49 protein-coding genes (1 of these 49 cut by a window edge) are annotated in these 54,591 nt (G+C 68.1%); 24 read left to right on the plus strand and 25 right to left on the minus strand.

The features are described 5' to 3' along the window. From ACI3KU_RS06210 to ACI3KU_RS06230, 5 genes are all read right to left on the minus strand, one after another. On the minus strand, positions 1-2,241 hold the 5' portion of the coding sequence (locus ACI3KU_RS06210) for a DEAD/DEAH box helicase (RefSeq protein ID WP_404921425.1). 549 nt of this gene lie to the left of the window's left edge; only the first 2,241 of its 2,790 coding nucleotides appear in the window; the start codon lies at positions 2,239-2,241; its stop codon lies beyond the left edge, outside the window. A gap of 90 nt (positions 2,242-2,331) precedes the next feature. Continuing rightward, on the minus strand, positions 2,332-2,928 hold the full coding sequence (locus ACI3KU_RS06215; RefSeq protein WP_404921426.1) for a GNAT family N-acetyltransferase: 597 nt from the start codon (positions 2,926-2,928) through the stop codon (positions 2,332-2,334). 183 nt (positions 2,929-3,111) lie between these two features. Further along, positions 3,112-4,029, minus strand: coding sequence for a phospholipase (locus ACI3KU_RS06220; protein ID WP_404921428.1), 918 nt, complete (start codon positions 4,027-4,029; stop codon positions 3,112-3,114). 867 nt (positions 4,030-4,896) lie between these two features. Continuing rightward, a complete protein-coding gene (gene pepN, locus ACI3KU_RS06225) occupies positions 4,897-7,314 on the minus strand; it encodes an aminopeptidase N (RefSeq protein WP_404921429.1) in 2,418 nt (805 codons plus the stop codon). 132 nt (positions 7,315-7,446) lie between these two features. Further along, positions 7,447-8,334, minus strand: coding sequence for a hypothetical protein (locus ACI3KU_RS06230; protein WP_404921431.1), 888 nt, complete (start codon positions 8,332-8,334; stop codon positions 7,447-7,449). A gap of 41 nt (positions 8,335-8,375) precedes the next feature. On the opposite strand from ACI3KU_RS06230, the gene ACI3KU_RS06235 reads away from it, so the two are divergent. After that, on the plus strand, positions 8,376-8,921 hold the full coding sequence (locus tag ACI3KU_RS06235) for an NUDIX hydrolase (RefSeq protein ID WP_404921432.1): 546 nt from the start codon (positions 8,376-8,378) through the stop codon (positions 8,919-8,921). A gap of 245 nt (positions 8,922-9,166) precedes the next feature. On the opposite strand, the gene ACI3KU_RS06240 is transcribed toward ACI3KU_RS06235, so the two are convergent. From ACI3KU_RS06240 to ACI3KU_RS06255, 4 genes are all read right to left on the minus strand, one after another. Then, positions 9,167-9,700 (minus strand): hypothetical protein, encoded by a 534-nt coding sequence (locus ACI3KU_RS06240; protein ID WP_404921433.1) that lies wholly within the window; start codon positions 9,698-9,700, stop codon positions 9,167-9,169. A gap of 142 nt (positions 9,701-9,842) precedes the next feature. Further along, positions 9,843-10,172: an L-rhamnose mutarotase gene (locus ACI3KU_RS06245; protein WP_404921434.1), complete on the minus strand. Its 330-nt coding sequence runs from the start codon at positions 10,170-10,172 to the stop codon at positions 9,843-9,845. Positions 10,173-10,189: 17 nt separating this feature from the next. Next, complete coding sequence (locus tag ACI3KU_RS06250; RefSeq protein ID WP_404921435.1) at positions 10,190-10,966, minus strand: HAD-IIA family hydrolase; 777 nt, start codon at positions 10,964-10,966, stop codon at positions 10,190-10,192. A gap of 28 nt (positions 10,967-10,994) precedes the next feature. Next, the gene (locus ACI3KU_RS06255; protein WP_404921436.1) at positions 10,995-11,996 is read right to left on the minus strand and encodes a zinc-binding alcohol dehydrogenase family protein; all 1,002 of its coding nucleotides are present in this window, start codon (positions 11,994-11,996) and stop codon (positions 10,995-10,997) included. Between the two features lie 131 nt (positions 11,997-12,127). Between ACI3KU_RS06255 and ACI3KU_RS06260 the strand changes: the two genes are divergently transcribed. The 3 genes from ACI3KU_RS06260 (at position 12,128) to ACI3KU_RS06270 (ending at position 16,140) form a co-directional block, all read left to right on the plus strand. Continuing rightward, a complete protein-coding gene (locus ACI3KU_RS06260; RefSeq protein WP_404921437.1) occupies positions 12,128-13,090 on the plus strand; it encodes a GlxA family transcriptional regulator in 963 nt (320 codons plus the stop codon). A gap of 360 nt (positions 13,091-13,450) precedes the next feature. Next, the gene (locus ACI3KU_RS06265; RefSeq protein ID WP_404921438.1) at positions 13,451-14,428 is read left to right on the plus strand and encodes an SDR family NAD(P)-dependent oxidoreductase; all 978 of its coding nucleotides are present in this window, start codon (positions 13,451-13,453) and stop codon (positions 14,426-14,428) included. Positions 14,429-15,201: 773 nt separating this feature from the next. Next, positions 15,202-16,140, plus strand: coding sequence for a nucleoside hydrolase (locus ACI3KU_RS06270; protein WP_404921439.1), 939 nt, complete (start codon positions 15,202-15,204; stop codon positions 16,138-16,140). Positions 16,141-16,436: 296 nt separating this feature from the next. Here ACI3KU_RS06270 and ACI3KU_RS06275 read toward each other — a convergent pair whose 3' ends face one another. The 5 genes from ACI3KU_RS06275 to ACI3KU_RS06295 form a co-directional block, all read right to left on the minus strand. Next, complete coding sequence (locus ACI3KU_RS06275; protein WP_404921440.1) at positions 16,437-18,347, minus strand: M3 family metallopeptidase; 1,911 nt, start codon at positions 18,345-18,347, stop codon at positions 16,437-16,439. 55 nt (positions 18,348-18,402) lie between these two features. After that, positions 18,403-19,005, minus strand: a complete 603-nt coding sequence (locus tag ACI3KU_RS06280) for a metal-dependent transcriptional regulator (protein ID WP_404921441.1) — start codon at positions 19,003-19,005, stop codon at positions 18,403-18,405. An 82-nt stretch (positions 19,006-19,087) separates the two neighbouring features. Then, on the minus strand, positions 19,088-20,323 hold the full coding sequence (locus ACI3KU_RS06285) for a Dyp-type peroxidase (RefSeq protein WP_404921442.1): 1,236 nt from the start codon (positions 20,321-20,323) through the stop codon (positions 19,088-19,090). Next, entirely contained in the window at positions 20,320-20,916 is a 597-nt protein-coding gene (locus tag ACI3KU_RS06290) for a copper chaperone PCu(A)C (RefSeq protein WP_404921443.1), read from the minus strand. The genes ACI3KU_RS06285 and ACI3KU_RS06290 overlap by 4 nt, the downstream gene beginning before the upstream one ends. Continuing rightward, positions 20,913-21,704, minus strand: coding sequence for a copper resistance protein CopC (locus ACI3KU_RS06295; RefSeq protein ID WP_404921444.1), 792 nt, complete (start codon positions 21,702-21,704; stop codon positions 20,913-20,915). Before ACI3KU_RS06295 ends, ACI3KU_RS06290 begins: the two co-directional genes overlap by 4 nt. Positions 21,705-21,790: 86 nt before the next feature. On the opposite strand from ACI3KU_RS06295, the gene ACI3KU_RS06300 reads away from it, so the two are divergent. After that, entirely contained in the window at positions 21,791-21,922 is a 132-nt protein-coding gene (locus ACI3KU_RS06300) for a hypothetical protein (protein WP_404921445.1), read from the plus strand. 543 nt (positions 21,923-22,465) lie between these two features. Here ACI3KU_RS06300 and ACI3KU_RS06305 read toward each other — a convergent pair. Continuing rightward, entirely contained in the window at positions 22,466-23,071 is a 606-nt protein-coding gene (locus tag ACI3KU_RS06305; protein ID WP_404921446.1) for a hypothetical protein, read from the minus strand. Between the two features lie 40 nt (positions 23,072-23,111). Continuing rightward, on the minus strand, positions 23,112-24,356 hold the full coding sequence (locus tag ACI3KU_RS06310) for an Nramp family divalent metal transporter (RefSeq protein ID WP_404921447.1): 1,245 nt from the start codon (positions 24,354-24,356) through the stop codon (positions 23,112-23,114). Between the two features lie 106 nt (positions 24,357-24,462). Between ACI3KU_RS06310 and ACI3KU_RS06315 the strand changes: the two genes are divergently transcribed. Further along, positions 24,463-25,083: a TrmH family RNA methyltransferase gene (locus ACI3KU_RS06315; protein ID WP_404921448.1), complete on the plus strand. Its 621-nt coding sequence runs from the start codon at positions 24,463-24,465 to the stop codon at positions 25,081-25,083. A gap of 117 nt (positions 25,084-25,200) precedes the next feature. On the opposite strand, the gene ACI3KU_RS06320 is transcribed toward ACI3KU_RS06315, so the two are convergent. Beyond that, the gene (locus tag ACI3KU_RS06320) at positions 25,201-25,701 is read right to left on the minus strand and encodes a hypothetical protein (protein WP_404921449.1); all 501 of its coding nucleotides are present in this window, start codon (positions 25,699-25,701) and stop codon (positions 25,201-25,203) included. A 156-nt stretch (positions 25,702-25,857) separates the two neighbouring features. Beyond that, entirely contained in the window at positions 25,858-27,174 is a 1,317-nt protein-coding gene (locus ACI3KU_RS06325; RefSeq protein ID WP_404921450.1) for an MATE family efflux transporter, read from the minus strand. Between the two features lie 306 nt (positions 27,175-27,480). Here ACI3KU_RS06325 and ACI3KU_RS06330 point away from each other — a divergent pair, with 306 nt between their 5' ends. The 3 genes from ACI3KU_RS06330 to ACI3KU_RS06340 are packed head-to-tail and all read left to right on the plus strand — an operon-like array spanning position 27,481 to position 30,833. Next, on the plus strand, positions 27,481-29,445 hold the full coding sequence (locus tag ACI3KU_RS06330; protein WP_404921451.1) for a M13 family metallopeptidase: 1,965 nt from the start codon (positions 27,481-27,483) through the stop codon (positions 29,443-29,445). Between the two features lie 10 nt (positions 29,446-29,455). After that, a complete protein-coding gene (locus tag ACI3KU_RS06335) occupies positions 29,456-30,421 on the plus strand; it encodes a serine hydrolase (protein WP_404921452.1) in 966 nt (321 codons plus the stop codon). Between the two features lie 31 nt (positions 30,422-30,452). Further along, on the plus strand, positions 30,453-30,833 hold the full coding sequence (locus tag ACI3KU_RS06340; RefSeq protein WP_404921453.1) for a hypothetical protein: 381 nt from the start codon (positions 30,453-30,455) through the stop codon (positions 30,831-30,833). A gap of 244 nt (positions 30,834-31,077) precedes the next feature. Here the strand turns inward: ACI3KU_RS06340 and ACI3KU_RS06345 are convergent, their stop codons facing one another. Beyond that, positions 31,078-32,088 (minus strand): LacI family DNA-binding transcriptional regulator, encoded by a 1,011-nt coding sequence (locus ACI3KU_RS06345; RefSeq protein WP_404921454.1) that lies wholly within the window; start codon positions 32,086-32,088, stop codon positions 31,078-31,080. Positions 32,089-32,541: 453 nt separating this feature from the next. Here ACI3KU_RS06345 and ACI3KU_RS06350 point away from each other — a divergent pair, with 453 nt between their 5' ends. From ACI3KU_RS06350 to ACI3KU_RS06365, 4 genes are all read left to right on the plus strand, one after another. Beyond that, positions 32,542-34,284 (plus strand): glycoside hydrolase family 35 protein, encoded by a 1,743-nt coding sequence (locus ACI3KU_RS06350; RefSeq protein WP_404921455.1) that lies wholly within the window; start codon positions 32,542-32,544, stop codon positions 34,282-34,284. A 623-nt stretch (positions 34,285-34,907) separates the two neighbouring features. After that, positions 34,908-35,651: a GPP34 family phosphoprotein gene (locus tag ACI3KU_RS06355; protein ID WP_404921456.1), complete on the plus strand. Its 744-nt coding sequence runs from the start codon at positions 34,908-34,910 to the stop codon at positions 35,649-35,651. 103 nt (positions 35,652-35,754) lie between these two features. Then, positions 35,755-35,940 (plus strand): hypothetical protein, encoded by a 186-nt coding sequence (locus ACI3KU_RS06360; RefSeq protein WP_404921457.1) that lies wholly within the window; start codon positions 35,755-35,757, stop codon positions 35,938-35,940. 64 nt (positions 35,941-36,004) lie between these two features. After that, the gene (locus ACI3KU_RS06365) at positions 36,005-37,171 is read left to right on the plus strand and encodes a MalY/PatB family protein (RefSeq protein WP_404921458.1); all 1,167 of its coding nucleotides are present in this window, start codon (positions 36,005-36,007) and stop codon (positions 37,169-37,171) included. 46 nt (positions 37,172-37,217) lie between these two features. On the opposite strand, the gene ACI3KU_RS06370 is transcribed toward ACI3KU_RS06365, so the two are convergent. Beyond that, positions 37,218-37,715 carry an RNA polymerase sigma factor gene (locus ACI3KU_RS06370; RefSeq protein WP_404921459.1) on the minus strand — a complete coding sequence of 166 codons (498 nt, stop codon included), beginning with the start codon at positions 37,713-37,715 and terminating at the stop codon, positions 37,218-37,220. Beyond that, positions 37,712-38,341: a hypothetical protein gene (locus ACI3KU_RS06375; RefSeq protein WP_404921460.1), complete on the minus strand. Its 630-nt coding sequence runs from the start codon at positions 38,339-38,341 to the stop codon at positions 37,712-37,714. The genes ACI3KU_RS06370 and ACI3KU_RS06375 overlap by 4 nt, the downstream gene beginning before the upstream one ends. A gap of 253 nt (positions 38,342-38,594) precedes the next feature. On the opposite strand from ACI3KU_RS06375, the gene ACI3KU_RS06380 reads away from it, so the two are divergent. Next, positions 38,595-38,738, plus strand: a complete 144-nt coding sequence (locus tag ACI3KU_RS06380) for a hypothetical protein (protein WP_404921461.1) — start codon at positions 38,595-38,597, stop codon at positions 38,736-38,738. 60 nt (positions 38,739-38,798) lie between these two features. Here ACI3KU_RS06380 and ACI3KU_RS06385 read toward each other — a convergent pair whose 3' ends face one another. Further along, the gene (locus tag ACI3KU_RS06385) at positions 38,799-39,902 is read right to left on the minus strand and encodes a hypothetical protein (protein ID WP_404921462.1); all 1,104 of its coding nucleotides are present in this window, start codon (positions 39,900-39,902) and stop codon (positions 38,799-38,801) included. A 105-nt stretch (positions 39,903-40,007) separates the two neighbouring features. Between ACI3KU_RS06385 and ACI3KU_RS06390 the strand changes: the two genes are divergently transcribed. The 7 genes from ACI3KU_RS06390 to ACI3KU_RS06420 all read left to right on the plus strand — a co-directional run bounded on the left by ACI3KU_RS06390 (position 40,008) and on the right by ACI3KU_RS06420 (position 48,356). After that, on the plus strand, positions 40,008-40,664 hold the full coding sequence (locus tag ACI3KU_RS06390) for a MarR family winged helix-turn-helix transcriptional regulator (RefSeq protein WP_404921463.1): 657 nt from the start codon (positions 40,008-40,010) through the stop codon (positions 40,662-40,664). A gap of 378 nt (positions 40,665-41,042) precedes the next feature. Further along, positions 41,043-42,440: an MFS transporter gene (locus tag ACI3KU_RS06395; RefSeq protein ID WP_404921464.1), complete on the plus strand. Its 1,398-nt coding sequence runs from the start codon at positions 41,043-41,045 to the stop codon at positions 42,438-42,440. Positions 42,441-43,664: 1,224 nt separating this feature from the next. After that, complete coding sequence (locus ACI3KU_RS06400; RefSeq protein WP_404921465.1) at positions 43,665-44,228, plus strand: hypothetical protein; 564 nt, start codon at positions 43,665-43,667, stop codon at positions 44,226-44,228. A gap of 196 nt (positions 44,229-44,424) precedes the next feature. Beyond that, positions 44,425-46,293 carry a molecular chaperone DnaK gene (gene dnaK / locus ACI3KU_RS06405; protein WP_404921466.1) on the plus strand — a complete coding sequence of 623 codons (1,869 nt, stop codon included), beginning with the start codon at positions 44,425-44,427 and terminating at the stop codon, positions 46,291-46,293. Positions 46,294-46,297: 4 nt separating this feature from the next. Beyond that, positions 46,298-46,876: a nucleotide exchange factor GrpE gene (locus ACI3KU_RS06410; RefSeq protein WP_404921467.1), complete on the plus strand. Its 579-nt coding sequence runs from the start codon at positions 46,298-46,300 to the stop codon at positions 46,874-46,876. Between the two features lie 16 nt (positions 46,877-46,892). After that, positions 46,893-47,861 (plus strand): DnaJ C-terminal domain-containing protein, encoded by a 969-nt coding sequence (locus ACI3KU_RS06415; RefSeq protein WP_404921468.1) that lies wholly within the window; start codon positions 46,893-46,895, stop codon positions 47,859-47,861. A 42-nt stretch (positions 47,862-47,903) separates the two neighbouring features. Beyond that, positions 47,904-48,356, plus strand: a complete 453-nt coding sequence (locus tag ACI3KU_RS06420; RefSeq protein WP_404921469.1) for a heat shock protein transcriptional repressor HspR — start codon at positions 47,904-47,906, stop codon at positions 48,354-48,356. Here ACI3KU_RS06420 and ACI3KU_RS06425 read toward each other — a convergent pair. Then, positions 48,338-49,105 carry a metallophosphoesterase family protein gene (locus tag ACI3KU_RS06425; RefSeq protein WP_404921470.1) on the minus strand — a complete coding sequence of 256 codons (768 nt, stop codon included), beginning with the start codon at positions 49,103-49,105 and terminating at the stop codon, positions 48,338-48,340. The genes ACI3KU_RS06420 and ACI3KU_RS06425 overlap by 19 nt on opposite strands. 87 nt (positions 49,106-49,192) lie before the next feature. Here ACI3KU_RS06425 and ACI3KU_RS06430 point away from each other — a divergent pair, with 87 nt between their 5' ends. Beyond that, on the plus strand, positions 49,193-50,587 hold the full coding sequence (locus tag ACI3KU_RS06430) for an FAD-dependent oxidoreductase (RefSeq protein WP_404921471.1): 1,395 nt from the start codon (positions 49,193-49,195) through the stop codon (positions 50,585-50,587). A gap of 64 nt (positions 50,588-50,651) precedes the next feature. Here the strand turns inward: ACI3KU_RS06430 and ACI3KU_RS06435 are convergent, their stop codons facing one another. Next, positions 50,652-51,296, minus strand: coding sequence for a Pr6Pr family membrane protein (locus ACI3KU_RS06435; protein ID WP_404921472.1), 645 nt, complete (start codon positions 51,294-51,296; stop codon positions 50,652-50,654). Positions 51,297-51,548: 252 nt separating this feature from the next. Between ACI3KU_RS06435 and ACI3KU_RS06440 the strand changes: the two genes are divergently transcribed. Further along, positions 51,549-52,565 (plus strand): Gfo/Idh/MocA family protein, encoded by a 1,017-nt coding sequence (locus tag ACI3KU_RS06440; RefSeq protein WP_404921473.1) that lies wholly within the window; start codon positions 51,549-51,551, stop codon positions 52,563-52,565. Further along, positions 52,562-53,590 (plus strand): Gfo/Idh/MocA family protein, encoded by a 1,029-nt coding sequence (locus ACI3KU_RS06445; protein WP_404921474.1) that lies wholly within the window; start codon positions 52,562-52,564, stop codon positions 53,588-53,590. The genes ACI3KU_RS06440 and ACI3KU_RS06445 overlap by 4 nt, the downstream gene beginning before the upstream one ends. A gap of 99 nt (positions 53,591-53,689) precedes the next feature. Here the strand turns inward: ACI3KU_RS06445 and ACI3KU_RS06450 are convergent, their stop codons facing one another. Next, entirely contained in the window at positions 53,690-54,376 is a 687-nt protein-coding gene (locus ACI3KU_RS06450) for an esterase/lipase family protein (protein ID WP_404921475.1), read from the minus strand. Positions 54,377-54,591 lie beyond the last annotated feature (215 nt).

Consider the following 54,591-nt stretch of genomic DNA (forward strand, 5'->3'; position numbering starts at 1 on the left):
CGGATCGAGCGCGAGCCGGCGCAGCAGGGTGAGTGAGCGGAACACGATGAACCGGTTGCGGTCGAGATCGTGCACGAGATCCAGCAGCTTCTGACGCTCGCGCTGCAGATATCGGTCGTACAGCGCGCGATGCGCGGGATCGAGGTCGACGTGCACGATCTGCTCCGACTTCTCGGGTAGCTCGGAGGCGACGTTGGCCTTGGTGCGTCGGAGCAGAAGGGGGCGGAGGCGACGACGCAGCTCGCCGATGCGTTCCGTGCTGTGCGCCTTAATGAATCGATTGGCGAAGGTGATGCGTGAGGCGAACAGGCCGGGCGCGACGACGCGGAAGATGGCCCAGATATCCGTGAGCGAGTTCTCCAGCGGGGTGCCGGTGAGCGCGATGGTCATCCGCGCGTCCAGCTGGCGCGCCGCCTCGTGCACCTGGGAGCCGGGGTTCTTCACATACTGCGCTTCGTCCAGCACCACGCCCGCCCATGTCCGCGCGGTCAGACGATCGGCTTCGAGGCGGAGGATCGCGTAGGAGGTGATCACGACGTCGGTGTCGGCGGGGATCTGGTCTTTGGTACTGGCCATCACCGCGACTCGCAGGTGCGGCGCGAATCGTGCGATCTCATCCGACCAGCCGCCCACCACCGACGTCGGGGCCACCACGAGGAACGGTGACCCGGTCCCCGCCGCGTGGACGAGCAGCGCGATGGTCTGCACGGTCTTGCCGAGTCCCATGTCGTCGGCCAGCACGCCGCCAAGCCCGTGATCCCACAGGTGGGCGAGCCAGCGAAAGCCCTCCAACTGGTAGGGCCGGAGGTCAGCGTGCAGCAGCTTCGGGGCATCGATCGGCGCGGGTGGTTGCGTGAGTGCCCGCGCCGCGCGCCGCCATTCTCGCGCCTCCGGGGTCTGATCAGAGGTGTCTTCGAAGGGCTCGAAGAGGTCGGCGCGCGTGCGCGGCACGATGGCACCAGTCTCCCATTCGCGCAGCTGGGTGCCCTCGTCGATGAGTTCCCGCAGCGCATCGAAGACGGGATGATTCAGCGACAGCCAGCTCTTGTCGACCATGAGCAGCTTGTCGCGTCCGCGGCTGAGGGCGGTGAAGATGTCTTTGAGGGCGACCGTGTAGGGGCCGATCAGCACCACGAAGCCCAGTTCGAACCAGTCATTGTCGCCCTCGCGGGGCACAGCGCTGAATCGGAGGGTGGGGTCATCGCGGCGGTGCACGTATCCGGGGTCATCGCCGTGGCGTTCCACGGTGATGCCGGCGGCCTCGATGACGGGGATGCTCTCGGTGACGAATGCGGCGGCTTCCGCACCCTCGAAGCGCGGCTGGAGCGGGATCGGAAGGTCGAGGGCGGGCGGATCGGTGAGCGGTTTCCACCGCGTGCCGGTGCGCGTGCCCCACCGCGTGGTGAGGGCGTCGTCTTCGAAGTGCACCTGCAGCACGGTGACCGTGGTGATCTCTGGAACCTTCACACCGCGGCCGGTGACGGGGAGTCGTGCTGCGAGGTCGGGGAGGTAGTGCTTGAGAAACTCCTCGACGTCCTCGCCGGGAATGCGGAGGAACGGCTGATCCCAGCGCAGCACGTCGGTGGCGTCCGCGCTGACGGGAGCGAGCAGCACCTGCAGACCGCCGTGGAACTCGCACCGGTACAGACCGTGATCGGCGATCGTCCCGGTGGGGATGATCGCCTCGTCGTTCACGCGCACCTCGGGGGTCAGGCGCAGGGACTCCGTGCCGCCGTCGCGCACGAGTTCGAGGTGAACATCGGCGGTCTCGGCGACGTGGACATCGGTGGCACGCTTGCCGGTGACGAAGGGGATCCCCAGACCCGCGCCCTCGGCGAGAAGGGGCCACAGGAGGGGGCTGGCGAAGTCATCCAGATAAAGCCAGTCAGGCTCGGTGGCGCGGAAACCCTCGGTCCGATTGCGATGCAGCGCGACAAACTGGCCGAACCAGTTCACGTGACGCCGATCCAGGTGCAGCCGCTCATGCTTGTGCTTGAGCGAGCTCCAGGTGACTTGGCCCGTCGTCCAGTTGCCTGCTGAGCTGCGCAGAGCCGGGCGAACGGCGAGTCGTTGCATGCCCCGGGCGCGCACGGCGTCGGCGGGTTTGGCTTGCGGGGCGGTCCACTGCGCTCCGGTGCGCGTGAGGGTCCGGAGCTGGAAGAGGAGCCCGACTGCGGCGAACTCTTCTTCATCGGGCGCAGGGGCGAGCTGATCCTTCCACTCCGATCCCACGCCCGCCATGCCTCGATTCTCTCAGGGGCCACCGACACCGGGTTCGAGGGGCGGTGTGCGGGGCTCATCGCGCGCGATGGGTCACATGCCGTCGTCGACTCAGCGCGGATCGGTGTCGAGGATCGCGTAGGTCATGCTGTCCATCCATGCGCCCGATCGATGCAGCGAGCTGGCGCGGCTGTACTCCTCGCGCCGCATCCCGACTCGCTCCATCAGGCGCCAGGACGGTTCGTTCGCTGCGAAGCAGGCGGCGATCACGCGATGGGCCCCCAGCTGATCGAAGGCCGCGTTCCTGACGGCGCGGATCGCCTCGGTGGCGTAGCCGCGCCGTGTGTGCGCCGGATTCAGCACCCACCCGAGTTCGACCTCGGCATCCCGCGCCTGGTCGCGGATCTCGGCCTGCGCGTAGGCGTCGCTGCGGCGCAGCATGAGATCGCCGATCACCTGAGGCTCGTCGCCGGCCAGTTCGATCACGAGCGTGAGCGCGAGGCGCTCGGGAGCGCTGAAGTGATACTCGAACTCGACGAAGGACTGCGGCGCCGCAGTGATCCACGCGTATACGTCTGGCAGGCTCCGGTACTCCCAGATGGAGGCCGCGTCCTCCACGGTTGCAGGACGGATCAGTAGGCGCTCGGTACGCAACGGCCACGCGATCTCGGTGCGCTCGTCGGTCGGATCCGGGGTGTCATCACTCACCGGCTCAGACTACGACCCCGCCCGAAGCCTCGCGCTCGACCGAAGCCTCACACGCAACCGAACTCTCACACGCAACCGAGCCCTCACACACCCCATGACCCGCGAGACTTCCCTCTGTGGGCGACAATCCACGCAATGCGCCGATTCTCGCCCACAGAGGGAAGTCTCGCGGGGTGTGGTGAGTCAGTACCAGTTGGTCGCCTGGGAGTGGCTCCAGGCCGCGCACGGGGATCCGTAGCTGCCGTTGATGTACTGCAGGCCCCAGGTGATCTGCGTGGTGGCGTTGGTCTCCCAGTCGTCCGCAACGCTGGCCATCTTGTCGCCGGGGAGTGACTGCGGGATCCCGTACGCACCGCTCGGGTTGTAGGCCTGGTAGTTCCAGCCGGATTCCTTGGTCCACAGCGACTCCAGGCACGAGAACTGACTGTCGCCCCACCCGTAGAGCGACGACGCCAGCTCGCGCGCGGTTGCTTTCGCGCCCTCCGGGGTGTTCGCAGCGGCCTGGGCCTCGGCCGCCGCCTGTGCTGCCGCAGCAGCTGCGGCTTCCGCAGCCTGCTGCGCAGCGAGAACCTCGGCGTCATGCTGCGCCCGTGCATCGGCGAGTCCGGCGCGGTACGTCGCCGTCTGAGTCGTCAGATCCGTCGTCTCAGCGGTGATGTGGTCGGTCACGCCCAGCACGAGCTGACGCGGCAGCGTGCGAACCTCCGCATGGTCGACGAGCACGGTGCTCAGAGTCGAAGAATCGGGGGCAGACACGTTGACGGTGAGGCCGGAGGTGGCCACCTCGTCGCGAGCGGCGGCAGCGTCAACGATCGCCGCCTCAGCGACGTCGAACACCTCGGACGCGGGGGAGTTGTCGACGGCCGCGAAGATGTCGGTGCTGATCGGTGTCACCGGGCTGATGATCTCGGGCGAGGCTGCCAGGCGGGCGGGTTCCTGCGATGCGACGGCCGGCGCGGTTCCGGCGGCGAGGCCGGTCGCAACACCCAGGCCGATGGCGATCACCGTGCGGAGACGGTGAGAGCGGCGGGCGGGACGGTGCGTGTCGCGATAGATGCGTCGTGACGCGAGGGCAGGATCGGTCGAAGCGAAAGAAGTCATGATCTCCAGCGGACAGAGGGCAGGGCGCGCCGGTTCAGGGAGGGTGGCACGGTCGCTCGGGTGCGACTCAGCGAGCCTCAACGCCCCTCTTTTGCGTGACCTGGGCGAACGCTGGGAGGCAAATGCAAGCAGTGACGTCGAATTGTTATGTCACGGTTCGATAACGACGCCGCGTTGGGGTGGACATTCGGCTACTTTCGGCGGTGCCGCGATCGCAGTGAGCGGCAGGGATCGCGGGCGTTCGTGACGCGATGGGATCGCTCCCGGACGGCGTGCATTCGCGAAATGGCCTGATCGCTGCCCGGACTGGTTGAGGGTTGGCGCAAAAACATGTGTCGCAGTGCACGGAATCCAGGATGACGGCGTCTGTGTGCGGGACGTCCACCGGTGTGGAGGCGGTCGCGCGAGCCCACTTCGCGCGAGACACGGAGGCTTCGTCCAGCGTTCGTGGTGGGTCGCGTTTGGTCTTCGGCTGGGGACAAGCCCACCGTCGGCGACGAGGTCTTCGGGTGCGGATGAAAGTCCTTCGTCGGGGGCAAGCCCTCCGGTCGCAACGATCCGCCGGTGGGGATGGGCTGCGCCGGGTCGAGTTCGGCCGCGTCCGGCTGGGGACACGCCCTCAGCGGGTGACGCGCCGCGAGACGTCCCCATCGCTGGCGTCGGCGGATTCACGCCACTGCGTCGGGAGGGGCGACACGAAACGAGGAGATTTCATCCGGTGCTCCGCTCTGGGCCGCGTTTGGCCCTCCGGACGAGACAATGTCCTCGTTTCGAGTCACGGCGCACCGATTCGACCGCGACAGACCGCACGGAAGAACACCGACAGCCGTCGGGCAGCCACGCACGATTCCCCGCCGTGGCAGAACGCTACCGGCGCGGCGGGTGCGCGGCACGGGCGCGCTCGACGTCGTCCAAGTGGTCGTTGAAGCCGCGGGCGGCCACCGTCGGAAGCCCGGTGTCAATGGATGCCCGCAGTGCTGCCACGAACTCCTCGCCCGAGTCGGCCAGCGGGTAGAACGGCAGGGCGGCGGCGATGAGCTTGCCCATCGCCTGACCGGAGCGCTGCGCGAGCGCGGCCAGCTCCTGCGGAGCATGCACGATCCACGGCGCGACGAGATCGGCCTGCCCCGTCCCCCACAGGCCCACGGCAGCCGAACTCAGCTCGCGGTTGGTGAGTTCGCCGCTGACCAGTCGCTGCGACCACGTCGCCTTCGCCGACGCATCGGCTACGGCCGCGCGGGCGCGGAGAGCAGCGTGCGCACCGGACGTGGTGTTGTCGCGCACTGCTTCCGCCTCAATCGCCGATGCATCGCCCAGCTCAGCCAGGCGCGTCACCAGCAGCCAGCGCAGCGCCTGATCCTCTGCGCGCTCCAGACGATCGTGCAACGCCGCGGTGTCGACGGCGGTTCGCGCGAACAGGCGCGCAGCGGCTGCCTCGCGGAGCGGATCGGCGGAAGCCACCACCGTGTCGGCGAGAGCCGCGAGCTTCTCCAGCACCGCAGACAGTTCGTCGGGACGGCTGTGCGTGATCGCGGTGCGCAGGACGGCCCCGCTCGCGCCCTCGAACACGGTCGGATCGGTGTCGCCCGCGAGCTGCGAGCCGGCGAGCGTGACCAGAGACGCCGCCGTGCGCGCGCCGCGCTCCACCTCGGCGACCGCCGTCGACCAGAGCAGAGCGCGGGTGAGCGGAGACGCGATCGCTCCCAGCATGCCGTCCAGCCCGGCGCGAGATTCGGCATCGAGGTGGAGTTCGGCATAGGTCTCGTCGGCGGAGTTCGGCACCACGATCAGCCCCGCGAAAGCGGGGAGGTGCATCGGCTCATCGGCCAGATCGACCAGCTCTTCCCGAACCACCGAGCCGTCCTCGCCGAAGCCCGTGACATGGAAGCGATGCGGTCGCGAGCCGATGCGGGTGAGCACCGGAACCTCGTCGTCGCGCGTCACGGAGATCGTGTCGAAGCCGGTAGTGCGCAGCCAGAGATCCGCCCATCCGCGAACGTCTCGGTCGGTGGCGGAATCCAACGCGCCGAGGAAGTCCGCCAGCGATGCATTGCCGAACGGGTGCGCCGAGAGATGCCGATTCACTCCGCGCAGGAAGTCCTCTTCGCCGAGCCAGGTGACCAGCTGGCGCAGCACCGCGTTGCCCTTGGCGTACGTGATCATGTCGAAATTCGAGAACGCGGTGTCCACGTCGGGCAGATTCTCCGCGTCCTCCGCGATGGGGTGCGTCGACCGGCGCGCGTCGGCGCGATACGCCGTGGGCTTGCGACCGAGCGCGGCCGCTGTCCACAGTGACGTTCCGCTGGCGCGACCGCCGACCTCGTAGCCCATGTAGTCGGCGAACGACTCGTTCAGCCAGGAGTCCTCCCACCAGCGGAACGTCACGAGGTCGCCGAACCACATGTGCGCCATCTCATGCGCGATCACCGAGTTCATACCCGCCTGCTCCACCGCGGTCGGCTCGCCCGGAGTGAGGTACTCGTCGCGGAACGATACGCACCCGGGGAACTCCATCGCGCCCCAGTTCAAGCCGGGGGTGAACACCTGCTGGTAGTCCTCGAAGGGGTACGGCTCCTCGAAAGCGGAGGTGTAGTACGCGAACGCGGCCGACGTGATCGCACGCAGCCGATCGATCTCGCGACGCAGCTGCGGCTCCTGGGAAGCGCGCGCATGCCAGCCGAAGGGGAGTGATCCACCCGCGGCGAGCGCGTACGGCTCATCCCACTCGATCGAGACGAAAGGACCCGTGCAGAAGAAGAAGATGTATGACGAGAACGCTGGCGTCGCGCGGAAGAACCAGGTGTCTTCCTCGCGATGGTCGAACCGTCCGTTTGCGAGCACTGTCGCGCTTGAGGGGGCGGTGACGGATACCGTGAACGTCGACTTGAGGTCGGGCTGATCGAAGCACGGCAGCACCTTCTGCGCGATGTCCATCGCCGTGTAGGCACTCACGTACCGCTCGCCGTCGGCCGGGTCGGTGACCGCCGTCATCCCGTCGCCATCGGTGACGTAGGGCATTGTCGCCCGAATGCGCACCTGGTTGCGGGCGGACAGGTCGCTCAGCAGGATGCGGTGCCCGTCGTATGACGCCGGTGCTCCGTCGACGATCACGTCCTCCGCCGCCACGAGTTCGAGGAAGGACGAGGCCCCGGGCGTCGTGCACGAGAAGCTGATCGTGACATCGAGGCGATATCGATCGAGGGCGGTCACATCAAAGTGGGCGACGGTGTCGATCTCACTGATGAGCTCGGCGCGGATACGGGCTTCCTGCAACGTCAAAGACACACCTCGAGGCTATGCGATGGGTCCGACATGCCCCAGGCGGCGGGCGCGCCGGCGGTGAAGTCGCCGAAGGCGCGGGCGCCCCTCAGCCGACGCGTGTGCGCGGGGACTCGGCCGACGCGTGTGCGCGACGACTCAGCCGACGCGTGTGCGCAGCGACTCAGCCACCGCGAAGATCCAGCGCCAGCGCTCCTCGTCCGCGAACTGCAGCGGCATGTCCCAGTACAGATAGGCCACGCCGCCGGTGATCTCGAGGTCCACGGGGAAGCGGCTCAGCAGGTCGACGAACTCCTGATCGGCCAGCGCCGTCGCGCGGGGAAGGTCTCGCCGCCACGCCCAGAGCGTGAAGCGCGCACCGTTCGCGGCGACCAGCTTCGTGGGCTCGCGAACATCGATGATGCCCGTGAGCGCGCCGGCCTTCCAGGGGGCATTGTTGGAGGCCGCGTCGAGGAGGAGGTCCGGGGCGGACGGAGTCAGCGGCATCCGCGCGTATCCCCATTGCTGCGGGGAGCGCGCTCCGCGATACCCGGGCACCAGGTATCGGAACTGACCCACTTCGACGGCGCCGTCGAACCAGCGCGTCACGTCCACCAGGCGCGGGTTGAGGCGACCTTCTCCGAAGACCGTGCTGCGGTAGTCCGGGTCCGGGACCTCCAAGACGAGCTGAATGCCGTTTGCGGCGAAGAACTCCGTCAAGCGCCAGCGCACTTCGGGTCCGGTTCGCGCGGCATGCACCACGCGGCGCACGATCCAGGCGATCAGCAGCGCCGTGAGAGCCAGCACGATCCCGCAGGGGAGCCACCACCACGGCGAGCCTCCCGAGAGTGGTCCCATCGCGAATGCTCCGGCGAACAGCACACCCACGACGACGACGATCCCGGTGACGCACCCGGTTGTGACCCCGTCGCCCACCCGAGAGCGAATGGCCGTTCGCCCCAGCCGGCGCTCGGATTCCCGCACAGCCGAGGCATCGACCGGACGCGTGAGCGGCTCGAAGTCCACAGCGTCGAAGGGGGAGATCATCGCCCCAGGGTACCCAGTCCGTTTTCGGATACGTTCGACGAATGACCGCAGCCCCCGAGCCATGGACCATCGTGTCCAGTGAGCGGCTCATCGACGACCGCTGGATCCACCTCCGCGCCGACACCTGCGTGGACGGCGCGGGTCGCACCATCGCGCCCTACTACGTTCAGGAGCCGCCGGACTGGGTCTCGGTGTTCGCCATCGATGAGGACGGATCCGCCGTGGTGCTCAATGAGTATCGTCCCGGAGCTCGTGCCGTGCTTCCGGGCGTGGTCGGCGGGGGTGTTGAGCCGGGGGAGGAGCCGGCGGCCTGTGCCGCGCGTGAGCTGCGCGAGGAGACGGGTCGGGAGGCGGGCGAGCTGGTCGATCTCGGCCGGACCTGGGCGAACTGGGGCCAGCTGGAGAATCGCGTGCACTACTTCCTGGCGCTGGACTGTCGCGTCATCGCCGATCAACAGCTGGACTCCGGCGAGTTGATCGAGGTGGTGACAATGCCCGTGGCCGATACCGACGGGCTGTTCCAGCAGGCCTATCACCAGCTCAACCAGCTGAAGGCGCGGGAGTGGCTCGCCGCGCGCGGTCGCTGATGGCGTGAATGCATGAGCGTGGGCCGAATGCATGAGCCTTATGGCGGATCCGTCATGGATTCGGCGCATGTTCCTGTGTTCGCGACGTGGGCGTTGCGGCCATCTCGGTCGCCGTGGTCACCGGGGGCGTGCGCACCGCTCACGGAGGTTGTGTCGTCAGTGCATGATGGTGGGCCGGATGCATGAGGCGTCCGTCGGATCCGTCATGGATTCGGCGCATGTTCCTGTGTTCGCGACGCGGCGATTCACCCACCCTGTCCGGGCAGGGCACGAAACATCTGCGGAACGCCGGCCGCGGCACACGCTTCGTCGAGTCGCCGCGTGGCCGACTGGAACTCTTCGCCGCTCAGATCGGCGCCGTCTGCTGCGAGCTTGCTGACCGTCGTGGCTGCGGCGGTGACGTCGCCGTGCTTCTCGCCCGTCACGATCGTCGCCCACGAGTCCCGCAGGATGAGCTCCAGGGCGGCGGAGCCGGCCTCATCGATGTCGCCGTTCGCGAGCCGGAACTCCGATCGCCAGACGGTGCCGGAGATCTCGAGCACATGCCCGCACGTGAGGGCGTCGCCGGCGCTTCCCGTGAGGCTCTCGCTCCCAACGAGATCGGAATCCGGAGCCAGCGTCGCATCTTCTTTGGCGGTCGGTGACGATGCGTTCCCGGTCGGTGACGACGGCGTGCCTACCGCCGTGGTGGGGCCGTCTGCCGGTTGATTCGAACAGCCGGTCGCGATGAACGCGGTCAGCACGAGTGCCGTTGCCGCAAGAATGATCGTGCGCTTCATGAGTCCCCCTGACTCTGATTCGATTGTGCAGTCGACACTGCAACACCCGGGAGAGTCGCCGCTAGCTCTCGTCTGAGCCGGGTGCTGGTGGCGGGACGCCGCGCGCACCAACGGCCCCGCGAGCTCTCGTCAGAGCCCGGCGTCAGCCCGCGTTCTGCGCAGCCAGGCTCCAGACCTCGGGCATGGCCTGTTCGTCGTCGCCGTCGCGGAACGTCGTGAAGTGATCCACGTGACGGCCGATGAAGGCTTGCCAGCGGGCGTTCGCTTCGTCGGTGGCGAGGGCGCGGATCGCGGCGGCGAAGTCGTCGCACTCCACGAGATGGAAGAGGTCGCGACCGCTGCGCCAGATGGTCCAATCGTGGATGCCGATGCGCGCGAACGTCTCTGCCAGATCGGCGGGGATGGTGGCGTGGTCGGCTTCGTACTCGGCTTCGGAACCGGGACGCAGGACGGAGTGCAGGGCGACGCGCATGTTCTTTCCTTCGCGGTTCAGCGGCCGACGAGGTCGGCGACGGAATCGATGATCTCGGACGGACGGAACGGGTACCGCTCCACTTCGGCGGGATCGCTGATGCCGGTCATCACGAGGATGGTGTGCAGGCCCGCCTCGATTCCGGCGACGATGTCGGTGTCCATGCGGTCGCCGATCATGGCGGTCTTCAGCGAGTGTGCGCCGATCTGGTTCAGGGCCGTGCGGAACATCATCGGGTTGGGCTTGCCGACCACATACGGCTCCTTGCCCGTGGCCTTCGTGATCAGGGCGGCGAAAGCGCCGGTGGCCGGCAGGGCGCCCTCGCGACTCGGACCCGTGGCGTCCGGGTTCGTGGTGATGAAGCGGGCACCGCCGTCGATGAGTCGGATCGCACGGGTGATCGCCTCGAACGAGTACTGACGCGTCTCACCGATGACCACGTAATCCGGCTTCGTATCGGTCATGATGTAGCCGGCCTCGTGCATCGCAGTGGTGAGACCGGCCTCGCCGATCACGAACGCGCTCCCGCCCGGGTGCTGCTGCTTGAGGAATTCCGCCGTCGCCAGCGCCGACGTCCAGATGTGCTCCTCCGGGACCACGATTCCGCTGCGCTTCAGGCGCGCGCTGAGATCGCGACGGGTGAAGATCGAGTTGTTGGTGAGCACCAGGAACGGGATACCCGCGGCCTGCCACTGCGCCAGCAGCTCGGCGGCGCCGGGGATCGCAGAGTTCTCATGGACGAGCACGCCGTCCATGTCGGTCAGCCAGCACTCGATGTCTTCGGGACGCGCCATGTGCCCAGCATATGGCGCGTCCCGTCGGTCAGTTCGCCCACCCCTCCAGAACGATCTTGCCGACCGTGCGCCCGGTCGCGATCGCGGCGTGTGCGCGCTCCAATGAGTCGGCGCTGATCGTTCCGAGATTCGTGGTCGTGGTGGCGCGCACGACACCGGAGTCGACGAGACCCGCCACCTGATCGAGGATCCACTGCTGGTGGTGCGATTCCGGCAGGAACAGCGGATCGGTGAACATCAGCTCCCACAGCCACGCGATGCTCTTCTGCATCAGGGGTGCCACGTCACGGGGGCCGTTATCGATCGCCACGATGGTGCCGAACGGCGCGACCACCTGAGCGTAGGTCTCCACCTGGCCCGATGAATGCGCGGAGAAGAGCCACGACACACCCTGCGGCGCGAGCGACTGCACCTGAGCCGCGAGGTCACCGTGGTGGTCGACGACGTCGTGAGCCCCCATGGCGCGCGCCCAGTCTGCATTCGCCGCGCTCGCGGTGGCGATCACGCGCACATCGGGTGCCAGGGCACGCACCAGCTGCGTCAGGATCGAGCCGACGCCGCCGGTGGCGCCCACGATGAGGAGGTCGCCGGTGGATTCGCGCGTCAGACGGAACCGATCGAATGCCGTCTCCCAGGCGGTGAGCGCAGTGAGGGGGAGCGACGCGGCCTCACCGAACGTCGCGCTGCGAGGCTTGTGGCCCACGAGGCGGGCCGCGACGCGCTGGTATCGCTGATTGCTTCCCGCCATCGCCAGGCTGCCGGCGTAGAAGACCTCGTCCCCGGCGCGGAATCCGTCGACGCCTGCGCCGACGGCTGTCACGACCCCGGCCGCGTCGTAACCCAGGATGCCGAAGCCGCCAGCCGGCGGCTGGGAGCGGCGCATTACGTCCACAGGATTGACGGACACAGCCTCCACGCGGACGACGAGTTCGCCCGCGTCCGGCACGGGAATCGCGCCCTGCCGAGCCTCGAATGCGCCCGGCGTGAGCGACTCCGTGAATCCGATCATGATGTTGGTCTCTTCGTTCATGCGCTCAGAGTTCCACGGGGTGTGAAAGCGATGGCCGGATCGCCAGAGAGCTGGCCCGGAACTGGCGAACTTTGGCCCTCGCGAGATCGATCCATGCTGGCTGGTTCGGAGCGGATCGATAGAATCAGGTCATGCCCTCTCGCTCGCCGCACCGCGTGGTCGTCCTCGCCCAGGACGGCGCCTACCCGTTCGAGATCGGCATCCCGGCGCGTGTGTTCGGAGCCGCGGACGGTGCGTATGAGGTGTCCCTCGTCACGCCGACCGGTGGCCCGATTCGAACGAACGCCGGATTCGATGTGGTTCCCACGACCGACACGCGGGCCCTGGCGCAGGCGGACACGGTCATCGTCACCCCGGTGGACACGTCGCTCCTGCAGCGTCACGCGGACGATGATGTGCGGGCGGCGCTGGCGCTGGTCCCCCGGCGAGCGCGGATCGTGTCCATCTGCACCGGCGTGTTCACACTCGCCGCGGTCGGACTGCTCACGGGGCGAACCGTCACCACGCACTGGCAGTGCGCGGAGCTGTTTCGCGATTGGTATCCGCACGTGAGCGTGGATGAGAACGTCCTCTTCGTCGACGGCGGCGACATCCTGACATCTGCGGGTGTCGCCAGCGGCATCGATCTCTGCCTGCATCTGATTCGGGTGGACCATGGAGCCGAGCTCGCGAATCGTGTTGCTCGGCGGTGTGTGGTTGCCCCACACCGCGACGGTGGGCAGGCGCAGTTCATTGAACGGCCCGTTCCGGATGTGATCGAAGCGTCGACGACTCGGGCCCGTGCGTGGGCTCTGGAGCATCTGGACGAGCCGCTCACCATCACACAGCTGGCGCGTCACGCGTTGATGAGCGAGCGCACATTCACTCGCCGGTTCCGCAGCGAGACGGGACTCTCGCCCCGCCAGTGGCTGACCCGTCAGCGATTGTCGGCGGCTCGCGAGCTGCTGGAGCGCACCGACCTGGGGATGGGCGATATCGCGGCGGCGGTCGGATACGCAACGCCCACGTCGTTGCGCAACCACCTCGTGTCCGCGCTCGGGGTTTCTCCGACGACGTATCGGCGTCGCTTCCGCACTTCTGTCGCCGTGCGCTGAGCCCTCGCCGCGGCGCGGCACTGTGCTGCGCAGTGGTGCGATGCGCTGCGCAGCGCCGCGATACCGCGACGCGGCGATGCGACGATGCGCTGTCGCTATGCGATGCTGCGATGCTGCGATGCTGCGCCGCGATGCGATGCGATGCGATGCGATGCGATGCGATGCCGCGATGCGCTGCGGCGCCGCGCTGACACGATGCGCTGCCGCGATGCGCTGACACGATGCGGCGGGTCGCGGGTGCGGCGGCGTGTGTGGTGAGGGCCGCGGTGTCGGAGGCGGCGACGCGGATATAACAACACGGATGCGGGGATGCCGGTGCGTATGCCGCGCCGAGCACGCCCGGCGGGATACTGTGGCAACGTGGCGCGAACGGATCCTGCCTGGGACACGGAGCACCTGCCGGATCAGACGGGGCGGGTGTTTCTCATCACGGGTGCCACGGCGGGGCTCGGGTTCTTTGCGGCGGCACAGCTTGCGCGCACGGGAGCCCATGTCATTCTGAGTGGTCGCAATCCGAATCGCCTCTCCGCGTCCCGCGCCGCCATCATGCGACGGGTCCCCGAAGCGTCGACCGAGTCGATCCTGCTCGATGTCACCAAGGGCGGATCCATCCGCTCCGCGGCGGCCACGCTGCGCTCGCGAGAGCGGCTGGACGGGATCATTCTGAACGCCGGTGTGGTGCACCCCCCGAAGGAGCGGGAAGAGGCCGAAGGGCACGAACTGGTTCTGCAGACCAACGTGCTGGGACACTTCGCGCTCGCCGGCGAACTGCTGCCCGCGCTCGCGCGCACCGGTCTGCGTACTCCGGGCGCGCGCATGGTGTGGCTCGGATCAGTGTCCGTGGCGTCGTGGCGCTCACGTGATCTCGCGCCGGAGCTTGAAGCCGGATACAAGATGGCGCGTGCTTACGTGCAGTCCAAGTTCCTCGTGCAGGCGCTCGCGGCCGAAGCCGATCGACGCCTGCGGGCCGCGGGCGTGCCGGTAGCGAGCGTCATCGCTCATCCGGGCTACTCGCTCGGCGGGCGCTCGGCGGGCATCGCCGGGGTGAATCAGCCCTCGCGTCTCAAGCGCTTCCTCGCCAATCTCCAGGCTCCGATCGCCCAGTCGAAGGAAGCGGGGGCGACCAACGAGGTGCGGGCGCTCATCGATCCCGCGGTGGGACCCGGCGACATGGTCGGTCCCGTCGGACGGCTGCGCGGAGAACCGCGCATCACCGACCGCGATGCGCGCAACCCCCTGACGGCGATCAGCGCGGAGCCGGAGGTCGGCGCCGCGGCGTGGGCCTTCTGCGAAGACGCCACACGCACCGTGTGGCCCTTCGCCCGGTTCGGGCGCTGACGCCCGAGGCGACACGTCGCCCGGAGCGCCGCAGCATCCCGACCTGACGTGTGCCCAACGGAGGAGATTGTCGCGAATCTCGGACCACCGCGGCCGGGAGGCCCTAATTTGGCGACGATCTCCTCGTTTCGCGACGTGGTCGGCCGGGGAGCGGTGTGGCGCGGTGGGATGCGGCGGGCTTGGTGCGAGTGGGTGCGCGCTCTGGGCGGAGCCAGGTCCCCGCGCCGTTCCGACATGTGCCCAACGGAGGAGATTGTCGCGAATCTCGGGCCGACGCGGCCTTGACGCCCTATTTTGGCGACGATCTCCTCGTTTCGTGACTTGGTCGACCGGGGTACGCGCTACCGGCGGCGAGCCGATGTCGCCCCCCACGTGTCTGACGTGTACCCAACGGAGGAGACTGCCGCGAATCTCGGGTCGACGCGGCCCGCGGCCCCTACGTCAGCGCCAGTCTCCTATTTCCAGGACGCGGCGTGCGGGCGGGGAGATTTCGGCAGAGCGTCGCGCCGCGTCCTGCCGGGGGTGCGCGCTGTCGGCGGCGAGCCGATGTCCGCCCTGCTCGGCTCCGACGTGTACCCAACGGAGGAGACTGCCGCGAACCTCGGGCCAGCCCGAACAGGAGACCCTATCCCGGCGTCAGTCCCTACTTCGGAGCGGGGGCTGCGCGCCGCGGGCAGAGCGTTGCCCACGCAGGCCGATGTCCACTCCCGGAGCCCCAAGCCCACCACAGCCGACGTCGCGAACCCCGGTCGCGCCGATGCGAGGATGGGCGGGTGACTACTCCGATCCCCGTGCTCATCGACTGCGACCCCGGACACGACGACGCGTTCGCCCTGTGGCTGGCGCTCGGCAGCGAACGACTCGATGTTCGTGGCGTGACGGCGGTGGGCGGAAACGCCGGACTCGCCCACACGGAGCGCAACGCGCGCGTGATTCTCACCGTCGCGGGTGTCACGGATATCCCCGTCGCTGCGGGAGCGGCTGCACCGCTGGAGCGGGAACTGGAGACGGCGGAGTGGATCCACGGCGAGAACGGACTCGGCGGACCGGAGCTTCCGCCCGCCGCCTTCGAGCTGGACTCCCGGGATGCCACCGCCCTCATGGAGGACGTCCTGCTCTCTTCCGATGAGCCGGTCGCGATCATCGCCACCGGTCCCATTACCAACGTCGCGGTGCTGGTGCGCGACCACCCGGAGCTGCACCAGCGCATCCGCGAGATCGTGTGGATGGGTGGATCCACGGAGCGAGGCAATGTCACTCCGTATGCCGAGTTCAATGCGTGGGTGGATCCTGAGGCGCTCGACATCGTGGTCCGCTCGGGAATCCGCTTCACGATGGTGGGTCTGAACGTCACCCACACGGCGTTGGTGACACCCGAGGTGCGCGAGCGGGTGTCGGCGGTGGCGAACAACACGGGACGATTCGGTGCCGAACTGCTGGACTTCTTCTGCGCGACGAACGACGAGGTCTTCGGCATGCCCGATGGTCCGCTGCACGATCCGGTCGCCGTCGCGGTGCTCGCGGCGCCTGAGGTCGTCACGTCCGTGCACACGAGGCTGGATGTCGAGCTGGTCGGATCCGAGACCCGGGGTGCCACCAGCGTCGACTTCGATGGCATGCTGCGACGGGAGCCGAACGTCCACGTCGTCACGGCGCTCGATATCCCCGCGTTCTGGAACCGCGTGATCGCGGCACTTCACACACTGGGTTGATCGCGGCTCCCGACCGGAGGTGCGGTCGCGGTCCTGACCCATTGGCTGCACGAAACACTGGGCACGGCCGCGGCCCCGATAGTGACCGAGCTCGAGATCCACGTCACGCCGCCCTCGATAACGACCGAGCTCGAGACCCATCACGCTGCCTTGAACTGCGACCTCGGTGCTGAAAACCCCGCGAGACTTCCGTCTGTGGGCGACAATCAGCGCGTTGCGGCGATTCTCGCCCACAGACGGAAGTCTCACGGGAGTTGGTGTTGGGAGGAAGCGGAGTCCCTTGCCTCCCACCGAGGTCACCCCTGGGTGAGCCAGCTGCGGTAGGCGTCCACCGAGTACGGTCGGCCGAGGAAGTCCTCGACCAGGTCCGCCGCGTCGCGGGAACCGCCGGGCGCGAGGATGCTCTCGCGGTACCGCTGGGCGGGTCCGGGGGCCATCAGATCCGCATCGAAGCCGGTGAGCAGATCGCGGGCGATGACGAGGCTCCACTGATACGTGTAGTAGCAGGACCCGTACCCGGTGAGGTGGCCGAAGCCCGCGTACGAGTGCGTGTTCGGCAGGCGGCGCACGGGACTGGCGGACTCGTAATAGCCCTCCACCGCGGTGGCGATGTCCGCGGGACGATCCACATGCAGGTGGAACGACGTGCGGGCATGACCCAACTGGGTCCGGACGCCGAGGGCACGTCCGAACGCGTCCGCGGTGCGCATCCGATCGACCAGCGCTGCCGGAATCTCCTCTCCGGCGTCATTGCGGGCGAACGTGCGCAGCACGTCGTGGTTCCACGCCCACTCCTCGAGCATCTGGCTCGGTGCCTCCACGAAGTCCCACTCCGTGGACACCCCGGAGAACGGTGCCCAGTGCTGGCGACCGCCCAGGATGTCGTGCACCAGATGCCCGAACTCGTGGAAGAACGTGGTCACCTCGTCGTGCTCCATCGCCCCACGCGAGAAGTTGCACACCAGTGCGGCCTCCGGGAGCATCGCGTCGGCGACACCCGGCGCGATCGGGAAGCAGGCGGCGTGGTTGAACTTGCCGTCGCGCGGATGCAGGTCGAGGTGAATACGCCCGATACGCTCGTCACCCTGCATGACGTCGTAGGTGCGGACGCCCTCGTGCCATGAGGATGCTGACACGGGAATATACGTGAGACCGAACAGGCGTCCCGACGTATCGAGCAACCCGTCCAGCACCCGATCGAACGAGAAGTAGGAGCGGACGACCTGCGAATCGACGTCATACCGCTCGCGACGAACCGTGCCCAGAAGGTAGGCGAGATCGCTGGCCAGCACCTCCGTCGCGGCAGGATCATCGTCACGGAGCCGATCAAGCAGCAGTTCGTACTCCGGCATCATCGCCTCGCGCGAGGCCTCGTCCACCTCGTCGAGGAAGCGCGCGACATTGGCGGACGATCCGACCATGCGCGTCTCTGTCTCGTAATCCGCCCAGTTGCCATAGCCGAGGAGATGGGCGCGACGCTCGCGCACCTCCAGCAACTCCGCGAGCACGGCATCGTTCTCGGGCCACGCAAGGTCGCCGAAGGCCGAGGAGATAGCCAAACGCGTTCCGCGATCGCGGGCATATTCTCGAACCGGCATGAGGTCCGGATAGTCGGTCGAGATGGTCACGAGGCCATCGGCGTCCGCCGGATGGGAATCGAGAAAGTCCTGCGGGAGGCCTGCGAGCGACTCCGGGGTGACGCGGATCTCACGCCGGCCCTCGCGGATGTTGCGGCCGAAGGCGAGACTCAGCTCGGTGTCGCGATCGGCGAGCCGAGTGACCTCAGCGCGGGTTGCCGGATCGAGATCCACACCGCCGCGCCGGAAATCACGCAGCACCCGATCTCGCAGCCGCACGGCATCGGCGTCGAGCCCCTCTGCGTCGGTCGCCGCGAACACGGCGGCGAGGTCGACATCAGCCATCAGCTGTGCCTCGATGGCGCCAGCACGCGTCACACGCTCCTCGGCACCGGCGCGGATGTCACGATCAGGATGCGTCTCGGAGACGAGCGAAGCCTCCGAGACCACGCTGATCAGTGCGATCTGCAGGCTGTTCCAGAGTTCCAGCACCTCGGTCGCGGTGCGCTCGGCACCGTCTTTGAGCTGCTCGGCGAATGCAACGACGTCGACCAGACGATCGTCGTAGCGGGTGGTGGTGAAGGCGGTCCAGTCAGCGTCGACGGCGGGAAAAGCGATGGGTTCGATCACCCTTCGACCCTATGCGCCCCGCGCCTGCATCGCACGGGTCGAGCACGGCAGGGCGTCAGACGGTCAGCCAGATGGCGAGTTCCGCGCCACTAGGCACCGGGGATCCCACGACCAACTCCGATCCCACCTGGATGCCGGCGTCCTCGATCGCGCACAGCAGGTCCGGATCGCGATCACTCACTCGCAGCACGCGCCCGCGGTGGCCCGTATGGGCATCGCCGAGGAGCACGAAGGGCTCGCGCTCGATGTGACCCGTTGCGTCGGGGATGGCATCGCCATGCGGGTCGAATCGTGGGCGACCCAACTGCTCATCGATGGACTCCAGCAGGCGATCGCTGATCGCGTGCTCCAGCACTTCGGCCTCGTCATGCACTTCGTGCCAGGCGTAGCCGTGCTCGCGCACGAGCCACGTCTCGATCAGACGGTGGCGGCGGAGCATACCCAGCGCGCGGATCGTGCCGCCGTCGGTCAGGCGGATCGCACCATACGGTTGGTGTGAGACCAGGCCGGCAGCCGCGAGCTTCTTCACCATCTCCGTGACGCTGGAGGGCGCGATGCCGAGAGCGCCAGCGAGCACCGAGGGAGTGATCGGGTCGTCCTGCCACTCGGTGTGCGCGTAGATGGTCTTCAGATAGTCGTCGACCGCGGGGGATGCCACCTGACAAACCTAACCCGGTTCATCGTGCGCAATCGGCGGCCCTTCCCCGGGGAAGGGACTGATTGCGCACGATGAACCGGGACTAAGCCTCGAGCAGTGTCTCGCCGATGTAGCCCCCGGGTTCGCATCCGGGTGGGATGGCGAACACCGCGGATCCGATCGGTGTGGTCCACGTGTTCAGCAGATCCAGCTCATCGAGTCGGCGCTGCAGGGGAGTGAACTGCCGTGAGACGTCGGCCTGGAATGACCCGAACAGCAGTCCCGAGCGACTGATCGACGCGCCGGTCGGAGGTTCGTCATAGTTGTATGCCCGTCGGAGAATACGCTCGTCCGGGTTGTCGCTCCGAGCCCGACGAACGTGAGAGAAGTCCGCAATCACGGGGAAGCCGAGCGAGGTGGTGGCCTCGAAGTCCGGCTCGTCGTGTTCCTTCGTTCCCGTCAGCGGCGCACCGGAATCGAGGAATCGGCCCATCGACTGCTCGCGCCCCGACCGATCGACCTCATCCCACGTATCGAGGTTCATCTCGATACGTCGGAGCACGAAGCTCGTGCCTCCCGCCAGCCAGCCGTCGTCGATCCACACGAGGCGGTCGAAGTCAGCGGTGCCGGGGGTGAGGTTGCTGGTTCCGTCCACCTGCCCGAACAGATTGCGCATCGTGGTGCCGGAGGCTTCCGTCCCGCGCGAACGCCGGAACCCGGACTGGCTCCAGCGCACCGACGCGAACGATCGCGCATCCTTCAGCAGCATGCGCGTCGCGTGCGCCAGAGTGACCGCATCATCTGAAGCGACGATGATCAGCAGGTCGCCATCGCTGTACTCCGCCTGCAGCCGATCGATGCTGAACGCCGGAAGCGGAGCGAGCCAGTCCGGTGCCGCACCCGACGCGCGCGCGACGAACGCCGGACCGAATCCGAACGTCACTGTCAGCCGTGCGGGCGCGACGGTGAGCTCGGGCTCGGTGTCCGCCAGCGCTGCCCGACCCCCGGCGAGCCGGGCGGCATCGTCCGTGAGCACGCGCATGAGCCGGCGCAGGCCGTCGCGATCGACTTGCTCTCGCAGATCGAGCGCGACGAACGTCGCGTGGGCCTGTGCCGGGGTGTCGATGCCGGCCTGATGTTTCCCGTGGAACATCACCGTCTCGCCGCCGTGTACTCGCTCGGTGTCAGGGGCCGCCGCGGGTGCGGCGGGGCGGGCCATCAGCTGATCCGCCCCGATCGCGACCGCAGCTCCCACGCCGGCGACAGCCCCTCCGAGGAGAAACTGCCGCCGGCTCGCGAGGCGCCGACGTGGCGTCGGGGAGTGATCGCTCGCGGTCACGGCGTGGGGTCCGAGGTGTGCTCGCCGTGATCCATTCCGCTCATGCCGTCGCCGCTGTAGTTCTCGTTGGCGCCCGTGAAGTCCTTCACCGGCGCCTCGACCGTCAGCGTGGAGCCGTCGGTGAGCGCGAGAGTGATGGACACCTCGTCGCCCGCGACCAAGTCGGCGGTGAGGCCCATCAGCATGATGTGGTTGCCACCGGGCTCGAGGACGAGCGACCCGTGCGCTGGAACGGTGAATCCGCCGTCGATCGGACGCATCGTCATGTTTCCCGATGCGTCCATCACGGTCTCGTGCAGTTCGATCTCCGATGCGGCGGCAGCGCCCGAGAGAGTGACGACCGCCGACGAGACGGTGAGGTCCGTGTCGCCGTCGTTGGTGAGCGTGCCGAAGGCGGCGGTCATGTCGCCGGTCTTGGCGGACTTCGTCCACGCGTCGGTCAGGGTGAGAGGTGTCGCGGCCTGCGACGCGGAATCGGATGTGGTTGTGCCCGCGGGAGCGGTGCCGGCCGAGCCCGCGCAGCCGGCGAGGCTCAGGGAGAGGACGAGTGCGCTTGCCGCGATGAGAGCGGAGCGGGAGATGACGGTGTTCATGAGTGGGACTCTTCGTTCGTGGTGTCGGTGGTGTCGGTGGTGTCGGTGGTGTCGGTGGTGTGGGTGTTGTGGGTGTCGGTGGTGTGGGTGTTGTCTTGGGTGATGTCGTCGCGGTGTGAGCGGCGGTTGAGGACGAGGATCAGGACCAGCACGCCGACGGCGACAACCGCGCCACCGGCTCCGATCAGGACGGTGCGCAGCACGCCGGAATCGTCGCTCGCCGTGGAGGCATCGGTGCTTGACGTGGTGACTGCCTCACCGCTGTCGGTGGTCGTGCCAGCCTCGGAGTCGGGGGCCGCAGCGCCTTCGGTTGCGGTGGCACCTTCCCCCGCGGTGGCGCCTTCCCCCGCGGTGGTGTCTTCACCCGCGTGAGGGGTGGGCAGCGGTTCGGCGTCGCCGACGGTGAACGGGATGTACCCGCTGATCGGGTGACCATCGCTGGACACCACGCGCCAGCGCACCTGGTAGCCGCCCACGGGGAGCGTGCCGAGGGTAGCCGTGACGGTGGTGCCGTCTGCGACGGGTTCATCGACGAGGTGATCGGTGCCGTCGGCATCCACGACGGTCATCGCGAGACCGGTGTCCATGATGGCGGCCGAGAACTCGAGCGTGACGGCAGTGGGAGCTGAGTCATAACGCGTGTCTGCGGCGGGATCGGAAGAGACGAGCTGATCGTGCGCTGACGCGGCGGTGGGCAGGGCGAACACGGCGAGGAGCGCGAGCATCGTGCCGGTCACCGCCGTCCGCAGGACACGCCGGTCCGTGCGAGGTGTGGGAGAAGTGGACATGAGGGCCTTTCGGTCATGCCGGGCGAACCGGCGGAACAGGGTGCGCGCGAGCGCGATGTATGTGGTGTGGCGAGGTGGAGGCGGCTGTGTCGCTCGCCCTGAAGCCGGGCAGCGAGCGGGCTCACACCCGGGCGCTGCGCTCGGACGACGCGTTCCGCGTCATGACCTCGGTGGCGCGCTTCGTGTCGGTCACTCGCCCGACGAACGGGACGAAGTGACGAGTCGAGGCGCGTTCCGCGTCGACGTGACTCGACGGGTGGCGTACGTCCGAGCCGCAGGCGGTTCGCGTCCGACGCAGCGCCTGCTCCCGCGGAGGTTTCGCAATGAGCCGGAGCGCCGAGCGGCCGACGGTGAGCCCGCAGAAGCGTGAGTAGCGTCTCGGCTGAGGTCCTGCGTCGCGCTGCGCGGTTGTCGCGTGCCCTTCGTCTCGCTCGCGCGGTGGTTGAGCGAGCGAAACGAGACGAAGGGCGCTCTGGCACCGCGAAGCGAACGAAACTCCGTCAGCGACCCAGCGGGGACGCCTGCGTGTCACGTCCCCTGCAGGGACCTTTCGTCTCGCTGGCGCTCGCTCAGCAACCGGGGTCGAGTCACACGTATGTGTCAGTCGAGTCACACGTATGTGTGTCAAGACTGTGCAGGGTCCTTCGCCCACTGGCGCGGTTTTCGAGCAAGCGAAGCGAGACGACGCGCGCTCCAGGTACCGCGAAGCGAGCCGAAGTGCCCCCGGCAACCGACGCGGGCGTCAGAGGAAGCGTGTGCGCTCAGAGAACCGCGACGACGGCGGGTGGGCCGCGGCGACGGACGGCGCGCAGCAGGGGAGCCGGGCGCGGGGAGATTCGGCGCGGAGCCGGGATCGGCGTGCGCACGGGGAGTCGGACGACGATCGCGCCGAGGATCATGCGCACACGGCGAGCGGAGGCGGCAACGATCTCGCGTACCAGGGCCAGTGCGGATCGCACGGCGCTCTCACCCCGATGCAGGGCGGTGATGGTGAGTGCTGCCGCGATCGCGTGACCGAACCACATGGCGGCTGTCGTCGGCACGATCGTCATCGGTGACGATGCGGCCATCACGGCGGTGAGATCAGCCCCGTGCAGGTGACCGCCGATCATCGGGCCGGCACCCAGGACGAACAGCGCGTGGAAGATCGCCTGACTGATGACCACGGCGATGCTCAGTCGGATCGCGGACAGTCGTCGTCCGGCAAGCAGGATGCAGACTGCCGCGGAGAGCAGCAGCGGCACGATCAATCCTGTCGCGGCGGGCATGGTGCCGCCGGCAGCCACGTGGGAGACGAGCGCGGTGAAGGTCGCGATGGACGCCGCGGCGGAGCCGCGTGCGATCCGGGGGAGCGGCGACCGACGCATGAGTCCAGTCAATCAGGTTCTGCGCCGGGGTGAGAATCGGTCACCCGCCGGTGAAGGTGAGCCACAGCAGCACCACGTTCAGCGCGATCAGCGCTGCCGCCACCAGGAGACCGAGCGCACTGGTGATCACATGGTTGCGCCGCGCGCCCATGATGTCCGGGCGGGACGTGAGACGCACCAGCGGGATCACCGCGAACGGGATGCCGAAGGAGAGCACCACCTGGCTCAGCACCAGGGCGAACGTGGGGTCGATGTCGAGCCCCAGCACGATGATCGCCGGGATCAGGGTGACGGCACGACGCAGCAGCACCGGCACGTCCACCTTCAGCAGGCCGTGCATCACATCGGCTCCCGCGTACGCACCGACCGACGTGGATGCCAGCCCGGAGGCCAGGAGGCCGACCGCGAACAGGGTCGCGATCACCGGACCCATCGCCGTCGACAGCGCCGCGTGCGCGCCCTCGATCGTGTCGGTGCCCTCGACGCCCGCGAGGTGGGTCGCGGCCAGCAGCAGCATGCACAGGTTGACGCTGCCCGCGGCGATCATCGCGATCGAGACATCCCATCTGGTCGCCCGCAGGAGTCGTCCGACAGGCGGGCGCGTTCCGTCGTCGGCGCCGAATCGATCGCGCACCAGCGCCGAGTGCGCGTAGATCGCATGCGGCATGACGGTGGCGCCGAGAATCGATGCGGCCAGGAGCACGGATCCGCTTCCCTCGAATCGGGGGATGAGCCCCCCGACGACGTGGCCGGCGTCAGGCGGTGCGAGCAGCATCCCCGCGCTGAAGCCGATCGCGATGATCACGACCATCCCGATCATCACGCGCTGGAAGGGGCGGATGCCGCGCCGGGACGCGAGCAACAGGAGACCGAGCGAGACGACACCCGTGATCAGCCCACCGAGCACCAGCGGCACTCCGAACAGCAGGTGCAGCGCGACGGCACCGCCGATCACCTCCGCGATATCCGTAGCCATCACCACGAGTTCCGCCTGCAGCCAGTACGCGATTCGCGCGGGCCGGTTCCGCGCGCGCGCGCCGATCAGTTCGGCCAGGCTCTGACCCGTGACGATCCCGAGCTTCGCCGACAGGTACTGCACGAGCCATGCCATCAGGTTGGCGAGTACGACCACCCACACCAGCAGGAAGCCGAACTCGGCTCCCGCAGACATGTTGCTCGCGACGTTGCCGGGATCCAGATAGGCGATGCCGGCCACCAGCGCAGGGCCCAGGAGCCAGCCCGAGCGAGGGGCGCGAGTGGGAAGAGCATCGAGGGTTTTCGGCATACCTAAAACTCTACGACAGAAGTTTAGGCATGCCGAAAAATCTCGATCGCGCCACCGTGTCCTGTACGGTGCGAGCGGCCACCGAGACACGGACTAGCGTTGAGGGGTGAGCGAGGAGACCGCGGAGCGGAGCACGCACGGCGTGGGGCCCTGGACAGGCGAGTGGCCGACCGATCCCTGGTACGACCCCGATCTGCTGCGTGACGGCGACACTCGCAACGTCATCGATCGCTACCGGTACTGGAGCATGGCGGCCATCGTGGCGGACCTCGATGCGCGGCGTCATCCGTTCCACGTGGCGATCGAGAACTGGCAGCACGACATGAACATCGGCTCCATCGTGCGCAGCGCCAACGCCTTTCTCGCCGACACGGTGCACATCATCGGCCGGCGCCGCTGGAACCGTCGCGGCGCAATGGTCACCGACCGCTACCAGCACGTCGTTCACCACGACGATGTGGCCACGTTCCTGGCCTGGGCCCGCAGCGAGGCGCTTCCGGTGATCGCGGTCGACAACGTTGGTGACGCCCTCCCGGTGCATCGTGCAGACCTGCCGGAGGCGTGCGTGCTGCTGTTCGGGCAGGAGGGTCCCGGCCTGTCGCCGGAAGCCCTCGCCGGGGCCGACGGGTTCATCGAGATCACCCAGTACGGTTCGACACGATCCATCAACGCCAGCGCTGCCGCGGCCGTCGTCATGTACGAGTGGTGCCGCCGCTACGCCGACTGAGGCATCGGCTCCGCGCCTCGGTCGGTTCTGAGCGAGCGCAGCGAGACGAAGGCTGTGTCGACGCGCGACTCCCGCGCCCCGGCGGGGCAGACGCTGATCGCCGCCGGAACCGCGGGTCTAGCGTGCGACGGACTGCATCGCCACGCCGGCTTCCGCGCTCGCCGACATCGTCACCGTGGTGGTCCTCCCACCGGCGACGTCGATGCTCAGCACCGTGGCTTCGGGGTCGAGGTTGGGTGAGCACGTCAGCGACTCGGGAGCGGCCGCGGAACCGGCGGTCGCGACCACGACCGTGACGGTCGCCGCACCGAATCCTGTGCAGGCGATGTCGATGCGTGCGTCGGTGTCGCCGGAGACGTCCGCCTCCTCATCGTGCCCGGGCGCGATGACCTCGTCCTTGCGCCACAACGGCGTCTCGCTGCCGAAAACCTGAGCGGACCAGTACGACAGGTCGATCTGATCCAGCGAGGGGGGAGCGGTGGCTGTCATCAGGGGATCCGGGGTCGGGACCCGCGTGCTGGTGGTCTGCGCGCTGTCATCGGCGGCTCCGGTCGCGGTGCACCCGACGATGCCGAGCGCGACGAGCATGAGAGCTGCGGAGACGAGGGGGCGGCGCATGCAGCCACGCTAACCCGACCCGGCGTGCGAACTCCGCCGACCCGCCCCGTGGGTCCGACGGGCATCGATGAAAGTCGTAAAACGCTCCTCTGCGCTGCTTCCGCGATGCCCTTTCAGCTTTCAGCAGGAGTCGCACGGGCGTGCGGGCGTGCGGGATCAGGCCGGGGGGTTCATCCACTGCGTGCCGCGGATGCGCCAGCCGAGGGTCAGCAGCCGCGCGATCATGTACACGCCGAAGAAGCACACCGACACCCACGCCAGCCCGGCGGCGTCGGCCGGATTCGTCACGCCGACGAGCACGAGCGCCGGCACCATCGGCACCAGGTTCAGCGCACCGGCGACGGCGAGATAGCGGACATCGCCCGCGCCGATGAGGATTCCGTCGAGCACGAACACGATCGCGCAGATCGGCTGCGCGACAGCCAACACGATGAGCGCGGGCTGGATGAGGGAGGCGAGAGTCGGGTCGCCCGTGAAGAGCAGACCGATCACGCCCGACAATGCGCCGATGAGGACCCCCACGATCACACCGAACCAGAGTCCCCAGCCGAGCAGTCGGCGCAGGACCGCCTGGGTGGCGCGGCGATCTCCCACCCCGAGCTGCTTGCCGACGAGCGCCTGCGCCGCGATGGCGAGCGCGTCGAGAGCGAACGCCGCCGTCGAGAAGATGGTGAAGACCACCTGATAGCCGGCCAGTTCGTCGGTGCCGATTCCCGTGACGACAGCCACCGTCGCCAGCAGAGCGGCCCGCAGACTCAGGCTGCGCAGCAACAACCAGCCGCCCGAACGTGCCGATCCGCGCACGCCGTCGCGCTGCGGGCGTCGTGAGGCGCCGTGCTGCTGCGCCAGACGCGCCGCGATCAGCACATATGCCACCACCATGCTCCACTGCGCCACGACGGTGCCGAAGGCCGAGCCCCCGATCCCCCAGCCGAAACCGTAGATGAACAGGAGATTCAGCAGAGCGTTCAACGCGAATCCGCCGCCGGCGATCCACAGCGTGATGAGCGTGTTCTGCATGCCGCGCAGGAGGCCGGTGGCGGCGAACACGATGAGCATCGCCGGAAGCCCCCACATCGAGATGCCGAGGTACTGCTCAGCCTGATGGGCCACCGCTTCTGTCGGCCCGAACAGCTGAACCAGGAACGGGGTGGCGCCATAACCGATCAGCGCGAGGATCGCGCCCAGACCGAGGGCCAGCCACATGCCGTCGATGCCGACCGACACCGCCGATCGCATGTCTCCGGTGCCGAAGCGGCGGGCGACCGCGGGCGTCGTGGAGTACGCCAGGAAGACCATGAGCCCCACGATCGTCTGCAGCACAGCCGAGGCGATGCCGAGCCCCGCGAGCGGCGTCGTGCCGAGATGGCCGACGAGAGCGGAGTCGACGATGAGGAACATCGGCTCGGCGATGAGGGCGCCGAGTGCGGGCAGCGCGAGTCGCAGGATATCGCGATTGAGGGTGTCTGCCACGGGTCCACCCTATTCGCGCAGGCTGGCGTGACGCGCCTCGCGGGAAAGCGAGACACTTGCCCTGACCGGGGCGATGTCGCCACCCGCCTCGGTGTCGCCGTCGACCATCGCGAACAGACCGTGACAGCGCCACCTCCTCGCGGCGGAGTCCCGGCACCCGGCGGTTGCCGGGACACCGCCGCAGGCGGGCAGCCCGGCTCGCGGAAGTGACATGCGCTGGCAACCCCGGTTCTCCTTCGGAGCACAGATCGGATGCAATGGTGCTTCACAGCCGCGATGTCGGACGTGGCACATATCCTTATCGACATGACGGAAAACCTGCGCTCTGGATTGCTCTCGGAAGACTTCTCCCCCACCATCCGGCCGCAGGATGACCTATACCGATTCGTCAACGGAACGTGGCTCGATCGCACCGAGATCCCCGCCGACAAGGCGCGCTGGGGATCCTTCATGCTGCTGGCCGAGGCTGCCGAGACGCACGTCCGCGAGATCGTCGAAGAGTCGCAGCAGGCAGAGCCCGGCACCACCGCGCGAAAGGTCGGCGACATCTACGCCTCCTTCATGGATGAGGCCGCGATCGAGGCCGCCGGAAGCGCCCCCGTTCAGGCGCAGTTCGCCCGCGTCGATGCGGTCACCGATGTCACGTCGCTGCTGAGTCTGCTCGGCACGCTGGATCGCGAGGGTGTCGCGTCACTGCTCGGCCTGTTCGTCGAGCCGGACCCCGGAAACCCGGAGCGCTACGTCCCGTTCCTGGTGCAGTCCGGCATCTCCCTACCGGATGAGAGCTACTACCGCCTGGAGAACTTCGCCGAGGTGCGCGATCAGTACCGCGCGCATGTCGCCGCGATGCTCCGCCTCGCGGGCGTGACGGACGCGGACGCGCAGGCCGATCGCGTGTTCGCGCTGGAGACCGAGATCGCTGCGCACCACTGGGACAACGTCCGAAGCCGGGACGCTGTGGCCACGTACAACCTGCGTACCTGGGATGAGCTGCAGCAGGCCGTGGGCGTTGACCTCTCACCGTGGCGCGATGCCGTGGCCGTGGCTCAGCCCGACGCCTTCGCCGAAGTGGTGCTCTACCAGCCGAGCTTTGCCGAATCTCTCGGATCCCTGCTCGTGGCCGAGCGCCTGGACGACTGGCGCGCGTGGCTGCGCTGGCGCCTCGTGCACGCGGCGGCCCCGTATCTGGGCAGCGCGTTCGTCGATGAGAACTTCGCTTTCTACGGCACCGCACTCACGGGTGTTCCGGAGATCCGCGCCCGCTGGAAGCGCGGCGTCTCGCTGGCCGAGGGCGCCCTGGGCGACGCGATCGGCAAGGTCTACGTCGAGCGTCACTTCCCGCCGGCCGCGAAGGCGCAGATGGACACGCTGGTCGCCAACCTCATCGAGGCCTACCGACAGAGCATCGAGACGCTGGACTGGATGGGTCCCGAGACCCGTGCGAAGGCTCTCGACAAGCTCTCGAAGTTCACCCCGAAGATCGGCTACCCCGACGTCTGGCGTGAGTTCGATGGGCTGGAGATCGCCGCGGACGATCTGCTGGGCAACGTGCTGCGCTCGAACCAGTTCGAGCATGACCGCCAGGTGCGCCGGGTGGGACAGCCCATCGATCGTGATGAGTGGCTGATGACGCCCCAGACGGTCAACGCGTACTACAACCCGCTGATGAACGAGATCGTGTTCCCTGCGGCTATCCTGCAGTTCCCGTTCTTCGAGCTGGATCGCGATGCGGCGGCGAACTACGGCGGGATCGGCGCCGTGATCGGGCACGAGATCGGACACGGCTTCGACGACCAGGGCAGCCGCTTCGACGGCGATGGGAAGCTCGAGGACTGGTGGACCGACGCGGATCGTGCGGCGTTCGAGGAGCGCACGGCGTCCCTCATCGCGCAGTACGACCAGCTCACCCCGCAGGGACTCGGCGAGGAGCACCACGTCAACGGCGCGCTCACCATCGGCGAGAACATCGGCGACCTCGGCGGCCTGGGCATCGCGTTGCGGGCGTACGAGCTTTCGCTGGAGGGTGCGGAGGCACCGGTGATCGACGGGTACACCGGCGTTCAGCGGCTGCTGCTGTCGTGGGGTCAGGTGTGGCAGCTCAAGATCCGCGAGGCTGAGGCTGTCCGTCTACTGACGGTCGACCCGCACTCCCCGAACGAGTTCCGCTGCAACCAGATCCTCCGAAACGTCGACGCGTTCTACGACGCGTTCGAGGTGACCGAGAAGGACGAGCTCTTCCTGCCGGCCGACGAGCGTGTCACCATCTGGTGACCGTTCGGCCATGAGCCGGACGAGAAGGCAGCAGCGGATGATCGAGGCCGCGGGTTCGGGCGACGACGCGGGTGAGGTGCGCCCCACCCGTCGCTCGAGCCGCGCCTCGCAGCCTGCGCCGGTTTCGCGCCGACGCGGCGGGCCCACGAAGCGCTCCTTCGATTCCACGCTCGCGGCGCTCAGCGACCTGGCGCGCGCCGGTGCCCGGGTTTCGGCGCATGTGTGTGACCTTGACAACGACATGGTCGTGTTCGCCGGCGACGACTTCGTGTCGCTGCCGGTAGCTGACGTCGGTTCCGTGGCCATCCTCGTCGAGGTGGCGGCCGCCTTCCAGGACGGTCGGCTCGATCCGGCCACGACGGTCGCGCGTTCCACGCTCAGCGGTTCAGTTTCTCGTGGGCTCTGGGCACACCTGCGCGCGGACGAGCTGTCGCTGTCCGATCTCGCGGTGCTGTCCGCGGCGGTGGGCGATCAGGCAGCTACGAACGCGCTGCTCGCGCAGGTGGGGCTGTCTGCCGTCAGTTCTCGGCTGGAGAAGCTGGGCCTCGCCCATCTCGCCGTGCTCGATGAGCATCGTGACACCCGTGGTCCTGACGACGCCCCCCAGTTCGCGCTCGGCACCACGCGCGAGCTCGCCGAGCTGATGACCCTCATCGTCAACGGTGCCGCGGTGGATGCCGCCGTCAGCGCGCAGGTGGGCGAGTGGCTGAACCTGGCCACCGACCTCAGCATGGTGGGCGCGGCCACGGGGCTCGATCCCTATGACCACGAAGACGACAAGCATCGCCTGCTGTTCGTCAACAAGACGGGTCGTGCCGAAGGTGTGCGCAGCGAAGCCGGTGTGCTCGCCGGTCCGCGTGCGGGCGTCGCGTATGCGGTCACCGTGGCGTTCGACGATCTGTCATCGGCGCATCGCCTGCAGGTGGCGGAGGCGCTGCGGATTCTCGGGCTTGAACTGATGGAGTACGTGCACTGAGGTTGGGCACCGTTCCGCCTACGATGTGCACATGATCCCCGACGACTGGACCGAGCACCGACGCGCGGAAGACCGCGAGCTGCTCGGCTGGATCCGCCCCGAAGGTGACGCCTGGGTGGCGGTGAACCTGCTGGGGCGCGAGGTTCCGGGCGTCGTCGACTGGCTCGACGCCGAGGCATCGTTAGACGCGATCGGGCTGAGCTGGCTCGCGGACAAATGGGTGCTGGATCGTGAGGACGGTCGCGCCTGGGCGGTGCGGCTGGTGGAGGTCGCCCCCGAACGCATCGTGGTGAAGACGGACGACTTCGGTGCCATCGACGCGTCGGTCGAGGTGATCGTGCTGGAGTGGCCGGCACCGCGGACGCTGCGGCATCCGGAGCCGGGCGAGCACGCCGTCAGCCCCTGGGGCTGAGGCGCGGGGCTCCGGATGCCGCAGCGTCCGCGGAGCGCGTGCGCGGGGTGCGGGGTGCTGGCGTGGAGTGCGGGGCGTGGCGCGTGGTGCCTGGCGCGTGGCGCGTGGCGCGGAGTGCTGGGTGCGTGGTGCGTGCGGCGAGAGCGTTGTGCGCACCGGTCTTGAGTTACTTCTGCCGCTCGCCTGAGCCAGGCGAGCACGGGCGAGCCTCCGGCGCCGGGGCCGACGCTCGCCGGGATGAGCGTCAGCGGGCCGGGGCCGCGGTGGAGGAGCGGACGATCAGCGTGGGCTCCGTGATGTCGAAGTCCTGCGCGTCGGGGTCGCCGCCTTCGATCTTGGTGATCACTCGCAGTGCGGCGTCGCGGCCGACGGATCGGAAGGGCTGGCGCACGGTGGTGAGAGCGGGGGAGGCGTAGGCTGCGAGGTCGATGTCATCGACGCTCACCACGGAGACGTCATCGGGCACCATTCGCCCGGCCTCGTGGAGTGCACGGATCACACCGAAAGCCATCTCGTCGCTGGCCACGAAGACGGCCGTGGCCTCCAGGATGCCTGCGAGCGCCTGCCCTGCCCGGTACCCCGACTCCGGCGTCCAGTCTCCGGAGATCGTCGGCGGCGGTGTGATCCCGCGTTCGTTGAGCACGCGCGCCCACCCGTCGCGACGCTTGTGGGTCTCCGCCCAGCCCTCGTCGCCGCTGATGTGCCAGACGTTGTCGTGGCCGAGATTCAGCAGGTGCTCCGTCGCGAGGCGGGCGATGAGCTCTTGGTCAACCACTCCCGCGCGCCGATCCCCGCGCTCTGTGGGGGTGCGGGCAAGGCGCTGCTGCATGGCTTCGTCTTCGAACTCGAACGGGGCCACCAGGATGATGCCCTCGGCCCCCTGCCGTTCGAGGCGGTCGAAAGCGTCGATGAATGCCGCGATCGGGGCGTGCTTGGCGACGGCGGTGGTGGTCACCGTGTAGCCACGATGGGTGGCGACATCCTCGATGCCGGCGCTGATCACCGCCGACGAATACTGCACGTTGGAGACGACGATCACGCCGAGCATGCGGGTGCGCCCCGTCGCGAGCGCGGCCGCTGCGCCGTGAACGCGGTAACCGAGCTCATCCACGGCGGCGAGCACTCGCTGGGCGGTCTCGGGTCGCACGGTGTCTTGTCCGGACATCACGCGTGACACGGTCTGCGCCGAGACCCCGGCGCGCCGCGCGACGTCCACCTGGTTCGGGGCGCGATCGGGCGACGGTCTTCGCGGCATGTCCCCATGGTAGGCCTCGCGCGCCTTGCATGCGGGGTGATCTCAGCGATAATGTGAGCGCAAACATTGCGGAATCGCATTACTCGGTTGCGGAGCGAGCGGAGCGAGACGAAGTGCCGTCACACCCACCGAGGTTCGCGCTCGCCGAGCCCGCCACGCGCATCGCGAGGACCTTTCGTCTCGCTGGCACTGGCACTGACGCTGACGCTGACGCTGACGCTCTCGCTGACGCTGACGCTGACGCTGACGCTGACACTGGCACTGGCACTGGCACTGGCACTGGCACTGGCACTGGCGCTGGCGCTGGCGCTGACGCTGGCTCGGGGACCGGGGCGGTGCGGTCGATCGCACACCGAATGCCCCACCGATCCGCGCGCGAGTGATGCCCGCCGACCGGCAGTGGCGCGAGACGAAGCGCTACCCCAGCCCACATGCAGAGAAACGGAAGATCCCATGACGATGCCCGCACTCGCCGTCGGTGACGGCGTACTGCTTCGCGATGGTGCGGAGTATCGCCTGCTCTCTGGTTCACTCCACTACTTCCGGGTGCATCCGGCACAGTGGGAGGACCGACTGCGCCGACTTGCCGCGATGGGGGCCAACACCGTGGACACTTATGTTCCGTGGAATTTCCACGAGCGGCGGGAGGGTGAGTTCGCGTTCGACGAGTGGCACGACCTGGCCGGCTTCATCCGCCTCGCGGGAGAGATCGGTCTCGATGTGCTGCTGCGTCCGAGCCCGTATATCTGTGCCGAATGGAACAACGGCGGACTGCCGAGCTGGCTGACGGCGCGCACGCGCAGTCTCCGCTCGTCGGATCCCTCGTTCCTTGCCGCTGTGGATGCCTGGTACGACGAGCTGATCCCACGGATTGCTCCCCTGCAAGCGGCGTACGGTGGGCCGATCGTCGCGGTTCAAGTCGAGAACGAGTACGGCTCCTTCGGGTCCGACAGCGCCTACCTGGAGCACCTCGCTGCAGGACTGCAGGAGCGGGGGATCGTCGAGCTGCTCACCACAGCCGACGGCACCCGTGCCGACATGCTGGGCAACGGATCGGTGCTGGAAGCGGCAACCCCGACGTTCACGTTCGGGACCGGTGCGGCGCTCGCGGACGCGCTGCGCCCCGCCGGTGCCCCGCTGATCTGCGGAGAACTGTGGGGCGGCTGGTTCGACCACTGGGGCGAGAAGCACCACGTGCGATCGGCGGAGAGCATGATGGGAACCATCACCGAACTCCTGGAGCTGGGCGGATCGGTGAGTCTGTATATGGCGCACGGTGGGACGAACTTCGGGCTCTGGGCCGGGGCGAACTGGGACGGCGAACTGCAGCCGACCGTCACCAGCTACGACTCCGATGCGCCGATCGGCGAAGACGGCACGATCACCGACAAGTTCCATGCGCTTCGGACGGCGTTCGCGCCGTTCCAGGCGAGGGAACTGCCGCCCGTCCCCGAAGCGCCGGTGTTCCAGCGCCCGCAGACGGTGCCGCTCGCTCCGGTCGCGTCGCTCTATGAGGCCGTGCGCGCCCACGCCACCGATGCCGATGCGCATTCCGCCATGCCACAGACGTTCGAGGAACTCGGGCAGCCGGATGGCGTCGTGGCCTACCGCGCGATCGCCGATTTGCCCGGCGATGTGGAGCTGTCGATCGACGGTCTGCACGACCGTGCGGTGATCTTCGTGGATGGCGAGCGCGTCGCTCTGCTGGAACGTGACCGTTCGGTGTCCACGATGCTCGCGGGTCCCGCGCGTCGCGCCGAGATCACGATCGTCGTCGAGGCTCTCGGGCGCATCAACTACGGCCACCGGCTGGGTGAGCACAAGGGCATCACGGGCGTGCGACTGGAGCGGCGGCTCGTGCACGGGTGGTCGCACACTCTGCTCCCGGAAACCGCGTGGGACGCTCCCGAAGCGCCGGGCGCGGATGGAGTCGCGGTCGCCATGGTGAACGTGACAGAGGTCGCCGACGCCTGGATCGCCCTCCCCAACGGCGGTGCCGGCTGGGTGTGGCTGAATGGGTTCCTTCTCGGTCGCTATAACGGCATCGGGCCGCAGGCCACGCTCTATGCCCCTGCGCCGCTGTGGCACGAGGGGGCGAATGAGGTGCGGGTCGTCGACTTCGTATCACTGCCCACGTGCGTCGAGGTGCGCGATGCCCCCGACTTCGGCGAGGTCGAGGAGTTCATCGGCTACTGAAGCGGCACCTGCACTGTGGCTGTCGCGTGCTGTCGGGGTTGCGCTGAAACAATGAGCGCGCGCCGAATCCATGAGCATTCGGGGGGATACGTCATGGATTGGCCGCAAAGTCATGCGCTCACGACGGGGGGCTTAAGCCAGAGAGACCGCGGATGCGGCGGGGGTGGCTCCGAGCTGTCGCGTCGTGCCTGCGCTTGGTCTGGTCGCCCGCGGCACCTCCGCCGAATCCGCGAGGCGCCGGCGGGACGTTTCATGGCGTGGCTGCATGATCATGCGCTCGGGATGGCGGGGCAGCACGGTCGCGAGTGTGAAGGCGTCCCCTGGTGCCCTCGCAGTGGTGTGGTGAATCGAGGAGCATGCGCCGAATCTCTGAGCGGTTTGCGGGACGCGTCATGAATTGGCCGCATGGTCATTCGCTCGGGACGGGGACGGGGGCGGGTTCGGTGGGGGCGAGCGTGGACGTGCTGCGGCCGTGGAACTCGGGAGCCCGGCGGTCCGCAGAGGCCAGAACGCTTCGTCGAGAATCCGACGCCGATGGCCCTGTTGTCGAGAGCTGCGCGAGAGTCGCCAGGATCAGCCGCTAGGGGGATCCGCTGGCGGAGGTGTCCGCCTAGGGTCGGATCATGGACGAGACGACGCGCACCCCACCGTGGCTGGTGGTCGAGGACCTGCTGCTTCTCCTGCTGGATGATCAGCGGGGCACGTTGTCGGTCGGCGTGGACCCGGGGCTGGCGATGGGCGGCGCGATGCTCATGGATCTGGCGCGCGCGGGACTCGTCGAGTTGTCGCCGCGTGCGGGTCTGCTCTCCTCTCCCACGGTGACGGCGACGCCCGACGCGCACTGCGACGATCCGCTGCTGCGCGCGGCCGCGGAGACGGTCGCCGCGAAGCCACGCAACGCGATGGTCATGGTTCGGGCGCTCGCGAAGATCGACGGCGAGTCGACGCGAGATCTCGTCGCCGCGCGACTGGTGGAGCGGGGTGTGCTGGAGCGTCGGGGCGGGCGAGTGCTGGGCTTGTTCCCGCGCACCGAGTGGCCGACAGCCGATGCCGCCCACGAGGCCGCGCTGCGTGCGGGGCTGCGGGAAGTGCTGATCCTCGATCGCGATCCCACCCCGCACCAGGCAGCCGTCATCTCGATTCTGCAGGCGCTGAATCAGCTGCGCGTGGTTGCGAAGGATGAGACGCGGTCGACGCGCGATGTGATCAAGCGCGCGAAGGCGATCCGCGAGGTGAGCCTCGCATCGGCGGCCGTGGAGGCGACCGTCCAGGCAGCAGCCCAGGCGGCGGAGGCAGCCACGATCGCCGCAGTTTCCGCTGCGGTGTCGGCGGCCGTGGTCGCGACAGCGAGCGCTTCGGTGAGCTGATCGGCACACCCGATCGGAGTGCGGACGAGAGGATCGATTCCTGCGACTGTCGTGTTGTGGAGGCAGTGACCTGCCGCATGATCGGAGGGGATACGATCTCCGGATGGAGACGTCGCGCGACTTCGCCCTGGGGGCCCTGGCGTTCGGGCTCGGACTGGTGCTGGTTGTGGCGAACTTCACGCCCGAGTGGTGGTCGATCGTGAGCGTGGTTCTCCTCACCCCGGTGACACTGGGAATGGCGGTCCGCGCCGTGATCGCCTCCCGCCGAGAGCGCGCCGCCACGGAGTAGCCCGCCGGCCACTTCATCGTCGGTGGTCGGCGCTGCAGCGGCGCGGACGGGGCAGAATCGAGGAGTGAGCACTGCGACCTCCGAATTCGACAGCATCGACCTCGACTCCCTCCGCTCGGTCGGAGGCCTGAAATGGACGCGATTCCCCGACACCATCGGGATGTTCGTGGCCGAGATGGACTTCGGCACCGCGCCCGCTGTCCGTGACGCGATGCATCGCGCGATCGACGACGGACTGCTGGGCTACCTGCCGCCGACGCTCGCGAATCGGTTGGGCGAAGCAACGGCCGCCTGGCAGCGGGATCGGTACGGCTGGGATGTTCCTGCCGCCAACGTTCGCCCGGTGGGTGACGTGCTCACCGCGCTGCAGATCGTGATCGAGAAGTTCTCCGCCGCCGGCTCGAAGATCATCCTGCCCACCCCGGCCTACATGCCGTTTCTCACGATCCCGCCGTCGATGGGTCGCGAGATCGTCGAGGTGCCGATGCTCGTCGACAACGGACGGTACAGCCTGGATCTCGCGGGCATCGAGGCTGCTTTCGCCGACGGGGCGGGCCTTCTCATTCTGTGCAACCCGTACAACCCGGTGGGTCGCGTCTTCACCCGCGACGAGTTGGAGGCCGTCGCGAGCATCGTCGAGCGTCACGACGGCCGGGTGTTCGCCGATGAGATCCACGCGCCGCTGGTCTTCGCCGGTGCCTCGCACATTCCGTACGCTTCGCTGTCGGAGGCCACGGCCGCACACACGGTGACCGCGACCTCGCCATCCAAGGCGTGGAACATGCCGGGTGTGAAGTGCGCGCAGGTGATCCTCTCGAACGACGCCGATATCGACACCTGGACCGCCGCGTTCGGTGCGGGCGCGCCAGGCGCATCCACGCTCGGTGTGGTGGCGAACATCGCCGCCTACGAGGAGGGCGGCGCGTGGCTCGACGAGGTGACCGCGTATCTCGATGAGAACCGCCGCACGCTCGGAGACGATCTGGCCGAGCTGATCCCCGGCATCCGCTACACGATGCCCGAGGGCACCTACATCGCGTGGCTCGACTGTCGTGACCTGCCCATCGAGGGATCGGCAGCCGCGTTCTTCCGCGAGCACGCGGGCGTCGCGCTCACGGACGGAATCGACTGCGGCGGACCCGGCGAGGGATTCGTCCGCATGATCTTCGCCACGCCGCGGCCGATCCTTCGCGAGGCGGTGCGCCGCATGGCGGCCGCGCTCGCGGGCTGAACGAACGACAGCGGCGCATCCATCCGGATGCGCCGCTGTCGTTCGTTCAGACGATCACGCCGAGGGCTGCGCGCAGCTCTTCCTTCGCCCGCGCGTAGCGCGACCGCGCTGTCGCCGCGGGGATGCCGATGATCTCTGCCGCTTGCGCCAGCGTGAAGCCATCCCAATGGACGAGCTGGATGATCTCGGCGAGTTTCGGCTTCAGGCGCTCGATCGCATCGCGAACCTCTCCGCCGTCGTCAGCCGGAGCGGTCACTGCAGACGAGATGTGCGAGCGGATCCGATCCGCCAGCGCCAGGCGCCGGCGCTGCCCCCGAGCGTGGTTCAGCAGCGTGCCGCGCGCGAGTCCGAACAGCCACATCCGGGCCTGCACTGGGTCGGTGGGCACATCATCGACTCGCCGCCACGCGATCAGGAGCGTCTCGCCGAGGAGGTCCGGCGCGTCATCCGCTCCGACGCGACGGTGCAGGTAGCGGAGGAGGTCCGCGTTCGACTCGTGCAACGCGGCGGTGAGGCGCTGCACGTGGTCAGCGGCCGACGTCACGAGGTCACAGCCTCACACAGCAGTTGCTCGTTCCCCTCGAAGGCCAGACTGACTTCGGCCTGCTCGGCGAGCTGCGCGACCGTCTCAGCCATCGCGACCCGGTGAGCAATGGCGTAGATGTCGTCGTCCGTCGGCGGAGTATCACCCGTGGGATCCTCCCACTCGCCATCGGCGTTGACGATCTGGATCCGAGTCTGTGGGTCGGATCGAATGCGATCCGCCCAGCTTTTGACCAGCGCGTCGTCCACGTGGAGATCTCCCACGCTCGCGACGAACCCGGCCCAGTCGCCCGCCAGTTCTCGCGGCTCGACGACGACAGACCGCAGCTCGCATTCGCGCCCGCTCGGCAGCGTGAACGCGTACACCGCGTCGGGATGCTGCGCCCACGGCAACCAGGACAGCCCGCCGCTCGCGACTGCGGTGCCGGCCCCTCCCATCAGCACGATCGCCAATCCGAGTCCGGCGAGCACGCGCGGCGTGCGGCGCGTCCGCGGCTTCTCGGCGAAGATCTGCGCACGTGCGGCGTGCGTCGTCTGATCCAGGGCTCGGGTCAGCTCATCGCCGACCGTGAGGTCCGGGGGTGCTGAGCGCTGGAGAAGGTGATCCAGCCGGTCGTACGTTTCCATGTCTCTCCCATCGTGGTGGGTCCGTTATCTGAGACATGTCCGGCACCGCCGTCCATGATGACGGCAGTGCCGGATTCGCGCCTTACCCTTGACTGCGCGGCGCAGTTCCTCGAGTTCACCCCTGCTCAGCGGGAGTTGACGGCTCCGGATGCCGCCGACGAAAGCGCCGTCGAGGCGTTCATCCGCGAGCACTGGAGTGAGTACCTCGAGACCGCCGAGAATGCACGCCCGCCGCTCCGCCGCGCGTATGGAGATGTCGCTCGGCATCTCCGACGCAGAGTCCTTCGAGCTGGCGCCGCACGGCCGCTCGACCACGGTCGCCGAAGCCGAAGCCGAAGCCGAAGCCGAAGCCGAAGCCGAAGCCGAAGCCGAAGCCGAAGCGCTGCTGCTCGACTGAGGCGACGACGGCGGCTGCCCCTGGTGGTGGGGCAGCCGCCGTCGTCATGTGCGGTTGGGGTCAGATGCTGTGGCGGTCGTGGTGCGCGTCGCCGTGGCGGTTCCCACGGTGTCCGTCGCCGTGATGACTCCCACGGTGTCCGTCGCCATGACGGAAGTCGCGGCTGTCGGCGTCGTCGGCATGGCGCTGACCCCAGGGTGCGGGGCGACCGCGGAAGGGGCGGTCGGTCGAGAACGCGCCGTCGAACTCATCGTGTCCGAAATGAGCGCGGGGTCCGCCGACGTGTCCGGGGCCGAAGCCCTCGGGGTCGAAACCGCGGTCCCGTCCGTGGAACCCGCGTTCTCCGTGGAATTCGCGCTCTCCGTGGAACTCACTGTGTGCATGCCGGCCACGGGAGTCGCTGTGACGATCGCAATCGCCGTGCTCGTGGCCCGCGAACACACCGTTTCCCGCGTCAGCGGATCGCATACCGCGCCCGCCGAAACCGCGGTGGGCGAAGCCGTGACGCGGTCCTCCTTCGCGCAGGTGCTGCATGAGGCGACGGCGACGGCGCACGTCACGCAGCCGCTCCTCGCCTCCCAGTTCCTCGACGATGGAGGTGAGCGCGTCCGTGGTGGCGGTCAATTGCTCGGGTGTGAGCACCGACTCGATGCGCGAGCGCGAAGCCGTCAGCCGGTCATCGATGCGCGTGAGCGCTGCTCGGCCTTCGGTGGTGATCATCGGGCGGCCGTCCGCGAACGTGATCCAGCCCCGCATCAGCAGGTGGCGGAGACGGAAGCCTCCGAAGCGCGCGCGGCCGAGGCGTCCGTGCCCCCGGTGTCTCGGGTGGCGGTGGCCGCGGCGCTCATCCGTCGGGCCTGCCTCCGAGGCCGGCGCACTCTCCGTACCGGCAGTGCCGGTGGCGGCGTCGCCGAGAGGCGCGTCGGTGTCGAGTTTCCCGTTCGACGGGATGGTTGCCCACGGGGCTGCATCTTCGATTGGGGTGGTGGTGTCCGCTGCCGCCGCGTCCGTTCCGGCGAGTCGGCGCAGCAGGCGCGGGTCGTGTCGACGGATGCCCTCGGACGAGAGGATGTCGGCACGTTCCGCGCGGACGAGCTGGTCGGCGGCGCGGATGAGGAAGGCGAGTGAGCGCTCGCCCAGAGGGGTGTTGTTCGGGGTGTTCATGAGAAGTCCTTTCGGGAGCCGAAGCTCGAATGTATGTCAGATGACAAGTGAATGTAGTGTGACATGCATTCGAGAAGCTTGTCAAGTGACATATATACTTTCCCCATGACCGACGAGCAGCAGCCCACGGATCCGGTGGAGGCGATCGTCGCCGCGCTCGGCCGTATCCGCGGCCGACGTGGCCCCCGGCCCGGCGGGCCAGGGCCGCACGGCTTCGGGTCTGGCGGGCCGCACGGTCACGGCAGTGCGCATGATTTCGGCGGTGCGCACGACCACGATGGCCACGATCACGACAGGGCGCACGGTCGGGAGGGGGATCGCGGCGGCCGCACGCATCGTGGCGGTCCCGAGTGGGGCCCCTTTGGCGGTCGCGGCGCCGACCCACGTGCAGCCGAGTGGATGTCCGCGATGGGCGGCCGTCTCGGCGGTCCTGCGCGGTTCCGTCTCCTGGAGGTCCTCGCCGCCGCATCGGGGTCGTTGACAGTGTCCGAGATCGCCGACGCCGTCGGCGTCGACCAGCCGCGCGCATCGCGATTGGTTCAGCAGTCGGTGCAGCTGGGTCTCGTCCAGCGCGAGGCTGACCCGGACGACGCGCGACGCACGCGGGTGGCGCTCACCGATCGGGGTCGTTCGATCGCCGGCGGCATGCGCGGGCATCGCCACGACACCGTCCGTACCGCCCTCGCCGCGCTCACGCCCGACGAGCAGGCGGAGTTCATCCGGCTCCTGGCCAAGTTCGCTGCCGCCTGGCCTCGCGACTGATCCGCGACTCGCTGCGGACAAGCGCGGTCGTCACAGATACCGCGCTTGTGGCCTGACATTGACCTTGCGACTGGCCGTGGCCTCGCGCCGGGCGCGGCCGGGGCCGTGGCTGGGACCGAAGCCGTGGCTGGGACCGACGCGGTAGTCGTGATGAAGGCGGGGATCCGAAGCCGTGGCTGGGACCGACGCCGTCGTCGTGTGGGCCGGGATCCGAGCGATGCCGTGGTCGTGACGAGGGCCGGGATCCGAGCGATGCGGCGGCTGGGGCCGATATTTCTTCGTCGGCGCAGATGGATCCAATCTCTCGGAATACGAGCGTCGTGCGCGCAACGAACGAGGGTTCACCGGTGCGACCCCGGTGACCACTAAGGTGAGCGCATGACCGGCGAGACTCCCCACACGCCCCCGACCACCGTCGATACCGACGCGTTGCCGGCGCTGGCGCTCGATCAGAACCTCGATCGCACCATCCCGCGCAAGCAGGTGTGGTCGTGGGCGATCTACGACTGGGCCACGCAGCCGTTCAACAGTGTGATCCTCACGTTCGTGTTCACCGCGCTGTACCTGGTGAGTGATACGTTCCTCGATCCGTCGATCGCGGCACTGCCGGATGGCGACAAGGTCAAGGACGCCGCGCTCGCGGGGCTCAGCAGTCAGCTCGGTCTCGGGACCACGGCTGCCGGGATTCTGCTGGCGCTCCTCGCGCCGGTCCTGGCGCAGCGTGCCGATGCGGCGGGGCGTCGCAAGCGCTGGCTGATCGTCTACACGACGCTGCTGATCGTCACGATGGCCGGCATGTTCTTCGTGGAAGGCTCACCGAACTTCTTCCTGCTCGGCGTGATGCTGGTCTCCGCGGGCACGCTGTTCAGCGAGCTCGCGAGCGTCAACTACAACGCGATGCTCACGCAGGTTTCCAATCCTCGAACCGTGGGGCGAGTGAGCGGTCTCGGATGGGGTCTCGGCTACGTCGGCGGCATCATCGCCCTCGTCATCGTGGTGCTGTGCAATAGCTTCGACTGGTTCGGTCTGCCCACCGATAACGGCCTGCCGTATCGGATCATCGCGGTCGGCTGCGCAGTGTGGGCGATCGTCTTCTCCATCCCGCTGCTGCTGAACGTGCCGGAGACCCCGCGGCGGAGCGTCGTGCGGCGCAACTTCTTCCTCAGCTACGTGGATCTCTGGCGCCACATCCGCTCGATCTTCCAGGACTCCCGCCCGACGTTCTGGTTCCTCGTCGCCAGCGCCGTCTATCGCGACGGCCTCAGCGGCGTGTTCACCTTCGGCGCCGTGATTGCTGCACGCGTGTTCGGATTCTCGGCGAACGAGGTGATCATCTTCGGAATCGCGGCGAATCTCATCGCCGGAATCGGGACGATCATCGCCGGTCGACTCGACGATCGCTTCGGCCCGCGCCCCGTGATCATCGGCGCGCTCACCGCCCTGTGCGTGGCGGGCCTCGCGGTGTTCCTGCTGCACGACGCCGGCCAGACGGTGTTCTGGATCTGCGGCATGGTGCTCTCCGCGCTCGTGGGTCCGGTGCAGTCGGCGTCGCGTTCGCTGCTCGCCCGCGTCACTCCCGCCGGTCGCGAGGGCGAGGTCTTCGGCCTCTACGCGACGACGGGTCGGGTCGCGAGCTTCCTGGCGTCGGGGCTCTGGACGATCCTCGTCGCGGCGATGGGCGCGATCTACTGGGGCATCCTCGGCATCATCATCGTGATCGCGGCCGGTCTCGTCTTGATGCTGTTCGTCCGTATCCCCGCCCTCGAGCGCCGCTGAGCCGCCCCGTAGCTTCTGTCTCGGAGCGTTGCGGCGCACCGGTGAGGTGACGGGAGATGACGAGCGTTGCTCAATGCCGTGTCGTGAACGGAGGAGATTTACTCCACCGGAGGACGGCGCGCCGGTAGCCGTCCTCGTTTCACGACATTGTCCTCGTTTCGCGACGGCGTTCTCGCTGGTGCTCCGCTGTGATCTCCGCTGACCTGTTGCGAGGTTCGGGCGTCTTCGCCGTGTGAGGTCTGGGCCGAGCTAGTCCGTGCTGGGCTGACGGGGTGGCGTCGGTGTCGCGAACGGAGGGGATGGGCGTCCCGCGGGTGAGGGTCCTCGTTTCGCGACATTGTCCTCGTTTGGCGACAGCGTTCTTGCTGGTGCTTTGAGGTCCTAGCCGTTCGCGTCCAGCTGGACGTCGGCGTCGGCGTCGGTGGTCGGGTCGGGTCGGGTCGGTGCGGGGCTGAAGGGTGGCGGCGGTGTCGCGAACGGAGGAGATTTACTCCAGCGGAGGGCGTCCCGCGGGTGATGGTCCTCGTTTCGCGACATTGTCCTCGTTTCGCGACAGCGTTCTTGCTGTGCTCTGAGGTCGTCGCTGTTCGCGTCCAGCTGGACGGCGTCGTCGTCGTCGGCGGTCGGGTCGGTGGGGGTCGGTGCGGGGCTGAAGGGTGGCGGCGGTGTCGTGAACGGAGGGGATTTACTCCAGCGGAGGGCGTCCCGCGGGTGATGGTCGTCGTTTCGCGACATGGTCCTCGTTTCGCGACATTGTCCTCGTTTGGTGACAGCGATCTTGCTGGTGCTCTGACGTCGTAGCCGCTCGCGCCCGACTGGACTCCGGTCGGGGCCAGTGCGGGGCTGGGCTCAGCTGAAGGGGCGACATGAGTGTCGCGAACGGAGGGGATTTACTCCAGCGGAGGGCACGCCACGGGTGATGGTCCTCGTTTCGCGACATGGTCCTCGTTTCGCGTGATGGTCCTCGTTTCGTGACATCGTCCTCGTTTCGCGACATTGCCCTCGTTTTGGTGACAGCGTCCTCGTTTCGCGACAGCGCCCTCCTTTGGTGACGGCGTTCCCGGCCACGGCATCGATACAGAGCAGCGACAGCGTCGATCTGTCGTGATCGGCTGACGCGCGTTCGGCACCCAACACTGAACGGGGGTCCGGACCTCCACACCCGAAGTCCGCCGCCCTCACCGAAACGCACCACATCCGCCACTGACCTGCGACGATGACGGGATGAGCAGCGAACGGGGACGGCAGAGCAAGCGGGCGATGCGGGAGGAGTTCCGATCGCGCAGGGATGATGACTGGGAGCTCCCACCCGGCACCGTGCCGTACTTCCGCGAACGCCTGTACGCCACGTTCACGGGCCTCGCGATCGTGCGGGTCGTGGAATCCGGGACGCACGCCGAACCGCGGCATGCCTTCCTCGCACTCCTGATGGGTGTGCTCGGCATCGTCGTGGCGGGCACGTTGTCGGAGTACATCGCGCACCTCATCGTCCATCGCACGGTCGCTCGGGGGAGCGAACTGCAGATCATGCTGCGCGCGGGTCTGGGCGCCCTGTGGACGGTGGGGCTTCCGATCGCGCTGATCGGTGCCGCGTGGCTCGGGTGGATGGATCTCCATCTCGCGCTGCGCATCTCGTCGTGGATCTACATCGTGACCCTCGCGGGCATCGGCTGGCTGGCCGTGCGGCGCTCGACCCTGCCGATGCTGGCGAAGATCATCGTGTCGGCTGGTCTCGTCGCCGCCGGATTCGGGGTCGTGGCGCTGCAGCAGCTGGCGAAATCCGTCTGATACTGAGCGTTCACCCAAAGTTGAGTCGGCGCGACTCAACTTCGACTTGACACGAATTCTCGTCGTGATCTAAGGTTGAGTCATCGGGGCTCAAGTCCCGATTCCGCGCAAGCGGACCACAGATTTCGGCTGCGGCCCGGCACGGGCGAGCCACCGCTGGAGGATCGGGAAGTCCCCCGGCACGAAAGGAAAACACATGGCACGTGCAGTAGGCATCGACCTCGGTACGACCAACTCGGTCGTCTCCGTTCTCGAGGGTGGCGAGCCCAAGGTCATCGCCAACGCTGAAGGATTCCGCACCACTCCCTCGGTGGTCGCTTTCACCAAGGACGGAGAGGTGCTCGTCGGTGAGACCGCCAAGCGCCAGGCCGTCACCAACGTAGACCGCACCATCGCATCCGTGAAGCGCCACATGGGCACTTCATGGAAGACGCAGTCGATCGACGGCAAGGAGTACACGCCGCAGGAGATCTCGGCGCGCATCCTCGGCAAGCTGAAGCACGACGCTGAGGAGTACCTCGGTGACAGCGTCACCGACGCCGTGATCACGGTCCCCGCGTACTTCAACGACGCTGAGCGTCAGGCCACGAAGGACGCCGGTGAGATCGCTGGCCTCAACGTGCTGCGCATCATCAACGAGCCCACCGCTGCTGCCCTGGCCTACGGCCTGGACAAGGGCAAGGAGGACGAGCTCATCCTGGTCTTCGACCTCGGTGGCGGAACTTTCGATGTCTCGCTGCTCGAAGTGGGCAAGGACGACGACTTCTCCACCATCCAGGTGCGCTCCACCGCCGGTGACAACCGCCTCGGTGGCGACGACTGGGACCAGCGCATCGTCGACTGGCTGATCACGCAGTTCAAGCAGTCCACCGGTGTGGACGTGGCGAACGACAAGATCGCCCTGCAGCGCCTCAAGGAGGCCGCCGAGCAGGCGAAGAAGGAGCTCTCCAGCTCCATGTCCACCACCATCTCCCTGCCCTACCTCTCCCTCACCGAGAACGGCCCGGCCAACCTGCAGGAGACGCTGACCCGCGCGAAGTTCGAGGACCTCACCAAGGACCTCCTCGAGCGCACCAAGAAGCCGTTCGCGGACGTCATCCGTGAAGCAGGCATCAAGGTCGGCGACATCGACCACGTGGTTCTCGTCGGTGGCTCCACCCGTATGCCCGCCGTCGCTGAGCTCGTCAAGGGCGAGATCGGCAAGGACGCCAACAAGGGTGTCAACCCGGACGAGGTCGTCGCCGTCGGTGCCGCCATCCAGGCCGGTGTGCTGAAGGGTGAGCGCAAGGACGTTCTGCTGATCGATGTCACCCCGCTGAGCCTCGGTATCGAGACCAAGGGCGGCATGATGACCAAGCTCATCGAGCGCAACACGGCCATCCCCACCAAGCGCAGTGAGACCTTCACCACGGCCGACGACAACCAGCCGTCCGTCGCGATCCAGGTGTTCCAGGGTGAGCGTGAGTTCACCCGCGACAACAAGCCGCTCGGCACCTTCGAGCTGCAGGGCATCGCCCCGGCCCCCCGTGGCATCCCGCAGATCGAGGTCACCTTCGACATCGACGCCAACGGCATCGTGCACGTGTCCGCCAAGGACAAGGGCACCGGCAAGGAGCAGTCGATGACCATCACGGGCGGCTCTTCGCTGCCCAAGGAGGACATCGACCGCATGGTGCGCGAGGCGGAGGAGCACGCCGCCGAAGACAAGAAGCGCCGCGAGGCCGCCGAGGTCCGCAACCAGGCTGAGACGCTCGCGTACTCCGTCGAGAAGCTCATCAAGGAGAACGACGAGAAGCTCCCCGCCGACGTCAAGGAGTCGGTCCAGGCCGACGTGGACGCGGTCAAGACCGCGCTCGCGGGCGAGGACGATGACGCCGTGAAGACGGCGTTCGACACCCTGAGCCAGAGCCAGGGCAAGCTGGGCGAAGCGCTCTACGCTTCTGCCCAGGCTGCCGGCGGCGAGGGCGACCCGACGGCGACCAACCCGGGCAACGGCGATGTGCCGAACCCCGAGGAGGACGTCATCGACGCCGAGGTCGTGGACGACGAGGACGAGAAGAAGTAAAGACATGACGGACGACAAGGACTTCGAGAACAACGAAGCCCCGTCCGGCGAGCAGGGGTCGGAGGCTCACGCCTCCGACCCCGCTTCGCAGGACGAGGAACTCACGATCGACGACATCCTGGGCGCCGCCCAGACCGACGACGCGGCTGCGGCCGACGTCATGGACATCGAATCGATCCACCTCAACGACCTCAAGCGCATCACCGCGGAGTACGCCAACTATCGGCGTCGCACCGAGGAGCAGCGCCAGATCGAGAAGCAGCGCACCACGGGTGACGTGGTCAAGAGCCTGCTTCCGGTGCTGGATGACATCGCGCGTGCCGAGAAGCACGGTGACCTCGCCGAGGGCAGCGCCTTCGCCGTGATCGCTGAGAAGATCCGCACGATCGTGTCGCGTCAGGGTGTGGAGTCGTACGGTGCCGTGGGCGACGTCTTCGACCCGCAGCAGCACGAGGCCATCTTCCAGCAGCCCGTTCCGGGCGCCACCGAGTCAACCATCCTCGATGTGGTCGAGGTGGGCTACCGCCTCGGCGACGTGGAACTGCGTCCCGCGAAGGTGGTCGTCTCGGTCCCGGCCGAGTAGGCCGAAAAGGGGACATATGGCAAGCAACGACTGGTTCGAGAAGGACTTCTACAAGACGCTCGGTGTGTCCAAGGACGTGTCCGAAGCCGACCTGAAGAAGACCTACCGGAAGCTGGCGCGCAAGTACCACCCGGACTCGAACCCGGGGGACGCTGCGGCGGAAGCGAAGTTCAAGGAGATCAGCGAGGCGTACACCGTGCTGAGTGACAAGGCTCAGCGCGAGGAGTACGACCAGATCCGGGCGATGGGCTCGGGTGCGCGGTTCCAGGCCCCCGGTGGTGGCACCGCCACCGGGGGTGGCTTCGAGGACGTGTTCTCGATGTTCAACCGCGGTGGGCGCGGCCAGCAGCAGGCCGACTTCGACGACATCTTCTCGATGTTCAATCGCGGCGGCAGTGCTGGTTTCGGCGGCCAGGCCGGCTTCCGGCCGGGTCCGCAGAAGGGCCCAGACGTCACGGCCCGCACCACGCTCGACTTCGCCACTGCAGTTAAGGGCGACACCATCACTCTCCAGGGAGAGGACGGCAAGCCGTTCAAGGTGAAGGTCCCGGCGGGTGTGCAGGACGGACAGAAGATCCGCCTGCGTGGTCGCGGTCGCGCCTCCTCGTCGGGTGGCGAGAACGGTGACATCGTGGTGTCCGTCTCGGTGCGCAAGCACCCGGTGTTCACTCGCGACGGACTCAACCTGCGGGTGACCGTTCCGGTCACCTTCACGGAGGCCGCTCTCGGTGCCACCATCGAGGTACCCACACTGGGCGGCGATCCGGTGAAGCTGAAGGTGGCCGCCGGCACCCCCTCGGGCCGCGTGCTGCGGGTCAAGGGGCGCGGCGTGGAATCCTCGAAGGGCACCGGCGACCTGCTCGCCGAGGTCCAGATCGTGGTCCCGTCACATCTCGACGCCGCCGCCAAGGAGGCGCTCGAGAAGTTCGCCGAGGCGGAGCCCAAGGAGAACCCGCGAGCGGATCTGCTCGCAAAAGCGCGCTGAATCGCGCGATGACCAACACACGACGCCGGGAACGGGGGTGACATGAACCAGGACCAGATGGACGAGGATGCGCCGATCTTCGCGATCGCCGCTGCTGCGGAGCTGGCCGGCATGCACCCCCAGACCCTGCGCCAGTACGACCGCATGGGACTGGTCATCCCCGGACGCACGCGCGGTGGTTCACGTCGCTATTCGGTGAACAACATCCGTCAGCTCCGTGAGGTGGCGCAGATGTCGGCCGACGGCATGAGTCTGCCGGCCATCGCCCGCATCCTGGATCTCGAACAGTCGGTGCGGACACTGCGTCGGCAGGTGTCTCAGCTTCAAGCCCAGGCTCAGGCCGATGCCGAGAGCCGGCCCGGCGCGCGTGTGTTCGCCGCAGGGACGACCGGATCGGTCATCACGCTGCGCGCCGGTCGTCGCGTTCGGCGTGCGACGGAGGTCATGATCTGGCGTCCGCCGCACCTGCGGGAGAGTCACCTCGACGAGGACTGACCGTCCTGGCTGAGTCCGCGGGGTGAGAGCGTGTGGAACACGGTGCGAATGGCCGCGCCATCCACGGTGTGAAGTGCGAATCCCGGCAGCGCGTCGGAATCGGCGATCGGATTCACCCGACTGCCCAGCCGCATCGTCGACACGATCCCCGGTGCTCCCAACACCGGAACCCCGGCGAATGTCGTCGTGAACGCGGCATGAATGTGGCCGGTGAAGATCGCGATGATGGCGGGGCTCTCTCGCACCACCGCCGCCAGATCGTCCGGGTTGGCGAGCCCGTACTGTGCGTCCACGATGTGGTGTCCGATGGCCACGGGCGGGTGATGCATCATCAGGACGACGGGGCCCGAGGCCGACGCGATGGCGTCGCGCGCGAAGCTCAGCGTCTCCGGGGCGAGCAGCCCGTCATCTCTGCCGTCGACATGCGAGTCGAGAGCGATGACGGTGAGGCCGCCGATCGTGAGCAGGTCACTCATGCTCCCGGAAGCGCCGATCCTCCGCAGTGCCGCGCTGAGCGGCTCGGTCAGATCGTGGTTGCCGGCGCACACGAGCAGGGGGACGTCGTTCGGAAGTTCCGCGAAAACGCTCTCGTACTCCTCGGCGAGGCCGCGATCGGCCAGGTCTCCGCTCACGAGGATCGCATCCACGCGCGGCAACGCTGCGACCTCCCGCAGCACCGCCGCGAATCGACGACGGCGTTCCTCCGACAGATCCAGATGCGGGTCGCTGAGGTGCGCGATCGTCAGCATGTGGCCCCCTTCGTCGCGTTCGGGCCCAATCTATCGAACGGGTAGCCGTTTCCCGCGACCCGCCGAGACGGGTATCGTTGCGACACGATGAGGATCACGCGGCGCACTCTGCTGGTCGGCGCCGGAGCCGGTGTCCTGGGGGTGCTTCTGGCCTCCTGCACCCCGGAGCCGGCGCCCTCACCCACGCCCGATCCGACCTCGACGCCCCCCGCTCCGGAGCCCACCGCACCCACCGGGCTCGAGCCTTCGGCCTTCATTCGCAGCTCGTGGTCGGAGGATCCGTTCTCGCTCGGCGCGGCCAGTTTCACGCCCGCGGGCGTGCAGCAGAGCGTGCGTGCTGCGCTTGCCGTCCCGGTGCTCGATCGCCTCTTCTTCGCCGGTGAGGCTACCGATGAGGAAGCCCCGGGAACGATGTCGGCGGCGGTGCGATCCGGTGTCGCGGCCGCGGAAAAGCTGTTGGATGCATCGACCACCGGCGACCGCGTGGCCATCGTCGGTGCGGGGCTCGCTGGTGCCGCTGCGGCGGCTCGCCTGGCCGTCAGCGGTCTGGAACTGACCGTCTTCGAGGCGCGCGACCGGGTGGGTGGACGCGTCCAGTCGCACGTGGACGACGACGAATGGCCGATTCCCGTCCAGCTCGGCGGATGGCTCGTCGATGACGCCCTCGACGACGTCATCGAGCGGCCGGAGCCGCTGAACCTTCGAACGGAGACGCTGTCCGGAGCGCTCTGGCGCTCCGTGGAGGGCGATGACCTCGAGGCGGTGTCCGCGAAGTCGCTGACCGATGCGATCACCGCAGCGCAGTCCCGCGTCACCGACGAATCGCTCACCGTGGCCCTGACCGAAGCAGGTGCCGATCCCGCGGACGACGCACTGGCGGCGCTGCTGGCGTATCTGTCGACGCTCTCTGGCGCGGACGCCGATCAGGCCTCGTCCTGGTTCCCACCCGTGGTGCCACCCATCGAACGCACCGCCGTGCTGGGCGACCTCGGGAAGGTGTTCGAGGACCTGCTCGGCGGCACGAAGGTGAGCCTGTCATCGCCCGTGAGCCGGGTGGCTTACGACGACAAGGGCGTGAGCCTCGGTGTGGCCACGGGCGAGTCCCTGTCGTTCGACCGTGTGCTGGTGACGGTTCCCCTCGGCGTGCTGAAGACCGACGGCATCGAGTTCTCGCCGGCTCTGCCGTTCGCCCATCGCGGTGCCATCGCCGATCTCGGGATGGGTCTCATCGAGACCGTCTGGCTGCGCTTCGACGAGCCGGTTATCGAGACGGACGCCTCGCTGTGGCACACGGTCGGCGGCGACGCCACGATCCGCACGTGGCTCAACCTCGCACCCACAACGGGCGAGAACATCCTGGTGGGGCTCATCGGCGGTACTGCGGCGGGGGAGTTCGCGAAGCTCGGCGACGATGACGCGCGGGCCGCGGCCCTTGCCTCGCTCGCGCCGTTCCTCGGGACGACGGAGTCGCCGACACCCTGAGGGCGCAGGATCACAGCCCCCGTCGCCAGCGGACGCAGGCAGTGCCGGGCGCGAGCCCGACCGCTCAGATCGCGGCGCGCGGGTGCCCGGGGCGATGCATCCGGCTGGCGAGGACGATGAGGGTCGCGATCAGCGCGAACATCGCGAGTGCGGCCGCGCAGGTGATCAGGAATTCCGCCGGCCCGGAGACCTGACGGGGGTCGAGGAAGTAGTACGGATACCAGCCGACGAACGGACCGCGCCACAGCGTCACGCCGCCCCACGCCAGGGGGAAGGCGAGCGAGGTCGGCACGATCCACCAGCTCACTCCGCGATGGCCGGGGGTGAGAATCCAGGCCAGTGCCGTGCATGTCGGCAGGAAGAAGTGCAGCACCTGATCCGACCAGGGCACATCGACGCGGATGCCGCGGATCCCGGCCTGCCAGACGATGAGCGCGAACGCGATCCCGGCGGTGATCGTCCAGGTGAGCACCAGAGCCAGGGCCACGCTGAACCAGCGTGGATCCGTCGGGCGACTCAGCGCCAGCACAGCACCGATGATGAGCACCACCACCAGCGTGCAGTTGGACTGCACGGTGAGATAGGCGAAGAAGTTGTCGCCGGCGGTGGTGTGCGAACTCAGCCCCCAGAACAGCCGATGCACCAGCGCGGTGAGGCAGACGCCCGCGGCGGTCAGACGCAGCACGCCGAAGATCGTTCGTGCCCTCACTGTCCGCCGCTGCTCCTTCCCCGCGCTGAACGCGCCATCCGGCGAGTTTACGTAACTCCGCGGCGGTCCGCGGGCCCCGCGCGGGCGTCGTCGGGGGGTCGGTGTCGTGAACGGATGAGCATGGGGCCAATCAATGACACATATCCCGAATCCCTCATCGTTTAGGCGCATCATCATTGACTCGCAGCATGAGCGCAATCGTGAATGTGGTAACGTTGCCACAGCACGAGCAAGTCACGAAGGAGTGCACGCATGCCCGAACAGGCGCTCGGAATCGGCATCGCTGGTTTCTGGCACGTCCATGCCGACGACTACGCCCGACAGGCGTCGGAGCATCCGGAAACCCGTGTGGCGGCGGTGTGGGATGACGACCCAGACCGCGCTCGCGAGGCGGGTGAACGCCTCGGTGTCCCGGTAGCGGCCAGCCTCGATCAGCTGCTCGCGCGGTTCGACGTGGATGCCATCACCGTCACGTGCGAGACCAGTACGCACAGCGCGGTGATCGGAACCGCGCTCGCGGCGGGCGTGCCGGTGTTCACCGAGAAGTTGCTCGCGCCCACGGTCGCCGAATGTGAGGCTCTGGTTCATGCATCGCGCGGCGGCGGGACGGCGCTGGTGGTGTCGCTTCCACGGTTGGCAGAGCCCGTCATCCGCACGGCGATCGAACTGGTCGAGGCCGGAGCGCTCGGCGACCTCACCTACGTCCGCGTCCGGATGGCCCATGACGGCTGGCTGCGCGGGTGGCTGCCGGAGCGCTTCGCCGACCCGATCGCGGCGATCGGTGGCGCGTTCGCCGACCTGGGCTGTCACCCGGCCTACCTGGTGCAGCGATTCCTCGGTGCACAGCCGCGTGAGGTCACGGCCACCTACGGGCGCGTGACCGGTCGGCCCGTGGAGGACAACGCCGTCGTCACGGCGCGATACGACAACGGTGCGATCGGTGTGGCCGAGGCGAGCTTCGTCACCACTCCCGGCGCTTTCGCCCTCGAGGTGCGCGGGACGGAGGCGACCCTGCTGCACGGGTTCGCCCGGGAGGGGCTGATCGGCAAGGGCGGGCAGCTCGGCGAGGACTGGACACCGGTGCCCCTTGTCCAGGCAGGAACGACGCCCTTCGACCTGTGGATCGACGCGATCCGTCACGGAGCCGACACCCGCGCGAACCTGCGCGCCGCCATCGATCTCACCGCTCTCATCGTCGCCGCGAACACCGCGGCGGAAACCGGACAGACAATCACCACCGCAGAACAGGATCAGGGAGGATCCGAATGAGCACGCAGACCACGCCCCTCCGTATCGGACTGATCGGAGCCGGCGGTATCGCCGGCGCTCACGTGGCCGGGTATCGGCATCATCCGGAGCGCATCGTTCTCGCGGCGATCGCCGACCCGGTGCGCGAGAGTGCGGAGCGGCGCCGCGGGGACGATGCAGAGGTGCGGGTGTTCGCGGACTACCGCGACATGATCGCCGCGGGTGGGATCGACGCCGTCGACATCTGCCTGCCGCATCACCTGCACGCCGCCGCCATCATCGCGGCCGCGGAGGCCGGACTGCACGTGCTGTGCGAGAAGCCGCTGTGCCTCACGCGGGAGGAGGCGGCCGCGATCACCGCGGCCGTCGAGCGCACCGGCGTCACCGTGATGTGTGCGCACAACCAGCTGTTCCAGCCCGCCGTGGCAGCCGCGAAGGCGATGATCGACAGCGGAGTTCTGGGGCAGGTCTACGAGGTCCGCACCACGGACAGCTTCTACAACGATTTCACTCCGGAGAGCATGGGCTGGCGGGCCACGGCTGCGACGGCGGGCGGTGGTGAGCTGATCGACACCGGCTATCACCCGCTGTACCTGCTGCAGCATCTCGCCGGAGGATCGCCGGTCGCGGTGACTGCGATGCTCTCACGCCACCGCCTCGCCTTCATGGAGGGGGAGGATTCGGCCCAGGTGCTCGTCCGCTACGACAACGGCGTGGTGGGACACGTGACCACCAGCTGGGCGTACCAGCCCGCGGTCGGAACGGAGAAGTTCTCGCTCGTGGGGGAGAAGGGATCCCTGACCTCCGACGGCACGACGCTGACGTCTCGCCTGCGAGGCGAGGAGCCGGTCACCGTCTCGTTCGAGCCGGTGCACGAGTTCGCCGCGGAGATCGCGCATTTCGCCGACAGCGTCCGCAACCGAACGCGCCCGATCCAGACCCACGAGGAGGGCATCGACGTGCTGGAGGTGATCCTCTCCGCCTACGAATCGGCCGCGACCGGGCGGATCGTGGACGTGGGCACCGCGGAAGCAGTCGACGCCTGAGTCGCCGACACGAGCGGCCTGAGCGCGGTGGGCCGAAGTCATCGCGATGAGGTGGATCGGCGACGCGCTCCCCGCGGACGCAGTCGATGTCTGAGCCCGCTACGCCAGCGGAACGGTCACAGCGGGGAGTGCGGCGAGCAACGCGTCAGCGAGGTCCGCGCTGCGCTCGATCTGAGGCCAGCGCCCCGAGGGAAGATCGAGGATCGTGACGTCGCCGATCCGCCGAAGCTCGCGCGCCGGATCCTGGTCGGCGCTCCTCCAGCGGCGCACATCGTCGGCACGGAACTCGGTGGCGATCACGGTGACCGGAACGTCGTAGCGCCGCGGATCGGTTAGCCGCTGCAGGGAGTCGACGGCGTGCGTGCCGTTCTCCTCGGCGCGGTCGTGCAGAGCGGCGAGCCCGGGGTCGGTATGACGGTGAGGGCGTCCGGTGCGTGGCGGGGATGGTGCACACCCGGTGAGCACGCAGGTCCCGTCGGCGCTCGGGAACCCGCCGACGTACACCGCCCGCGCCACGCGGTCGGGGCGTCGGTTCACCGCCGCATGCACCAGACCGCACGCCTCGGCGTGACCGACCAACATCACGGGACCCGCCGCGCGATCGATGGCCGAGACGATTTCCGCCACGTGATCGGCGAGCATCATCCCGGTGCGATCCGCGGTGCGAGAGGACAGACCGTGCAGCGTCAGCGCTCGCGGTTCGTGCCCCGCGGCAGCGAGGCGATCGCCCACGTCCTGCCAGCTGGAAGCGTCCAGCCACAGACCGGGGACCAGGATGACCTCCATGCCCTACCTCCTCGAGTCAGCGGAAGTACCAGCGTCCGTCCGAGCACCGCTCGGGGCGAGGGGGTTGTCGGAGAAGCGGCTCTGTGCAAGTGCCCCGTGGCATCCGTCGTGCGTGTGTCTCCGGTTCTGCGTGTGGGATCGGAGGCATCGCGCGGGTCCGTCGTCTCGCTGGCGTTCGCTCAGGAATCGGAGGCGAGGGTGCGGGGTGTGGGGTG

The sequence above is a fragment of the Microbacterium sp. ZW T5_56 genome (assembly GCF_044987425.1).
In the GTDB taxonomy this organism is placed as follows: Bacteria; Actinomycetota; Actinomycetes; order Actinomycetales; family Microbacteriaceae; genus Microbacterium.

Coding starts and splice junctions, on each gene's coding strand:
- ACI3KU_RS06220 (WP_404921428.1), bottom strand. CDS start 4,029: ATGACTTCTTTCGCTTCGACCGATCCTGCCCTCGCGTCACGACGCATC.
- ACI3KU_RS06230 (WP_404921431.1), bottom strand. CDS start 8,334: ATGATCTCCCCCTTCGACGCTGTGGACTTCGAGCCGCTCACGCGTCCG.
- ACI3KU_RS06235 (WP_404921432.1), top strand. CDS start 8,376: ATGACCGCAGCCCCCGAGCCATGGACCATCGTGTCCAGTGAGCGGCTC.
- ACI3KU_RS06240 (WP_404921433.1), bottom strand. CDS start 9,700: ATGAAGCGCACGATCATTCTTGCGGCAACGGCACTCGTGCTGACCGCG.
- ACI3KU_RS06245 (WP_404921434.1), bottom strand. CDS start 10,172: ATGCGCGTCGCCCTGCACTCCGTCCTGCGTCCCGGTTCCGAAGCCGAG.
- ACI3KU_RS06250 (WP_404921435.1), bottom strand. CDS start 10,966: ATGGCGCGTCCCGAAGACATCGAGTGCTGGCTGACCGACATGGACGGC.
- ACI3KU_RS06255 (WP_404921436.1), bottom strand. CDS start 11,996: ATGAACGAAGAGACCAACATCATGATCGGATTCACGGAGTCGCTCACG.
- ACI3KU_RS06260 (WP_404921437.1), top strand. CDS start 12,128: ATGCCCTCTCGCTCGCCGCACCGCGTGGTCGTCCTCGCCCAGGACGGC.
- ACI3KU_RS06290 (WP_404921443.1), bottom strand. CDS start 20,916: ATGAACACCGTCATCTCCCGCTCCGCTCTCATCGCGGCAAGCGCACTC.
- ACI3KU_RS06295 (WP_404921444.1), bottom strand. CDS start 21,704: ATGTCCACTTCTCCCACACCTCGCACGGACCGGCGTGTCCTGCGGACG.
- ACI3KU_RS06305 (WP_404921446.1), bottom strand. CDS start 23,071: ATGCGTCGGTCGCCGCTCCCCCGGATCGCACGCGGCTCCGCCGCGGCG.
- ACI3KU_RS06310 (WP_404921447.1), bottom strand. CDS start 24,356: ATGCCGAAAACCCTCGATGCTCTTCCCACTCGCGCCCCTCGCTCGGGC.
- ACI3KU_RS06320 (WP_404921449.1), bottom strand. CDS start 25,701: ATGCGCCGCCCCCTCGTCTCCGCAGCTCTCATGCTCGTCGCGCTCGGC.
- ACI3KU_RS06330 (WP_404921451.1), top strand. CDS start 27,481: ATGACGGAAAACCTGCGCTCTGGATTGCTCTCGGAAGACTTCTCCCCC.
- ACI3KU_RS06335 (WP_404921452.1), top strand. CDS start 29,456: ATGAGCCGGACGAGAAGGCAGCAGCGGATGATCGAGGCCGCGGGTTCG.
- ACI3KU_RS06340 (WP_404921453.1), top strand. CDS start 30,453: ATGATCCCCGACGACTGGACCGAGCACCGACGCGCGGAAGACCGCGAG.
- ACI3KU_RS06345 (WP_404921454.1), bottom strand. CDS start 32,088: ATGCCGCGAAGACCGTCGCCCGATCGCGCCCCGAACCAGGTGGACGTC.
- ACI3KU_RS06350 (WP_404921455.1), top strand. CDS start 32,542: ATGACGATGCCCGCACTCGCCGTCGGTGACGGCGTACTGCTTCGCGAT.
- ACI3KU_RS06355 (WP_404921456.1), top strand. CDS start 34,908: ATGGACGAGACGACGCGCACCCCACCGTGGCTGGTGGTCGAGGACCTG.
- ACI3KU_RS06360 (WP_404921457.1), top strand. CDS start 35,755: ATGGAGACGTCGCGCGACTTCGCCCTGGGGGCCCTGGCGTTCGGGCTC.
- ACI3KU_RS06375 (WP_404921460.1), bottom strand. CDS start 38,341: ATGGAAACGTACGACCGGCTGGATCACCTTCTCCAGCGCTCAGCACCC.
- ACI3KU_RS06380 (WP_404921461.1), top strand. CDS start 38,595: ATGTCGCTCGGCATCTCCGACGCAGAGTCCTTCGAGCTGGCGCCGCAC.
- ACI3KU_RS06385 (WP_404921462.1), bottom strand. CDS start 39,902: ATGAACACCCCGAACAACACCCCTCTGGGCGAGCGCTCACTCGCCTTC.
- ACI3KU_RS06390 (WP_404921463.1), top strand. CDS start 40,008: ATGACCGACGAGCAGCAGCCCACGGATCCGGTGGAGGCGATCGTCGCC.
- ACI3KU_RS06395 (WP_404921464.1), top strand. CDS start 41,043: ATGACCGGCGAGACTCCCCACACGCCCCCGACCACCGTCGATACCGAC.
- ACI3KU_RS06400 (WP_404921465.1), top strand. CDS start 43,665: ATGAGCAGCGAACGGGGACGGCAGAGCAAGCGGGCGATGCGGGAGGAG.
- dnaK (WP_404921466.1), top strand. CDS start 44,425: ATGGCACGTGCAGTAGGCATCGACCTCGGTACGACCAACTCGGTCGTC.
- ACI3KU_RS06410 (WP_404921467.1), top strand. CDS start 46,298: ATGACGGACGACAAGGACTTCGAGAACAACGAAGCCCCGTCCGGCGAG.
- ACI3KU_RS06415 (WP_404921468.1), top strand. CDS start 46,893: ATGGCAAGCAACGACTGGTTCGAGAAGGACTTCTACAAGACGCTCGGT.
- ACI3KU_RS06420 (WP_404921469.1), top strand. CDS start 47,904: ATGAACCAGGACCAGATGGACGAGGATGCGCCGATCTTCGCGATCGCC.
- ACI3KU_RS06425 (WP_404921470.1), bottom strand. CDS start 49,105: ATGCTGACGATCGCGCACCTCAGCGACCCGCATCTGGATCTGTCGGAG.
- ACI3KU_RS06430 (WP_404921471.1), top strand. CDS start 49,193: ATGAGGATCACGCGGCGCACTCTGCTGGTCGGCGCCGGAGCCGGTGTC.
- ACI3KU_RS06440 (WP_404921473.1), top strand. CDS start 51,549: ATGCCCGAACAGGCGCTCGGAATCGGCATCGCTGGTTTCTGGCACGTC.
- ACI3KU_RS06445 (WP_404921474.1), top strand. CDS start 52,562: ATGAGCACGCAGACCACGCCCCTCCGTATCGGACTGATCGGAGCCGGC.
- ACI3KU_RS06450 (WP_404921475.1), bottom strand. CDS start 54,376: ATGGAGGTCATCCTGGTCCCCGGTCTGTGGCTGGACGCTTCCAGCTGG.